Raw genomic sequence first — 57,046 nt, forward strand, 5'->3', positions numbered from 1 at the left:
GTCTTCCCATCGACCGGAGTTGAAGGACTACCTGCTCGGCCCGAATGCCGCCCGTGTTGTCCGTCACGCAAACCAGTCGGTCATGGTGGTCCGCAGCTGATCCTGTGGTCCGGGCACAGTCCCTTTTTGCACATGCGTCAAACAGGCCTCTCGCAATGGTGAGGGGCCTGTGTCTTTTTCAGGCGGGAAAAGTGTCTTATCTAGCAGCTAGCAGACACAGGCAGTGCCGCCTCGGCAGGAAACGGGATTGGAATGCTTCAGGAAGTAACATTATTGGGTGCGGTTCTGGCAGGGCTTCTGTCATTCGTTTCCCCATGCGTCTTGCCACTTGTCCCACCTTATCTGGGGTATCTTGCGGGGGTCTCCCTTGAAGAACTGGCTGAAGAACGCGCGGACCAAGCTGCTGCCCGGAAAGTCTTTTTCACAGCGCTTTCATTCGTTGCCGGCTTCTCGACGGTTTTCGTGATCCTCGGTGCAAGTGCGAGCCTTCTTGGTCAGTTCGTCAGCCAGTATATCCAGTATCTGAGTTATGTGGCCGGAGCGGTCATCATCGTCATGGGGCTGCACTTCCTTGGTGTCTTCAAGATCGCTCTTCTGTATCGGGAAGCCAGGGTTCAGGTCGATCGCAAACCGGCCGGTAGTCTCGGGGCCTACCTGATGGGTCTCGCTTTTGCCTTTGGTTGGACCCCGTGCGTCGGTCCGATTCTGGCAACAATCCTGTTTGTTGCAGGTTCCGAGGATACAGCGGCGCAGGGAGCAGTCCTGCTCAGCGCCTATGCGCTCGGCCTTGGCATACCGTTCTTGTTCGCTGCCCTTTTTGCAGGTCCATTCCTGAAATTCATGGTCCGGTTTCGCAAGCACATGGGGCTGGTGGAAAAAGGTATGGGCGTGGTGCTGGTGATCACCGGCATCCTGTTCCTGACCGGACAAATGGCGACACTATCTTTCTGGCTGCTTGAAACATTCCCTGCGTTTCAGAGCATCGGATAGCTTGGACGGAATTTTGGATTGAGCTTGAGCGCGATCAGTTGCGTGCGGTGGTCGCGGTCAGTGCATCGCCGCTGAAGAGCGCCGGATGGCACTTGTCGCTGACTTCCAGCAGGCGCAGGCAGGCAACCGCAGCATCAGCTGCATTGCCAAAAGGCCCTACAAGGAGCGTGAGGGGAGCATCCGCCGCACCTTCCGATGCCAGCAGCGGTTGAAGATCGCGCATGCGATCATCATTTTGTTCCTTGAACTTGCCCCATGCGACAATCGCGTCTTCGCGGGTTTCGTAAGTGCCGATGGCAGCGCCAAAGGTCGAACTGTTGAGGCTTGATCCGCCCGTTGTGTTCAAGCGACCGACTGGTTTTGAAGGAAGAACGACACGCGGCTTTTCCTCGGGCGTCGCAACATGGTGCGCAGGATCAATCGAGCCGGTAATCGTCGGCGGCGTTGGATCCGTCGGCAATGTGACCAGTTTCACAGGAGATTGCGCCACAACAAAGCTCTCTTCCTGAGGTGCTTGCTGCATTGGCATCGGACGTGGCGCCTGAACGACCTGCTGTTCCAGCTCATTGGGCGTATCGCGAAACTGGACTGCGGTTTTCACCGTGACGCTTTTTTCAGGAGGCTTGCTTGTGTCACTTGCCATCTGGGTATTGGTTCGCAGATCATCTTCCAGCGCAGCGATGCGTGTGGAATAGATCCGGTTCTGTTCACTCAAGCTTTCAAGGCGGCGCCGCATTTCAACGACTTGGAGCTGAAGCGTTTCCAGATGGCTTGCCACTTCATCCGGTTTGGCATTCGAAGGTGAGCCTGGTGGAAGCACACCGACGCTGACAGCGTAGGGATTGTTCACCGATGCTGTCGTGGACACCGGCCCGGGGGCAGGCAGTGGAAGCCCGCTCACTGCGAAGCGGCTGCCAAAATTATCCGGTGCATTGGCAAACTGTACGGACGCAACACCGACTGAGCCAAACAGAATCGCCGCAACCGCCCAGCTGGCGACCGAAAGCCGCTGCGGCGTCAGGGTTTCTTGAACCTTGTCGCGGGTCGATTTCTTTGGCTTGGGATCCAGCAATGAACGGCTTCCAGCTTAAAAAACGAATCTCTAGATGATCAGGCTGTATTTCAGCCCATTTAAGGTTAATGAACAACGAATGTTAGAAAGATGCCCCCTGAGAACTTTCACATTTTGCCAAAGAAAGGCATACCTGCGGGGCAATTCATCCAATCGGGAAAAACTGCATGTCTGACCGTACCTGTCTCTCCGTTGTTCTGGCTGCCGGACTGGGCACCAGAATGCGTTCCTCTTTGCCCAAAGTCATGCACGAGATCGGCGGTTTGCCTTTGGTCGGTCATGTTCTGAAGGCACTTGCGGAGGCAGGGTCAAGCGAAGTCGCCGTTGTCGTGGGCCCGGACATGCCAGAGCTGGAACAGACCGTTTCAGCACTCAGCCCTTCCGCCAGATGCTATGTTCAAAGCGATCGGCTCGGCACGGCTCACGCGGCCCTCGCTGCCCGTGAGGCGCTTTCCGGGTCGAACGATGACGTTCTGGTTCTGTTCGGGGATACGCCGCTTGTGACGGCTGAGACCGTCGCAAACGTGCGAAAGAGGCTGGCTGCCGGGGCTGATGTGGTTGTGGTCGGCTTTGAGGCCGCAGATCCGTTTGGCTATGGCCGACTTCTCATGGAGGGCGAACAGCTTCTCGCAATTCGTGAAGAGAAGGACGCATCCGTCGAAGAACGCAAGGTTACCTTCTGCAACTCCGGCATCATGGGTTTTTCCGGCAGCAAGATCCTCGGGTTGTTGGACGCAATCGGGAATGCAAATTCAAAGGGCGAGTACTATCTGACGGATGCAGTTGAGATTGCGAACCGTGACGGGCTGAAAGTCGTGGCGGTTGCGGCGCCCGAAGATGAGGTGCAGGGGATTAACACCCGGGCACAACTCGCTATCTGCGAAGGTGTTTTTCAGGAGCGTCGACGGGCATTCGCCATGGAAAACGGAGCAACCCTGCGCGCGCCACAGACCGTGTTCTTCTCCCATGATACGATCATCGGTGAAGATGTAATCATCGAGCAAAACGTCGTATTCGGTCCGGGAGTTCGGGTTCAAAATGGCACAGAAATTCGCGCGTTCAGCCATCTTGAGGGCGCCGTCGTTGGTACAGAGTCTCGCGTGGGGCCTTTCGCCCGTCTTCGTCCGGGAGCAAACCTTGAGGGCAAGAACCACGTCGGAAACTTTGTTGAAGTCAAGAATGCATCGGTCGGCCTGGGGGCCAAAATCAACCATCTTTCCTATGTCGGTGACGCCAAGGTGGGCGCAAAATCCAACATCGGCGCGGGGACGATTACCTGCAACTACGACGGCTTCAACAAGCATCTCACCGAGATCGGCGAGGGGAGTTTTGTCGGGTCCAACAGCACTCTGGTCGCCCCCTTGTCGCTTGGGTCAGGCGCCTATATCGCAGCTGGCAGTGTTGTTACAGAAAACGTTCCGGACGAAGCCCTTGCGATCGGTCGCGGCAGGCAGGTCGTGAAGAATGGCCTGGGCAAGAAACTGCGAGCCCGGTTTCAGGCGATCAAGGATGCGAAGCGCTAGGTGCAATCAATCAATCCGTACAGTCCCTGTTATTTTCTGCAACAGGGTTTGATTTCAACATTGGACAGCCTCTCGTCTAAAGGAGGCTGTCTTGTCATTTATGGGAAATTTGCTGATGTGCGGAATTGTCGGGATTCTTGGTCGTGAAAACGTTGCGCCCTTGATGTTGGACGCTTTGAAACGACTGGAATACCGCGGATACGATTCCGCAGGTGTTGCGACTTTGGCTGGCGGATCAATCGAGAGAAAACGGGCGGAGGGAAAGCTTCGTAATCTCGAAGAGGTCCTGCGCGGAGCGCCGCTTGAGGGGCAAGTTGGGATCGGCCACACGCGTTGGGCCACCCATGGTGTCCCGAGCGTGCGCAACGCCCATCCGCATATGGCGGGAAAGGTTGCCGTTGTTCATAACGGGATCATCGAAAACTACCGTGAACTGCGTGAAGAAATTGTCGCTGCGGGCGAAGTCCTGACCTCGGACACGGATACCGAAGTCGTTGCACATCTGGTCAATCTTGAACTCGCAAAAGGTCTGTCGCCACAGTCTGCAGTCGCTGTAGTCCTGCCGCGACTGACCGGTGCATTTGCCCTTGCGCTGCTGTTTGCCGGTGAGGACAACCTGTTGATTGGAGCGCGGCGCGGTTCACCGCTTGCAATCGGCCATGGCGACGGCGAAATGTTCCTGGGTTCGGACGCCATCGCTCTTTCTCCCTTCACCGACCGCATCACCTATCTTGAAGAAGGTGACTGGGCGGTTGTTACCCGTAGCAGCCTTGATATTTTCGACGCACAAAATGCGCCGGTCGTTCGTCAGGAAGCCAAGTCTTCTGTCAGTTCTTCGATGATCGACAAGGGCAACTACCGCCACTTCATGGCAAAGGAAATCCACGAGCAACCGGAAGTCCTCGGCCACACGTTGTCGCATTATCTTGATCTTGGGGCGGGCAAGGTACGCATTCCCGACGCGAACCGCATCGATTTTGCCAAATTGAACAGAGTGGTCATTTCTGCCTGCGGAACCGCCTACTATGCCGGTCTGGTGGCGAAATACTGGTTTGAAAAATACGCACGGCTGCCGGTGGAAATAGATGTCGCATCTGAATTCCGATATCGGGAAACTCCGATTGTCGATACGGATTGCGCCATCTTCATTTCACAGTCTGGCGAGACGGCGGATACGCTCGCATCCCTGCGTTATTGCAAGGAAAATGGTGCAGCCATCGCTGCAGTCGTGAATGTTCCGGAAAGCACGATTGCGCGCGAATCCGACGTCATTTTCCCGACCCTTGCCGGACCGGAAATTGGTGTGGCTTCCACGAAGGCGTTTACCTGTCAGTTGGCCGTTTTGGCGTCCATTGCCGTGCATGCCGGACATCAAAGAGGTGTTCTGACTGACGAAAAGGTGGCAGAACTCGTTCGTGCGCTATCTGAAGTACCCAACCTCGCTCTGGCGGCCCTGAAACTGGAGCCGCAGATCGAAACTTTCGCCCATCCGCTTTCACGGGCCTCTGATGCGCTTTATCTGGGGCGCGGCACGAACTATCCGCTGGCACTGGAAGGCGCGCTCAAACTGAAAGAACTTTCCTACATTCATGCGGAAGGTTATGCGGCGGGCGAACTCAAGCATGGACCGATTGCGCTGATCGACGAAGACATGACCGTGTTCGTGATTGCCCCGCATGACGGTATCTATGAGAAAACCGTTTCAAACATGCAGGAAGTCGCGGCACGCGGTGGCAAGATTGTCCTGATTACGGACGAAAAGGGAGCCGGAGCTGAAACGGACGCGGCTCAGAGCAAGATTGTCATGCCGGATACGCATGAAATCGCAGCTCCCATCATTTACGCCCTGCCGATCCAGATGCTTGCCTACCACACGGCTGTATTCATGGGGACAGATGTGGACCAGCCGCGCAATCTCGCCAAATCGGTGACGGTGGAATAGTTAGCCGTTCTCTGGCGCTGTTTGAAGGCTGGAGGGCCGCGACATGACGTAGGCGGCGCACCCGATGAGGGACGCCGCCACCACCAGAGCCAGCCAAAGCTCGGGATGGACCCGCCACAAGAACAACCCAAATCCCAAGGTCATTCCGCCGACCGCGAAGGCCTTGGCCTTTTTTGAGATGATGCCGTGCTCGCGCCATGCGACCACAGACGGCCCGACGGTCGGGTGATTGAGGATCTTCTCCTCAAGCTTCGGCGACGACCTCGCGAAACATCCTGCTGCGAAAATGAAAAAGATGGTGGACGGCAACAGAGGCAGGATCGCGCCGACGATCCCGATAGCCACGTTCACAAATCCAAGCACGAGAAACGTTGTTCTGTGCAAACTCAATCTCCACCCATCGCTGCTAAGCTGTTCACGGCAAAAAAATACTCAGGAAAACCATACCGGATTCCATTATAGGATCCTATGTAAGAGCTGACAGGGCAGTTGACCACAGTCAGATAAAGAAATTGGGCATTGTGAATGACAGGGCATCAGGAAAAGAATGAAGCGGAAGTGGTCCATCATCGGGTGCGTTTCATCACTCGTCTGCGAAACTATTTTCTGACCGGGCTGGTTATCGCAGGTCCCATCGGCATCACGCTCTGGTTGACTTGGACATTCATCAATTGGGTGGACGGATGGGTAACACCGCTGGTCCCGCGCATCTATCACCCGGAAACCTATTTGCCATTCAGCATTCCCGGTTTTGGATTGATCGTCGCGATCTTCCTTTTGACAATCGTCGGCTTTCTGGCGGCGAACTTTGCCGGTCGCAGTCTTATCTCGTTCGGCGAGTCCCTGGTCGGACGAATGCCGCTTGTGCGCAATCTCTACAGCGGCCTGAAGCAGATCTTCGAGACAGTTCTGGATGAACGCGGCAGCTCCTTTTCAAAGGCTGCCTTGCTCGAATATCCACGCCGCGGTCTTTGGGCGATCGTGTTCATCTCCACCGAAACCAAGGGGGAGGTTGCACGTCGGTTGAACGAAAAGGCCAACATGGTCTCGGTTTTTCTGCCGACCACGCCCAATCCGACTTCAGGCTTTCTTCTCTTCGTGCCCAAGGATGACGTGATCGAATTGTCCATGTCGGTCGAAGATGCGGCGAAGCTCGTAATCTCCGCTGGTCTGGTAAACCCGAGCTATCCGGAATTGCTGGAAGAATTCATGGACGAAGACGGCAAGGCCAAATCATCCGGCAAGGATCAGATCAAGCGGGTAAATCCGGAAAACGAAAACGCCTGATCCGGGCTCAACCGGCGCGAAGTAGTCCAATCGCCTCATCCCGCCCGAAAAGATAAAGCAGGCATCTGAGGGCCGAGCCACGCTCGGTTCTCAGATCCGGGTCCTTTTCCAGTATCAGACGTGCATCATCTCTCGCCGCTTCCATGAGATCGGCATGAGCTTCGGCATTGGCAATCCTGAACCCCGGCATGCCGGATTGCCGTGTTCCCAAAATCTCGCCGCCACCGCGCAGTTTCAGGTCTTCTTCGGCAATCAGAAAGCCGTCATTGGTCTGCCGCATGATGTTGAGCCGGGCAGACGCTGTTTCGCCAAGCGGTCCCTTGAACAGAAGAACGCATGTGGACGGCTTGTCACCACGCCCGACCCGGCCACGAAGCTGATGCAGCTGGGCAAGGCCGAAGCGTTCGGCGTGCTCTATGACGATGATCGTGGCATCGGGAACATCAACCCCGACCTCAATAACGGTCGTCGCGACTAGAACTCGCGTCGCTCCGCTCTTGAAGGCTTGCATGCCGGCATCTTTCTCATCTGCGGTCATGCGTCCATGTACGAGTGATACCGGCTGGCCAAGGGCGTGTTCCAGTACCCGGTGGCGATCCTCAACGGCTGCCAGATCGATCTTTTCGCTTTCCTCGACAAGCGGACAGATCCAATAGACCTTTTGGCCACTGTGGATGGCGTTTCCAACACGGCCAATGATTTCCTCAAGACGGTCGAGTGAGGCGGAGACCGTTGTGATCGGTTTACGGCCTGCCGGCTTATCGGTGAGGCGGGAGACTTCCATGTCGCCAAAACTGGTGAGGACCAGCGTGCGAGGGATTGGTGTCGCCGTCATCACCAGCACATCAACACCGCGTCCCTTTGATGACAGGGCCAGCCGTTGATGAACGCCAAAACGATGCTGCTCGTCGACAACCACAAGGCCAAGATCGCGGAACTCGACCGATCCTTGAAACAGGGCATGAGTACCGACAACGAGGTCGATCTCTCCGGCGAGCAGTTTTTCCTGCGTTTCACGTCTCAGCTTGGCGCTATCCTTGCCGGTCATCAGGGCAAGGCGAATTCCCGCTTTCTCGCAGAGGGACGACATGGAGGCAAAATGCTGGCGCGCCAGAATTTCTGTCGGTGCCATCAATGCGCCTTGAGCGCCGGTCTCGATGACCTGTGCAAGACTTGCTAACGCGACAACCGTTTTTCCCGAGCCAACATCTCCCTGCAAAAGCCGCAGCATGCGAAGTGGCTTTGCAAGATCTTCATTGATCTCGCCAATGGAGCGGGATTGGCTTTCTGTCAGTTTAAAGGGCAGTGCTTCGATCACCGTGCGTTGTAGAAGACCTTCTGGCGCACGGGAAATGCCGCCGAGCTGGCGCATCTTGGCGCGGACGAGGGCGAGGGCTAACTGACTGGCAAGCAATTCGTCATAGGCGAGGCGCTGATAGGCAGGCGCCTCCGGATTGAGATCTTGCTTCTCCTGCGGTCGGTGAAGCGTTTGCAGGCTTTCTGCGAAGTCGGGCCAGTGGTTCTGGCGTTGATGGGCGGCATCAAGCCATTCGGGCAGAGTGGGCACTTTCGCCAGGGCTGCTGTCAGCGCCTTCTGCAGGGTCTTTGATGCAAGGCCTGCAGTTAGCGGATAGATAGGTTCGATCGTCGGCAGGCTGTCTGCCTCCTCAGGCGGAACAACATAGTCCGGGTGGACCATCTGCGGGCGTTCGTTGAACCATTCGACCTTGCCCGAGACAATACGTCTTGCCCCGACCGGAAACATTTTTTCCAGCCAGTCCCGCCTTGGATGAAAGAACACGAAAGTAATTTCGCCCGTATCGTCATACCCGGTGATCTTGTAGGGCGCCTTTGAATTGCGGGGCGCGGCCTGATGATTGCCGACCGTGATATCCAGCGTGACAATGTCACCGTTTTCCGAATAGGCGATGCCGGGCTTGTGCCGACGATCGATCAGCGAATGCGGAAGATGGAACAGGAGGTCGGCAACGGACGCTTCCCGCTCGGGATGCGAAGCAACGAGCCCGGAGAGGATTTTCGCGATTTTGGGTCCGACACCTGGAAGGGTCGAGACCGGCGCAAAAAGAGGATCAAGAACCGTTGGGCGCATTCACATCAAGGGTATTTGCTGGAAAATGGCGGGCAGGGCGACTGCCTATTGTTCTGGCACGGGATGCAATAGACGGCAATCCATAACCGGACCTGACATTCCCGTTGTCAGGCGCTATATAGCGGCCAACAACAATTTCCATACCTCCAGATCTGGGCTGCGCCATGACACAATCGGAAACGGGTTCCTCCACTATATCCCCGGAAGACCGCGACCCAAGGCGCAAGCGGATCCTTTATCGCTGCTGGCATCGGGGCATGAAGGAAATGGACCTGCTGCTTGGCGGTTTTGCCAAGGCCACGATTGATGATCTGAATGAGGAAGAGCTGGTCGAGCTGGAGTATATCCTGACCGCTCATGATCAGGATCTTTATGCGTGGATGACAGGGCGCAAGCCGCTTCCCGAGGAGTGGGACGGACCGCTCTATCGACGAATCATCGCCTTTCATGCGGATCTTTCCGCCTGAAAACGCCTACGAACAAGACCACAGGACGAACCGGTGTTTGAACGCCTGCTGAACGATCAGGCCAATGTCACGCTCGCCAGCGTGCCAGATGGCGCCGAAAGCTACGCGCTTTCCAGATTATTGGAAGAAAACACTCGCAAGGGTCTCGCTCTGGTCTTTGTCGCGCGCGATGCAACGCGCATGCAGATGATCACCGAATCTTTGGGGTTCTTTCATCCTGAAGTCGAGGTCCTGCAGCTGCCGTCATGGGACTGTCTTCCCTATGACCGTGTCTCGCCAAATCCGGCCATCAGCGCGCGCCGCCTTCTGGCACTTGGCGCCCTGGCGCACGGGATTGCATCGAAAACACCAACCATATTGCTGACGACGGTCAATGCCGCGCTTCAGAAAGTACCTGAACGCGGCTGGATGGCGGAGCAGACGCTCGCCATGGCACCGGGCAATCAGATCAATATGGCGACAATCTCCAGCTGGCTGGAGAGAAACGGATTTTCCAGAACGCCAACGGTTCGCGAAACAGGCGAATTTGCCGTGCGTGGCGGGATTGTCGACCTGTTTGCGCCTGGCGACAGTGATCCGGTCCGCCTCGACTTTTTTGGCGACACGCTTGAATCCATCCGGTCGTTTGACCCCAACACGCAGCGCACCCTGAAACAGCTCAAACGGCTCGATCTGGTTCCCATGAGCGAAGTCGTGTTGTCCGAAGAAGCCGTGTCACGTTTCCGGCGGTCCTATCTGGCAAGTTTCGGCGCAGCAAGCCGCGAAGATGTGCTCTATCAGTCGATCAGTGATGGACGGCGGTATCCTGGGATGGAGCACTGGCTGCCGCTCTTCCATGAAGGGCTGGAAACCGTATTCGACTATATCGGGGACGCACCTGTCGTGCTCGATACTCTTGTCGCTGATGTGGTGCGCGAGCGGTCAGATCAGATCAAAGAGCACTATACGGCGCGTGAGGATGCCCGTCACAAGGGGAGTGGCGCGGGCTCCGTGCCGTACATGCCGGTTGAGCCTCAGCTGATCTATATGTCCGAGACAGACTGGACGACACAGCTTGCGGACAAGGGCACAGCTGCGCTGGACGCCTTCACGCCACCGCCCGGCACCGGCAAAACCGTGATCGACATGGCGGGCCGACAGGGACGCAGCTTTGCGGCCGAACGTGCAGCGGGTGACGTCAACATCTTCGATGCGTTGGCGAAACACGTGAGAACTCTGCAGAAAGACGGCAAACGCGCCGTCATCGCCTGCTGGTCGGAAGGGTCGCGAGATCGTCTGGGCCAGATTCTGGCAGATCATGGCCTTGAAAATGCGGTTGAAGCGGAAACGCTGAAGGATGTGTTGGCGCTGCCTCCCAAGACGGCAGCTCTCAGCGTTCTGGGAATCGAGCACGGGTTTGAACTCGCAAATATCGCGTTCATCGGCGAGCAGGACATTCTCGGGGATCGTCTGGTTCGCAAAAGTCGCCGCAAGGCCAAGGGCGCGGACGTCATCACGGAGGCGTCAGGGCTTTCTGAGGGCGATCTGGTTGTTCATGTCGAGCATGGTATCGGTCGCTTCCTCGGTCTGAAGACCATCGAGGCCGTCGGCGCGCCACATGACTGCCTTGAGCTGCAATATGCCGATAACGCTAAACTCTATCTGCCTGTTGAGAATATCGAGCTTCTCTCCCGCTACGGCTCTGACGATAGTGATGCGCAGCTGGATCGTTTGGGCGGCGGAGCATGGCAGGCCCGCAAGGCGAAGCTCAAGAAGCGCATCCTTGAAATCGCCGACGGCCTTATCAAGACCGCCGCAGCGCGTGCGCTCAAGACTGCTCCGGTCGTTGAAGCGCCGGAAGGGGTTTATGACGAATTCGCCAGCCGCTTCCCCTATGAGGAAACGGAAGATCAGCTGACTGCGATCGATTCCGTTTTTGATGACCTGGCCTCCGGGCGTCCGATGGATCGTCTGGTCTGTGGTGACGTCGGTTTCGGCAAGACCGAAGTGGCCCTTCGTGCTGCCTTTGTAGCCGCCATGTCCGGTCGGCAGGTTGCCGTCGTCGTGCCGACCACGCTTCTGGCCCGCCAGCACTTCAAGACATTCTCTGAACGCTTCCACGGCCTTCCGATCAATGTTGCCCATGCCTCACGGCTGGTGCCGACCCGCGAACTGAGCGCCGCAAAGAAGGGCGTGGCAGACGGAACCGTTGACATTGTCGTTGGTACACATGCGCTTCTCGGCAAAACCATCAAGTTTCGCGATCTCGGGTTGCTGATTATCGACGAAGAGCAGCATTTCGGCGTGAAGCACAAGGAGAGGCTTAAGGAGCTGAAATCGGACGTTCACGTCCTGACCCTGTCGGCAACGCCAATTCCTCGTACGCTGCAATTGGCTTTGACCGGCGTTCGCGAGCTGTCCCTGATCGCCACACCGCCCGTGGACCGCCTCGCGGTCAGAACCTTCGTATCCCCGTTTGATCCGTTGGTCGTGCGCGAGGCGCTGCTGCGCGAGCACTATCGCGGTGGACAGAGCTTCTACGTTTGCCCCCGGTTGGCCGATATCGCGGAGCGCCTGGAGTTTCTGCAGGAACAGGTGCCTGAACTGAAGGTCGCAGTCGCCCACGGACAAATGCCGCCAAGCGAGCTGGAAGACGTGATGAACGCCTTCTACGAGGGGAAATACAACGTGCTTCTCTCCACGACCATCGTGGAATCCGGCCTCGATATCCCCACTGCCAATACGTTGATCGTCCATCGGGCGGACATGTTCGGTCTGGCACAGCTTTACCAGCTGCGTGGGCGCGTTGGACGCTCCAAAACACGCGCATATGCGCTGTTCACAGTTCCTGCGTCCAAGAAGCTCACACAGACCGCAGAGCGGCGTTTGAAGGTCTTGCAGTCCCTCGAAACGCTTGGCGCTGGTTTCCAGCTTGCCAGCCATGATCTGGATATACGAGGGGCTGGCAACCTCCTTGGCGAAGAACAATCTGGCCATGTGAAGGAAGTTGGGTTCGAGCTTTACCAGCAGATGCTGGAGGAGGCTGTCGCCCAGCTGAAGGATGGGGGCGCCGATTTCGGCGAGGAGCAGTGGTCGCCGCAAATCAATATCGGTACGCCGGTCCTCATGCCGGAAACCTATGTTCCCGATCTGCAGCTTCGTCTCAATCTGTACCGCCGCTTGGGTGACCTCACTGAAGCCGACGAGATCGATTCCTTCGGGGCAGAGCTCATCGACCGGTTTGGTCCGATGCCGGAAGAAGTCCATCACCTTCTCAAGATCGTGTTCATCAAGGGATTGTGCCGCAAGGCCAATATCGAGAAGGTGGACGCGGGCCCGAAGGGCATGGTCATCGCCTTCCGCAACAACGAGTTTGCGAATCCCGCAGCGCTGGTTGGTTATATCGCGGAGCAGGGTGTGCTCGCGAAGATCAGACCGGACCAGAAAGTCGTGCTAAGCCGCGAGTGGGAGAACACCGACACCAGATTGAAGGGCGTCGCCACAATTCTCTCGAAACTTGCAAAGCTCGCCGCCGCTGCGTAACCGGCTAGAAATGAACAGGAATTTACCAAACCAAGAAAGAGTCTGTTAAGCCTGAGCGGGCATTATTTACCTATCAAGTGACCACAGTAGTATCCGCGTTAAGGTCCAATAAGTGCCTGCACAAACTCGCCAGCGCAAACAGTCTTTCCTGCGCCACCTTGTCGTACCAACCCTTGCCTTGTCTGCATTAGCCTATTTTGGTTTCCATGCACTCAATGGCGAGCTTGGTCTGGTAGGGCGTGCGCGCATTGAGCATGATGTCCAGCGACTTGAGGCCGAGTTGGCCAAGCTGGTCGCCGAGCGGGAGCATCTGGTTTCCCGTGTCAGCCTGTTGCGTCCAGAGAGCCTTGATCCGGACATGCTGGACGAAAGTGCCCGACGTAATCTAAACTTGGTTCACACGAAAGATCTGATTATACTGCGTCCGTCTAGACAGGCTTCTGCAGTTAACTGATATTTAGTTCACGCTTACCTATTAACCGGAATTTTGTTAACTCCGGAAGCTTCCATAAAAACAACAATATATGGCCACATTTTCGCGTATCGCGCGGGATTGGTTTGTCAGGATTTGCGGGTTAATTTCTCCGCACCTGTCTTAAGGGAAACGCCAAGCCGAGAAGAGGGTTATGGTCACAGCGAAAAAGTCATCGTCCGGTAGCAAATCAGCCAGCCGGTCCCGCAGCGCCTCCGCCAAGGCCGCGTCTGCGATCGCCGAGTTCGACAAGGAACAGGAACTTCACGCTTATCGCGAGATGCTTCTGATCCGCCGTTTTGAGGAAAAGGCCGGCCAGCTGTATGGCATGGGCTTCATCGGCGGGTTCTGTCACCTTTATATCGGTCAGGAAGCTGTCGTTGTTGGCATGCAGATGGCCAAGATCGAAGGCGATCAGATGATCACCGGCTATCGTGACCATGGTCACATGCTTGCCATGGATCTGGATCCCAAGGGCGTCATGGCCGAGCTGACCGGTCGCCGCGGCGGTCTGTCAAAGGGCAAGGGCGGCTCCATGCACATGTTCTCCAAGGAGAAGCATTTCTACGGCGGTCACGGCATCGTCGGTGCGCAGGTCGCGCTTGGAACCGGTCTTGGCTTTGCCAACAAGTACCGCAACAACGGCAATGTTTGCATGGCGTTCTTCGGGGATGGTGCCTCCAACCAGGGTCAGGTCTACGAAAGCTTCAACATGGCCGAGCTTTGGAAGCTGCCAGTTGTCTATGTGATCGAGAACAACAAATACGGCATGGGCACCAGCATCGAACGTGCATCTGCAACGACCGATCTGTCCCAGCGCGGCGCCTCTTTCGGCATTCCGGGCGAGCAGGTCGACGGCATGGATGTTCGCGCTGTCAAGGCTGCCTCCGAAAAGGCGCTTGAGTGGTGCCGCTCTGGCAAGGGGCCGTACATTCTTGAAATGATTACCTACCGCTATCGCGGCCACTCCATGTCCGATCCGGCCAAGTACCGGTCCAAGGACGAAGTTCAGAAGATGCGCAACGAGCATGACCCGATTGAACAGGTCAAGGCACGCATTCTGGAAAACAACTGGGCAACCGAAGATGAGCTGAAGGCCATCGACAAGGACGTTCGCGCCATTTGCGCCGAGGCGGCCGAATTTGCCCAGACCGATCCGGAACCGGACGTATCTGAACTTTACACTGACATTCTGCTTTAAGGCGGGGGGACACCATGCCGATTGATATCCTGATGCCGGCCCTTTCGCCGACTATGGAAGAGGGAAAGCTCGCCAAGTGGCTGAAAGCTGAAGGCGATACGATTTCCGCTGGCGACGTAATAGCCGAAATTGAGACCGACAAGGCAACCATGGAAGTGGAAGCCGTTGACGAGGGCGTTCTGGGCAAGATTCTGGTTGCTGAAGGAACCGACGCGGTCAAGGTCAACGAAAAGATCGCAATTCTTCTTGCTGAAGGCGAAGACGCAAGCGCTATTGATGCCGCAGCAGCTGCTCCGGCTCCTGTAGCTGCGCCTGCTGCAGCCCCGGCACCTGTTTCGGCAAGCCCGGCTCCGGTCGCAGCCGCACCGGTTGTCTCCGAGCCTGCAGAAGACCCGGAAATTCCGGCCGGCACTGCCATGAAGTCCTCCACCGTTCGTGAAGCCCTGCGCGACGCGATGGCTGAGGAAATGCGCCGTGACGGTGATGTCTTCATCATGGGTGAAGAAGTTGCCGAATATCAGGGTGCCTACAAGATCACCCAGGGCCTGTTGGATGAATTCGGCGCTCGCCGCGTCATCGACACCCCGATCACCGAACACGGTTTTGCCGGTCTCGGTGTTGGTGCGGCCATGACCGGTCTGAAGCCGATCGTCGAGTTCATGACGTTCAACTTCGCCATGCAGGCGATCGACCACATCATCAACTCCGCTGCCAAGACGCTCTACATGTCCGGTGGCCAGATGGGTGCTCCGATCGTGTTCCGTGGCCCGAATGGTGCTGCAGCCCGCGTGGGTGCCCAGCACTCTCAGGACTATGCGTCCTGGTATGCGCATATCCCGGGCCTCAAGGTCATCCAGCCGTATTCGGCTGCAGATGCAAAGGGCCTTCTGAAGGCGGCCATTCGTGACCCGAACCCGGTCATCTTCCTAGAGAACGAAATCCTCTACGGTCAGTCTTTCGAGATCCCGGATATGGACGACTTTGTCCTTCCGATCGGCAAGGCCAAGATCGAGCGCACCGGTACCGACGCTACTGTCGTGTCCTGGGGCATCGGCATGACCTACGCGCTCAAGGCAGCTGATGAGCTGGCTGCGCAGGGTATTTCTGCTGAAGTGATCAACATTCGGACCATTCGCCCGCTGGACATCGACACGATCCTTGCATCCGTTCGCAAGACCGGTCGTATCGTCACGGTCGAAGAGGCCTTCCCGATGTGCTCCGTATCTTCGGAAATCGCCTATCAGGTTCAGGAAAAGGCATTCGATTATCTCGATGCCCCGGTCCTGCGCGTTACCGGCAAGGATGTTCCCATGCCATACGCGGCGAACCTCGAAAAGCTGGCGTTGCCGAATGTCGGTGAGGTCATCGAGGCGGTCAAGGCCGTCACCTACACGGCCTAGGGGGCTACATGTTTGGGTTTGGCAAAACCAAAATCCAAAAAGTTGAGCATCCGTTGTTGTTCCTGATGAGGGACCGGAAAGCTGATGACGACCTCACCGTGCATATCGATCAGGACCAGATCGATAACGCGGAGGAGGTCGGGATCATCCTGGCCATTGCAGCGGAACACTTTGCAAATGCGCTGCATATTTCCGGAAAGGCTGAGAGCGTTGAGGAGGCACTGGTTACGATCAGGCACCTCTTCAATGCCGAGCTGGATCGTGGATCAGAAGAAATACAAGGCGGATTGGCTTAGTCGCTAAGGGAGGCTTCAATGCCGATTAATATTACCATGCCCGCGCTTTCACCAACGATGGAAGAGGGCAAGCTGGCCAAATGGCTCGTCAAGGAAGGCGACAAGGTTTCCTCTGGCGATGTCATTGCCGAGATTGAAACCGACAAGGCGACCATGGAAGTGGAAGCCGTTGACGAGGGGACTGTTGGCAAGATCCTAGTTCCGGAAGGAACAGATGCGGTGAAGGTCAACGCGTTGATTGCCGTTCTTCTGGAAGATGGCGAAGACGCAAGCTCCATTTCAGCTGGAGGCGCAGCTTCTGCAGCAGCACCGGCTGCTGTAGCTCCTGCACCCGCGGTTGCCGAGGCAGCCCCCGCAGCGGCTCCTGCGCCAAGCGCTCCGGCAGGTCCGGCGCCGACCGCAGCGGACGGAAACAGGATCTTCTCGTCTCCTCTGGCTCGCCGACTTGCCAAGCTGAACGGTCTGGATCTTGGACAGATTGCCGGTACTGGTCCTCATGGCCGTATCGTCAAGAAGGACATTGAATCCGCGCTTGAAAAAGGCGTCGGCAAGGCAGCACCAGCTGCTGCAGCCGCGGCACCTGCACCGGCCGCCGCAGCTCCAAAGGCTGCCGCGCCAACCGGCATGTCGTCGGATCAGGTGCTCAAGCTGTTCGAGGACGGCTCCTACGACCTCGTGCCGCATGATGGCATGCGCAAGACCATTGCCAAACGTCTCACCGAGTCCAAGCAGACCATCCCGCACTTCTATGTGTCGGTTGACTGCGAACTCGATGCGCTTCTGGCCCTGCGTGCCCAGCTGAACAGCGCTGCGCCGACCGACAAGGACGGAAAGCCCGCCTACAAGCTGTCTGTCAACGACATGACCATCAAGGCGCTTTCTCTGGCCCTGCGCGATGTTCCGGATGCAAACGTCTCCTGGACGGACGACAACATGGTCAAGCACAAGCATGCCGATGTTGGTGTGGCCGTGTCCATCCCGGGCGGTTTGATCACCCCGATCATTCGCAAGGCCGAAATGAAGCCGCTGTCTGTCATTTCCAACGAAATGAAGGACCTCGGCAAGCGGGCCAAGGAACGCAAGCTGAAGCCGGAAGAGTACCAGGGCGGAACCACTGCGGTTTCCAACATGGGCATGATGGGCGTGAAGGACTTCTCGGCTGTCGTGAACCCGCCGCATGCAACCATTCTGGCGGTTGGCGCTGGCGAACAGCGCCCGGTCGTCAAGGACGGTGCTCTGGCGATAGCAACGGTCATGACCGTGACGCTCTCCACCGACCACCGCTGTGTGGACGGCGCGCTCGGCGCGGAACTTCTGGCGGCCTTCAAGGGCTACATCCAGAACCCGATGTCGATGCTCGTTTAAGAGCGGATCGTTCTCCGGCGCGGTGGAGATCGCCGCGCCGCCTTCCTTTTCTCGTTGAATTCGCAGGGATTGGACTATGACCGACACTGCATATGACGTCATCATCATCGGGTCTGGCCCCGGTGGTTATGTGACCGCCATTCGTTCCGCCCAATTGGGCCTGAAGACTGCCATCGTCGAACGCGAACATCTTGGCGGTATTTGCCTCAACTGGGGCTGTATCCCGACCAAGGCGCTGCTGCGCTCTGCTGAAATGATGGACCACGCTAACCACGCCAAGTATTACGGCTTGAAGCTGGAAGGCAAGATGACCGCTGACGTGAAGGACGTGGTTGCCCGCTCTCGCGGCGTTTCCGCACGCCTCAATGGCGGTGTCGGCTTCCTGATGAAGAAGAACAAGGTCGATGTGATCTGGGGTGAAGCAAAGCTCACCAAACCCGGTCAGATCGTGGTCGGCAAGTCCACCAAGCCTGCCGTCGAACCGCAGCATCCGGTTCCAAAAGGTGTGAAGGGCGAGGGCACTTACACCGCCAAGCACATCATTCTGGCGACAGGTGCCCGTCCGCGTGCGCTTCCGGGAATCGAGCCGGATGGCAAGCTGATCTGGACCTATTTCGAAGCCATGAAACCGGACTTCATGCCGAAGTCTCTGGTCGTCATGGGGTCTGGAGCGATCGGCATTGAATTCGCATCCTTCTATCGTTCCATGGGCGTTGATGTGACCGTTGTTGAAGTCATGGCAAACGTCATGCCGGTGGAAGATGCGGAGATTTCCGGCATTGCCCGCAAGGCGCTGGAAAAGCGCGGCATGAAGATCCTGACCGAAGCCAAGGTCACCAAGGTCGAGAAGGGTGCGAATTCCATTACCGCTCATGTCGAGACCAAGGATGGCAAGACGCAGGCCATCACCGCAGATCGTCTGATCTCCGCTGTTGGTGTCGTCGGCAACATCGAGAATCTCGGCCTTGAAGCACTCGGCGTGAAGACAGACCGCGGCTGTGTCGTCATTGACGGGTACGGCAAGACAAACGTGCCGGGCCTTTATGCCATCGGCGACGTTGCCGGACCTCCCATGCTTGCCCACAAGGCTGAGCATGAAGGTGTTATCTGCATCGAAAAGATTGCAGGCCTGCCGAACGTTCATCCGATGGACAAGGGCAAGATCCCGGGCTGCACCTACTGCAATCCGCAGGTTGCCTCTGTTGGTCTGACAGAAGCCAAGGCAAAGGAACAGGGCCGCGATATCCGCGTTGGCCGCTTCTCCTTTGGCGCCAACGGCAAGGCCATCGCGCTTGGCGAGGACAATGGCCTCATCAAGACAATCTTCGACAAGAAGACCGGTGAGCTTCTCGGCGCGCACATGGTTGGTACGGAAGTGACCGAGCTGATCCAGGGTTTCGTGGTTGCCATGAACCTTGAGACGACCGAGGAAGACCTCATGCACACAATCTTCCCGCATCCGACCCTGTCGGAGATGATGAAGGAAAGTGTGTTGGACGCCTACGGGCGAGCGCTCAACGCCTGATCTTGACAGGAAACCCGCCGGTCGGTTCGATCTGGCGGGTTTTTTTAATGGGAGGATCACATGCAGGCCAAATCAATCATTGTCTGGGTCTTGATCGGAATTTCAGCCGGGTGGCTTGCAAGTGTCATCGTGGGTGGCGGCGGCCTTTTCCGATACCTACTTACAGGGCTCATTGGCGCTTTTGTTGGCGGCTTCGTGTTTAACGCGGCAGGCATCAAGCTCAACCTCGGCCATCCGCTCGTCAACGAGATCGTGGTCGCAGCAGGCGGCGCAATTATTGTAGTCCTCGTGGCGCGCATTCTGGCTTGATCCGCTTGTGTGCCCGATGTCGGGTCAATCGGCCCATTGAAAGGGTGACATGAGTTTTATTCTTTGGATCATTATCGGTCTCGTCTCCGGGGCAGTCGCGCACCGCGTGCTCAACAGCAAGGGCGGCTTCATCGGCAGCCTTGTGATTGGACTGGTGGGCGCATTGGTCGGCGGCGAGTTGGCACACCTGTTCAATCTGAACGTAACCGGCAGCATTCTCGATCAGCTGGTGATCTCGACAGGTGGTGCGGTTCTGTTCCTGTTTCTCTGGCGCAAGCTTTTCGCTAAGGGCTGATACCTGATGGCAAGTGATCCGCTTACGATCAATGACTTCCCAATCCGCTCGCATGACAAGGTGCGCTACGGCGATACGGACCGTCAGGGGCATGTCAACAATGCTGTGTTCGCAACTTTTCTGGAAACAGGCCGGGTGGAAATTCTGGCTGACGGGGACCACCCGTTGGCAGCTTCAGGATGTGCCTTTGTGATTGCGCGCCTTGAGCTCGATTTCCGTGCTGAAATCACGTGGCCAGGAACCGTCGAAATTGGTACGCGCGTTGCTAGTATCGGTACGAGTTCCATGACATTGGAACAGGCCGTCTTTCAAAATGGAAAGATTGCGGCCAATGCAAAGACTGTCATTGTGCAAATGGATGAAACCACACGCAAGTCCAGTCCCTTGTCGCCAAGTGCAGTTGAGCGACTAAACCTTTTGTTGAGATCTGCACCGGATGCATAGCAGTAATCCTAGTTTCTGCTTGACCTTTACTCCTGATAGCGACACTTAAACGCCATGGTTACAATCGTCGACACACTCTCCCGTGGTGCTGACAAGCGGGACACCAAAGAGGAGGCGCGTCCGCGCCACCCTGAAAAGGCTCATCGTCCCGACAATCCGGTGATGCGCAAGCCTGCCTGGATCCGCGTCAAGGCGCCGACGTCTTCGGTCTATCGCGAGACCCACAACCTTGTGCGCGAGAACAATCTCGTCACAGTGTGCGAGGAAGCCGGCTGCCCGAATATCGGCGAGTGCTGGTCGAAGAAACACGCCAGCTTCATGATCCTCGGCGACACCTGTACTCGTGCCTGCGCCTTCTGTAACGTGCGCACCGGCATGCCGGGACCCGTCGACCAGAACGAACCGGCTGGTATCGCCAATGCCGTTGCCCGCATGGGACTGGAACATGTGGTGATCACGTCGGTGGATCGTGACGATCTGGATGATGGCGGTGCCACGCATTTCGCCAATGTCATCAAGGCCATTCGCGAGCATTCGCCGAAGACCACCATCGAGGTTCTGACACCGGACTTCCTGCGTAAGGATGGCGCACTGGAAATCGTCGTTGAGGCGAAGCCAGACGTGTTCAACCACAACATGGAAACCGTGCCGTCGAAGTACCTGAAAGTTCGTCCCGGCGCGCGCTATTTCCATTCCATTCGCCTGCTGCAGCGGGTGAAAGAACTGGATCCGAGCATGTTTACCAAGTCCGGCATCATGGTTGGCCTTGGCGAAGAGCGGAACGAAGTCCTGCAGCTGATGGATGACCTGCGCTCTGCGGACGTCGACTTCATGACGATCGGTCAGTACTTGCAGCCGTCGAAGAAGCACCATCCGGTACTGGCCTTCATCACGCCGGAAGAGTTCAAGGCCTATGAGCGCATCGCCTATGCCAAGGGCTTCCTGAAAGTGTCCGCCAGCCCGCTGACGCGTTCGTCTCACCATGCTGGCGAAGACTTCGCCGACTTGCGTGCGGCACGCCTTGCGAAACTCGGCCACTAGAGCGTTTCCAGGCGAAGCGGATACCGGTTCGCTGTCGGACAACGCGAAAAATCGAACATTTAGAGCACGTCGGGCTATTCGTTGAATGCGAGACGTGCTCTGGGACGTTAGAAACTGGACTTTCGATGCCGAGCTTTTCCTCGACACATCATGTCAGACACAAGGCTGCGGACATGTTCGCCCTTGTGGCTGATGTGGAGCAATACCCGCAGTTTGTTCCCCTTTGCCAAGGGCTGCAGGTACGTGGTCGCAAGGATATGGGTGAGGGCAGGGAGGTCCTGGTGGCAGACATGACCGTCGCCTACAAGGTTTTCAAGGAAACCTTCACCAGCCGGGTCGAGCTGAGGCCGGAAGAAAACACGATCCTGGTCCAGTATCTTGATGGGCCGTTCAAGCACCTTGAGAACAAATGGACCTTTGCAGACACCGATGACGGTGGTTGCGATGTCGGTTTCTTCATTTCATATGAATTCAAGAGCCGGACGCTCGGCTCCATGATGGGCGCGATGTTCGACCGCGCCTTTCGCAAGTTTTCGGTCGCTTTTGAAGAACGTGCCAATCTCGTCTACGGACGGTGACCGGCAAGACCGTTATTTGAAATCCTTGAACGCTTCGCTGATGACATTCAGTCGCGAGCGTGTCGGCCCGCCGATCTTGGCTTCGCGCAAGGACGGTGGCAACTTCTTGACATTGGTCGCCACATAATCGGTCGCATTGTTGCAAACGGTCCGACGTCCGTCTGAAGTTTCCTGAATGATGACAAGGCTGCGACCTTCCTTCATCTCCGTATCGCTCCACAGGACAGTCGTGTCCCGCATCCAGAAGTCACGATTGCAGAAGGTGGTCTTTATCAGCCCCTTGAGTGGCACCGGTGAAATCTCGTGTGCACCGTTGAGTTTGCCGGATCTCTGAATGGAACGAAGATAATAGTCGCCAACATCGGCGAATGCAGGAAACGCGGAGAACGCGGTCGCCAGAGTCAGAACCGTAGTCAGACTGATTACAGTGAAACCTTGCTTCGTCATCTCGATCTACTCCTGCCTGTCCGGTCAGGTCGCATCCGCAAATGCCACCACGCAAAAACACGGTATTGAGGATGAGATGTGCGGCTTAAGATTCCTTTAAAATCCGTAAAAGCGCTCCCTTATCGGGCGTGGTAACTGCCCTGCGGTCCGCTTTTGCCGAGAGCCCTGAAGGACTGACCAATAGCTGCAAACCTGTTGGCGCGTTTGAGTTCAGCCTCGCTTGTGAACAGCATTTCCGCAGCCGGCAGCGTCACGCCTATATCGGCAAGACGGACCTGATCGCTCGGCTTGCTACAGATGGGCCGCCAACCCTTGCCGCGATTGAATTCGACATTCACCGTGCGCTCGTTCTCTTCTTCAAGCTGCGTCCATGCGACGGTCTTGGCGCGAACCCAATAAGTTTCTCCGCAATAGGACACTTCGTGCAGCCCAGATGCGTTTTCCTTGAAGAGACGGTGGCTGCCGAGGAATTGGCCCCGATCTCCGCGCGAGATGACATAGTAGTCCCCCAGACGCAGCTCGCCTTCTCCGGCGTGGGACGGGAGAGTGGCAGCAAAAAGGGCGGCCATGATGAGGCACTGCTTGAGCATGCGAGGTCTCCTGTCGAGCAATACGGGGCGTAAAAATTCTGATGGGCAGCTTTATTACCCGCCAGAATTCAAGAAATCGCTCGCGATGCCATTAGGAGTCGACTTGAATTTGATCAAAATTTTAATGAACCGCGATTGCACATAGCCTGCGCATACTCAGTTCATAGATTGACCGGCAGCCTTCAGAAATAGGTCGAAGGCCTTCTGGACTGTCAAAAACCTGATTCCGCGGCGACCGACATCCGGAAAATGCATGGTCGACGTGATCACCAGTCCGTCTCCCACGGTCATTGCAAGGCCAAAGCAAACCGTCCCTACTGGTTTGGTCGCCGAGCCGCCTCCCGGACCGGCAATCCCGGTGACAGAGACCGCAACCGAAGCATCCGAGCTGGTCAACGCGCCTTTTGCCATTGCTTTTGCGACAGGTTCGCTAACCGCGCCAAAAGAGATGAGGTCTTCCTCGGGAACGCCGAGCATCTCCATCTTGGCTTCGTTTGAGTAGGTGATGAACCCGCGATCAACAACGGCGGATGAGCCAGCCACTTCTGTCAACATTGCGCCTATCATGCCACCGGTGCACGATTCCGCAGTCGCGATCTTGAACCCCTTGGCCGCAAATGTCTCAATAACTAGGGCGGCCTGATGTGCGAGATCGTCAAACCCGGGCACTGTTTCGAACTGGTCCATCACTGAGGATACTCCTCGGTATCATCAAAGGGGAGGCGCACGGTGACCACTGATGCGCAGGCAATTCCCTCCTTGCGGCCAGTGAAACCCAGCTTTTCCGAGGTGGTCGCCTTTACAGATACCCGGCCAATCGGAAGTTTGCAGATTTGTGCGATCGAACTGCGCAGCGCATCGCGATGCGGACCGATCTTGGGGGCTTCACAGATGATCGTGACGTCCACATGCGCCAGACGCCCGCCGAGCTCGTCAACCCGTCGCAGGGCATCGACAAGAAACTGGTCTGAAGCGGCGCCCTTCCATTTGGGATCACTGGGCGGGAAATGCGCTCCAATATCTCCATCTGCAATGGCACCCAGCATGGCATCCGTGATTGCGTGGAGGACCACGTCCGCGTCGGAGTGGCCCTTGAGCTTACGGGAATGCGGGATGGAGACGCCGCCCAGAATGACCGCATCACCATCTTCAAACGCATGAACGTCATATCCTTGACCGGTGCGAACGTCGTCAAGGGCTGCAAGGGGATGGGGCGAGGGAGAAACAGGGTGGGTCATGCGCGCGGCCAGGCTTTCTGCTTTTATGAGGTCCGGTTGGGTCGTTATCTTGAAGTTATCCGCCGAGCCTTCGGCAATATCGATATCAATTTCCTGCCATTCGGCCAGGCCAATATCATCGGTAAAATCCAGCCGCCCTTCCGATTGAGCCTGCTGGTGAAGCTTGAGAGCCGTTTCCAGCGCAAAGGCTTGCGGAGTCTGCGCTGCCCAGAGCTTGGAGCGGTCAATCGTTTTCAAACAACCATCAGAAATCGACTTGATTGTATCGACGACCGGGATGGCCGTTAAGACGGCAGCGGAACCGGAACGCAAACGGTCTAGTATGTCCGATATGGTTTTCTCGGCAATAAAGGGTCTGGCAGCATCATGAATGAGGACGTGCGTGACGCCGCTCTCTGAGAGGGCAGAAAGACCGTTGAAGACCGAGGCCTGTCTGGTCGCGCCGCCGGTCGCGGGTTCATGGCATTTTGCCTGTGTTTCCGCAGAGGTTTCAGCCAGACTCCTATCGTAAAGACGGCGGTCTCCTTCGGCGATGACGCAAACGATATCATCAATACCCGCGTGACGGCCAAAAGCATTCAGTGTATGTGACAGCACCGAACCGGAACCAAGTCTGCGATATTGCTTTGGCAGGTCGTCGGGTAAGTTCGACAGCCGAGACCCTTTTCCTGCCGCAACGATGAGTGCTGCTACACGCTGTTTCATGAGGATTCCACTCTTATGGGTCCTGCGGTTTTGTCAAATGGAGACCGGCACTTCAACCACGATGTTAAAATCACACAGCTTTCGGCTTGTCGGCGCGGCGTAAATGACTAATATATAAGCATCCAAAATATGTGCACAGACAATAAGCAAACCGAGATAATGTCGTCCCGCAATAACTCCCGTCTACCTGTCAGGATTGGTCCGCATGAACTTGAAGTTCCCGCGGTTCTTGCGCCCATGTCCGGCGTTACCGATCTACCGTTTCGGCGAATTGCTGCGCGTTTCGGGGCTGGCATGGTCGTCAGCGAAATGGTGGCAAGTGAATCCTTCGTAAAGGGTGACGCGGAAACGCAGATGCGCGCAGAGGCTCAGGACAAGGGCCTCCATGTCGTACAGCTGGCAGGTCGTGAGGCCCGCTGGATGGGAGAGGCGGCCAAAACCATTGCCGGTCTCGGGGCAGACATCATCGACATCAACATGGGGTGCCCGGCCAAGAAGGTCACCAGCGGCTATTCCGGGTCAGCCCTGATGCGGGATCTTGATCACGCTCTTTCCCTGATCGAGGCAACAGTTGAGGCGGTTGATATTCCTGTCACGTTGAAAATGCGATTGGGCTGGGACGAAAAGTCGATCAATGCCCCTGATCTGGCACGGCGGGCTGAAAACGCAGGCGTACAGTTGATTACGGTCCACGGGCGAACCCGTAACCAGTTCTACAAGGGAAAAGCGAACTGGGACGCCATCGCCGCCGTAAAGGACGCCATTTGCGTTCCCCTGATCGCCAACGGCGACTGTTGCAGCTTTGAAGACGCCGAAACCATGCTCGAAAAGTCCGGGGCCGACGGCGTAATGGTTGGCCGTGGTGCCTATGGAAAGCCGTGGCTTCCCGGTCATGTCGGGCATTATCTCAAGACCGGCGAGCGCAGGCCGGAACCTGCCGGGGCAGAGCTTAAGGCAATTGCTGTCGAACATTATGAAGCCTTGATCTCCCATTACGGAGATGCTGCGGGCAACCGGATCGCCCGAAAACACATCGGCTGGTATTTTGACACCGCCGGAGCTTCTTCCAACATTTCGGACGACATGAAACGCCACATAATGACGTCAAATGATACGCGACTGGTTCTTGAACTGCTCAAGGATTGGAACCCGTCGATGCCCGCCGAGAGGGTCGCAGCATGAGCCCGCAAGACGCTCAGGACCAGCGCGCCGCCATTTTGACCAGCGACGGCCCCTCCATTCTGGACGCACTGCCGCATCCCGTCCTTCTGGTCGCGCCCGATGGCGTGATCGAATCCGCAAACATGGCCGCCGAGATTTTCATGCGCTGCAGCGTCTCGGTCATGCGACGCCATCCGATCAGCGCATTCATTCCCTTTGGTAGTCCGCTTTTGACCCTGATCGAACAGGTGAGGGAACGCGGCGCTGCTGTGAACGAATACAAGGTCGATATCGGTTCACCCAAGATCGGCAGTCCAAAGGTCGTTGATATCAACGCTGCACCTGTCGCGGCTCGACCCGGCGCCGTTGTCCTGATGTTTCAGGAACGGACGATGGCGGAAAAGATCGACCGTCAGCTGACCTCCCGAGGGGCGGCACGCACGGTCACCGGGCTCGCCGCAATGCTGGCGCACGAAATCAAGAACCCGCTGTCTGGCATTCGCGGCGCAGCCCAGCTTCTGGAACAGTCCGTTGGCGAGGAGGACCGGCCTCTCACCCAGCTGATCACGGATGAAACAGACCGGATCGTGAAACTGGTCGATCGCATGGAAGTTTTCTCCGACGAACGCCCAATCGAGCGCACGCCGGTGAACATCCATGTGGTTCTGGATCACGTCAAACGTCTGGCCGAGAACGGGTTCGCGAGGAACCAGAGGATCATTGAAGACTACGATCCCTCTCTGCCCGACGTATTCGCGAACAAGGATCAGTTGACGCAGGTATTCCTTAATCTGGTGAAGAACGCCAGCGAAGCCATCGGCGACGCACATGACGGCGAAATCCGTATCAGAACAGCGTTTCGTCCCGGTGTGCGGCTTTCGGTTCCCGGTACGGAACACCGGGTCAGCCTGCCGCTGGAGTTCAGCGTGGAAGACAACGGACCGGGGGTGCCGGACGATCTGATGCCGCATCTCTTCGAGCCGTTCATAACGACGAAGATCAACGGGTCAGGCCTTGGTCTCGCCCTCGTGGCAAAGATCATCGGCGACCATGGCGGCGTGATCGAGTGCGATAGCCATCCCCGTCATACCCGCTTCAGAATCCTGATGCCGGCCTTTACCGACCAAACGGAAACCGAAACCGAAACCCTGGCCATGAACCTTGGGGGTATGTGAGATGCCATCTGGAACGATCCTCGTTGCCGATGATGACGCCGCCATCCGGACGGTCCTCAATCAGGCATTATCGCGAGCCGGGTATACGGTTCGGGTTACCTCGAACGCGTCGACATTGTGGAGATGGGTCAGTTCCGGCGAGGGTGATCTGGTGATCACCGACGTGGTCATGCCGGACGAAAACATCTTCGACGTGCTGCCCCGCATGAAGAAGGTCAGGCCCGAGCTGCCGATCCTTGTCATGAGTGCCCAGAACACTTTCATGACGGCCATCAAGGCCTCGGAAAAGGGGGCATATGACTATCTCCCCAAGCCGTTCGATTTGAAGGAGATGATCAGTATCGTCGGCCGCGCGCTGGAAGAGCCGAAAACCGCGCGGATAGCCGTGGTCGAGGATCTTGGCGAGCACATGCCGCTTGTAGGCCGGTCGCCGGCCATGCAGGAAATCTACCGCGTCCTTGCCCGTTTGATGCAAACCGACCTCACAGTCATGATCAACGGGGAATCTGGAACCGGCAAGGAATTGGTTGCCCGCGCGCTCCATGACTATGGTAAGCGCCGCAACGGACCATTTGTGGCAATCAACATGGCCGCCATTCCGAAGGACCTCATCGAGGCAGAACTGTTCGGCCACGAAAAGGGAGCCTTCACAGGCGCGCAACACCGTTCATCGGGCCGCTTTGAGCAGGCCGATGGTGGCACCCTGTTTCTCGATGAAATCGGCGACATGCCGATGGAAGCCCAAACCCGACTTCTTCGCGTCCTGCAACAGGGCGAATACACAACGGTCGGTGGGCGGACGCCCATCAAGACGGATGTGCGCATCGTCGCAGCGACCCACAAGGACTTGCGCCAGTCGATCAATCAGGGCCTCTTCCGCGAAGATCTCTATTTCCGACTGAATGTGGTTCCGATCCGCCTTCCTCCGCTGCGTGAGCGCGTGGAGGACATCCCGGATCTCGTGCGCCACTTTTTCTCCATGGCGGAAAAGGAGGGCCTGCCGCCCAAGCAGATTGATCAGGGAGCACTTCATTTGCTCCGTCGTTACCGATGGCCCGGAAACGTGCGTGAGCTGGAAAACCTGATCCGTCGTCTGGCTGCCCTTAATCCGCAGGATGTAATCGGTGAAGCCCTGATGGAGCAGGAGCTGAGCCAACCGATGGAAACGACGGTGGTGGTAGAGACTGGCGATGTGACCAATTTGAGCGCCGCTGTTGAGAAATATCTTGGCGGATACTTCGCCACCTACGGCGAAGCGCTGCCCCCACCGGGCCTCTATCATCGGATCCTGCGTGATGTGGAACACCCCTTGATCAGCGCTGCATTGACCGCAACACGGGGCAATCAGATCAAGGCTGCCGAGCTGCTCGGTGTAAACCGAAACACGCTGCGCAAGAAAATCCGCGATCTTGAAGTCGAAGTCATGAGGACAGGGAAATAGGGAGAGCACCCATCCCTGATGTCTCATCAACAAGCTTCGCCGGCGAAAAGTTGCCAATGTCGCAATTTCGCAACAATGTGTGGTAAGTCTGCCGCAGTTGCGGTTTAAGAGCCGCTTGGGCAGAGAGTGGAATGATTTTGGAATCGCCTCAGAGCGCAGTGTTCAAACAGGTATCCAGTGGCCGTGTCGCAAGGCGCTTTGGCCTTGCGATCATGATCCTGGCACTCGCCGCAATTGGCGTCACCTTTGCAATTCTCATGGGGTTGACCCCCATTGCCCCGACGCAGGATGTGATCTGGATGGCCATGGGCGTGAACGGCTTTTTGGCCCTTCTGCTCGTACTGTCCATCGGCTGGGAAATTGGCAAGCTTCTCACAGCCCGCCGGAAAGGTCGTGCGGCCGCGCGCCTCCATGTCCGTATCGTTGCATTGTTCAGTGTGGTCGCAGCCGTGCCAGCGATTCTCATGGCAATTCTGGCTGCAATAACACTGGATCGTGGGCTGGACCGGTGGTTCGAGGATAGAACCCGAAACATCATCGACAATGCCCTAGTGGTGGCGAAAGCCTACCTGAATGAACATGGCAGCGTGCTGCGGGCGGACCTCATCGCCATGGCCAATGATGTGGACAGATCACGCGCTGTCTATGACTTTGAACCCACTCGTTTTGACAGTTTCTTTCAGGCTCAGGCGCAGGTGAGGGGCATGCTTGGTGCCTTTATCATCAATTCCAAAGGTGAGGTCATTACGCGTGTCGTCGCTGACCCGCGAGCCCAGGTGATCGTGCCGCCGCGCTGGACAATCGCGCAGGCCAAGACCGGCGAACCAATCATGATCGCCCCCGGCAAGTCGAACCTGGTCGGCGGCGTCATGAAATTGGCCGCGTTTGATGATTTCTACCTCTATGGCGTGCGCATCATCGACCCGCGTGTGATCGAATACATGAACCTCGCCGAGGCTGGCGCATCTGAATACGCAGAATTGGAAACCAGCCGTTTTGGTGTTCAGGTCGCGTTTGCGCTTGTCTATCTCGGCGTTGCGCTGGTTCTGCTTCTTTCAGCGATCTGGATCGGTTTCGGGTTCGCAAACCGGCTGGTCGCGCCCATTCGAACACTGATTTCGGCCGCTGACGAGGTCTCCAAGGGCAATCTCGCGGTCAAGGTTGAAACGGCCAAGTCGAGCGGCGATCTCGCCAATCTGGGTGCCACCTTCAACAAGATGACCGGACAGCTGCTTGGTCAACGCGATGCGCTTCTGGCAGCCAATGAACAAATCGACCGCCGCCGGAGGTTCAACGAGGCCGTTCTGTCCGGTGTCTCTACCGGCGTGATCGGTATTGACGATGAAGGCTCGATCCGGCTCGTAAACCGGTCTGCCGAGCAGTTGTTAGATACCCGCGAAGTCACGATCCTGAACAAGTCCCTGCTTGAAGTGATGCCAGAACTTGCCGAGGTCATGGAGACTGTACTTGCAAGTGGCGAGACCCGGCCAAGAGAGACCCAGCTGGAAATCAAGCGGGGCGGGCGGCAGCGGACGGTGAATGTCCGTGTGACCAGCGAAAAATCGACCCGGCACGAGCATGGCCACGTTATCACCATCGATGACATTACGGATCTTGTCTCGGCACAGCGAAATTCGGCCTGGGCGGACGTGGCTCGCCGCATCGCGCACGAAATCAAGAACCCGTTGACGCCCATCCAGCTATCCGCAGAGCGCATCCGTCGCCGATATGGCAAGAAGATTGAGGACGAGGATCGCGGCGTTTTCGATCAATGCGTTGACACCATCATCCGACAGGTCGGTGACATTGGGCAAATGGTTGACGAGTTTTCGTCCTTTGCCCGTATGCGCAAGCCGAACAAGACAAGGGCCGATCTTCGCAATTCCGTTCGTGAAGCAGCTTTCATGCAGACCGTGGCGAACCCGGACATCACGATCACAACGCACTTGCCGGAGGATGGACTGGAGGCGGTCTTTGACAATCGTCTTCTCGGGCAAGCGCTGACCAATGTGATCAAAAACGCGACCGAAGCCGTGTCTGCCCGGGAAGGCGAGGAAAAGTCAGACGGCCAGATATCGGTCACGCTTTGGCGCCGCGATGACGGCATGGTCGTGATCGACGTCATAGACAACGGTATCGGCCTTCCGGACGAACACCGGCACCGGCTGCTTGAGCCCTACATGACCACACGCGAGAAAGGCACGGGTCTGGGGCTGGCCATTGTGCGAAAGATCATGGAAGATCACGGCGGCGGAATTGAGCTGCTGGACGCTCCCAGGAACGAACCAACAGATACCGGAACCCTTGTACGGCTGACGCTTGTCGCGGAGCCAGGCGAGGAACCGGAACCCAAAAAAGAATCTGAAAGTTGAGTAGCTGACAAGCCATGGCACATGACATTCTGGTCGTTGACGACGAGGCTGATATCCGCGAAATGATTGCTGGAATTCTGGACGACGAAGGGTTCGGAACCAGAACAGCCAGTGATTCAGACACCGCTATTGAGGCAATCAAGAGCCGACGCCCGTCACTCGTTGTTCTGGATATCTGGCTTCAGGGCAGCCGTCTGGACGGTTTGGCGCTTCTGGATGTTATCAAGGAAACAGACGCTGATCTGCCGGTGGTAATCATCTCGGGCCATGGCAACGTTGAAACAGCCGTCTCGGCGATCAAGCGCGGTGCCTATGACTACATCGAAAAGCCATTCAAGTCTGACCGCCTGATCCACATCACCGAACGTGCTCTGGAAGCCTCAAGCCTCAGACGGGAAATCCGGGATCTGAAGCAACGCAGTGTCGATACGTTCGACATAATCGGCAATTCCAGCGCAGCCCATCAGCTGCGCCAGACGATCCAGAAGATCGCCTCGACCAACAGTCGCATCCTGATCACCGGCCCATCGGGTGCGGGCAAGGAACTGAGCGCTCGGATGATCCACCAGCTCTCGCCCCGCGCCTCCAGCCCGTTTGTGGTTCTGAATGCGGCGACGATCACGCCAGACCGCATGGAAGAAGAGCTGTTCGGGGTCGAAGATGGGCAAGGTGCGCTGAAAAAGGTTGGTGCGCTGGAGGAAGCCCATGGCGGCACACTCTATCTCGATGAAATCGCCGACATGCCAGCCGAGACCCAGGGCAAGATCCTTCGGGTGCTCGTAGACCAGAGCTTCAGCCGCGTTGGCGGGTCGACAAAGGTGCAGGTGGATATCCGCATCTTGTCGTCCACATCCAGAAACCTAGAAAGCAACATAGCAGCGGGCACCTTCCGACAGGACCTCTACCATCGCTTGAGCGTGGTTCCGCTACGTGTTCCGGGACTTGCGGAAAGACGTGAAGATATTCCGGTTCTGGTCGATCATTTCATGGAGCAGATTTCAACCGCTTCAGGCATCCCTTTGCGGCCGATCGCCGATGATGCAATGGCAGTCCTTCAAACTCATGACTGGCCGGGCAATGTACGTCAGCTCCGCAACAACGTGGAACGTCTGTTGATCCTGTCCCGCGGCGAGCCCGACAGCATCATTACGGCAGATCTTCTACCAGCCGAAGTTGGGTCCACCATCCCGAACCTTCCAACCAATGGCGGCGGCGAACACCTGATGTCAGTGCCTCTTCGCGAGGCGCGGGAAATGTTCGAACGCGACTACCTGCAGGCCCAGATCAAACGGTTTGATGGAAACATTTCCCGCACGGCGGAGTTTGTGGGCATGGAACGGTCGGCCCTTCACCGCAAGCTGAAAACCCTTGGGCTGTCTTGACGTTGCCGGATGAAAGGGCCATCCATTGACAAAACTATCGCATCGGGCGAGCGCAAGGACATAACCTTATGAAAGTCGTGATTTGCGGGGCGGGCCAGGTTGGATACGGCATCGCAGAACGTCTGGCTGCAGAGGAAAATGACGTCTCCGTCATTGATTCTTCGCCGCGTCTCATTCAGGCCATTGGCGATCAGTTGGATGTCCGGGGCTTTGTTGGCCACGGCGCCCATCCGGACGTGCTGGCACAGGCCGGCGCGCAGGAAGCGGACATGATCGTTGCCGTGACCTTGTATGACGAGGTCAACATGGTCGCCTGTCAGGTCGCGCATTCGCTCTTCAACGTTCCGACCAAGGTCGCGCGTATTCGCGCCCAGAGCTACCTCCAAGGCCGCTGGCAGAACCTGTTTTCGCGCGAAAACCTTCCCATCGATGTGATCATTTCTCCCGAGATCGAAGTGGGCGAGATGGTTCTCCGCCGTCTGGCGCTCCCCGGTGCCGTCGAAACGGTCCGCTTTGCAGACGACCAGATCGTCGTTGTGGGCATCATGTGCGAGGAAGAGTGTCCCGTTGTCGATACGCCGCTGCGCCAGTTGACCGAGCTCTTTCCGGATCTTGGCGCGGTCGTTGTCGGCATCCATCGCAACAACAAGCTGTTTGTACCCAAGAGCACGGATTCGATCCTGGTCGGGGATCTGGCCTATGTGGTCGCCCGCCGCGATCAGGTCCGCCGTACCCTAGGCATCTTCGGTCATGAGGAGCCGGAGGCAAACCGCGTGGTGATTGCCGGTGGTGGCAATATCGGCCTCTACGTCGCGCGTGCCCTCGAAAAGCGTCAGAAGAACACAAAGATCAAGCTGATCGAGGCCTCCCGTGAAAGGGCCGTGTCTGTTGCGGACAAGCTAAAGCGTTCCGTCATCCTGCATGGTAGTGCTCTTGATCAAAAAATTCTCGAAGAAGCGGATGTCGGCGATGCTGACACGCTCGTTGCCCTGACCAACGAAGACGAAGTCAACATCCTGACTGCCGTGATGGCCAAGAAACTCGGCTGCCGCCGAAACCTATCTCTGCTGAACAACCCGAGCTATCCGGCCTTTGCCAATGCGCTAGGCATAGATGCCTTCATCAATCCGCGCGCGGTTACGATTTCGCGTATCCTGCAGCATGTGCGCCGCGGCCGTATCCGGGGTGTGCATTCGTTACAAAACGGCGCGGCTGAAGTGGTCGAAGCAGAAGCGCTGGATACTTCCCCGCTGGTCGGTCGTCCGCTGCGCGAGATTGATCTGCCGTCCGGCATCAGGGTCGGCGCGGTGTTCCGCGACGGCGAGGTACTGACGCCCAATGGCGGGCTCCAGATCCAGCCGCAGGACCGGATTGTCATCTTTGCGACGGCAAATCGGGTCCGCCAGGTGGAACAGATGTTCCGCGTCAGCCTGGATTTCTTCTGATATTCGAACCCAACGAACAACAATCCACGACGTGTGTCGTCATGACGGGAGTGAGTGAATGAGCAGAGTGGCCTATGTGAATGGTCAGTACGTTCCGCACAAGGACGCAGCCGTTCACATTGAAGATCGCGGATACCAGTTTGCAGACGGAGTCTATGAGGTTTGCGAGGTTCTCAATCGCCAGATCGTGGACATGCCGCGTCACCTTGAGCGCCTCGGCAGATCGCTGTCCGAATTGCGGATCGAATGGCCCTTGGCCCGCAAGGCTGTCGAGTATGTGCTGAAGGAAACCATTCGCCGGAACAAGGTGACCAACGGTCTGGTCTATATTCAGGTGACACGAGGCGTTGCCCGTCGTGACCATTTCTTCCCCTCAGCTGATGTTGCCCCGTCGATCGTCGTCACTGCCCGTAACACGAGCCGTGCAGCGGCAGACCTTCAGGCAGAGAAGGGCATCGCCGTGGTCACTTATCCGGAGAACCGCTGGCCGCGCGTCGATATCAAGACTGTCGCGCTGCTGCCAAACGTTCTAGCAAAACAGAATGCCAAGGAGAACGGTGGCAAGGAAGCCTGGTATGTGGATACCGACGGCAATATTACCGAAGGCGGCTCCACGAATGCGTGGATTGTGACAAGGGACGGCGTCCTCGTAACACGCCCGGCAGAATCAGGTATCTTGCGGGGAATCACTCGCGCAGTCGTGCTCGATCTCGTCGAAAGGGAAGGGATCAAGTTCGAGGAAAGGGCTTTTTCACTTGAGGAAGCTCTGGAAGCGCGAGAGGCATTTGTTACGGCAGCATCTACACTTGTGATGCCCGTAGTAAAAATAGATACTGCAATAATTGGCAATGGACACCCCGGCAGCATTGCTACCTCATTGCGTCAGCTTTTCCATACTGCTACTGATTTGCAGGTGGTTTGATCAACTGATGAGATGGTCACCGGATTATTATCCGGTTGACCAGCTTATAAATGGTCAAAATTGTCCATAACGACTGCGTCATCTATGGACAATTACGCATGATCCACTGAAAGTGGATGAGCTAGTGGGGAACAGGAAAGCGGCTTCCTCGACGGCGGCGAAAAAGATTGAAACACCGGGTGCCCGGCCGCACTCGGGGGGCAAATAGGATAAAAAAACAGATGGCTGAGCGCGCGCAAAACCTGCAAGACACCTTTCTCAATCACGTTCGCAAGCAAAAAACACCCCTCACGATTTTCCTGATCAACGGCGTAAAGCTGCAGGGAGTCGTTACCTGGTTCGACAATTTCTGTGTCCTTCTGCGACGCGACGGACACTCGCAATTGGTTTACAAGCACGCCATATCCACGATAATGCCAAATGGTCCGGTTCAGCTGTTTGAGCCGGAGAATGATGGCGCGGAAAAGGCGGGAAGCTGATTGAAACCGAAGTCTCGTGAAGACGACATATCGCAAGTAAGGGACGCAGATACACACCAGGCCGAAAAAGGCGGTATTGATCGGCGTCCCCAACCCTACAGAGCTTTGATCCTTGAACCTGTTCTGCCCGGTCGCCACGGTGCCGAGGACGGGGACTTGCGCGCAAATCGTACACCCGAAGCGCGTCTGGAAGAAGCCATCGGCCTCAGCGCAGCCATCAATCTCGATATTGCCGTGTCCGGGGTCATCAAGATCACGAACCCCAAGCCAGCGACCCTTTTCGGCGAAGGCAAGGTTGAGGAATTGGCCGGGATTGTTGCCGCTGAAGACGCCGATCTCGTTGTTGTTGACCATCCGCTGACGCCCATCCAGCAACGCAATCTGGAAAAACGCCTAAAATCCAAGGTGATCGATCGGACCGGTCTGATCCTCGAGATTTTCGGCGACCGTGCACGCACGAAAGAAGGTCGCCTTCAGGTCGATCTGGCCCATCTGACATGGCAAAAGAGCCGTCTCGTGCGGTCATGGACCCACCTGGAGCGCCAGCGCGGCGGTGTCGGTTTCATGGGTGGTCCGGGCGAAACCCAGATAGAGTCAGACAGACGCCAAATTCAGGATCGCATCAACGCCCTTCAGCGGCAGATCGAACAGGTCCGACGGACCCGCGACCTCCACCGCAAGAAACGCAAGAAAATCCCGCAGCCCGTTGTGGCTCTGGTGGGTTATACGAACGCCGGAAAGTCGACCCTGTTCAACCGGTTGACGGAAAGCGACGTCTTTGCAAAAGACCTCCTGTTCGCAACCCTTGATCCGACCTTGCGCAAAATCCGTCTGCCACATGGCCGCGAAGTGATCATGTCCGACACGGTGGGTTTCATTTCGGACCTGCCGACGCATCTGGTTGCGGCGTTCCGCGCCACCCTTGAAGAAGTGCTCGAAGCGGACCTGATCCTGCATGTTCGTGACATCAGCCATTCTGACACGGACGCCCAGGCGGCCGACGTCAAGAAGACGCTGGTTGATCTCGGCGTGGACGGCACGCATGCGGCGCCAATCGTCGAGGTGTGGAACAAGATTGATGCGCTTGATCCCGCCTATCGGGAAAAGCTGCTGGCTGAGTCGGGTCCGGAAGGTCCAGTCTCTCTTTCAGCCTTGACCGGGGAGGGCATCGAAAGCCTCTACTCCCGCATTGATGCGTTCATGGCTCAGCATGACGACATCTTCACCGTCAAGCTGCCAATAGCGGAAGGCGCATTGCTGGCACAGCTCTATCAGCTGACCGAAGTGCTTGATCGCGAAGATGGGGAAGAGTGGATTACCGCCGATGTCCGCGTATCGGATAAACAACGCGGCCCGTTCCGGCAAACGTTCTCGACGTTTCTTTCCGAATAGAAGGCTGTTTGAGCTCTTCAGATAAAACTGGCTGCAGAAAATAAATGCGGCAGAAGAAATTCACGTTCTTCTGCCGCACCGAACCAGCAATCTTTGGATATCGGTTATCTCGTCAGATCCTGCGCCAGCATGAGGGCATTGCGGTCGGGGTCATAGAATGTTGCAAGGCTCACCATGCCTTCAACGGTAACTGTATCGCCATCGAACGCGACGCCGGCAGTTTCCAGCGCGGTTCGCGCAACAGATATGTCAGCCACTCCAAAGACAGGCACAGAATTTCCCGGATTTGGTTCGGATTGTTCCCCCAGACCAAGAGTGACACCGGGCGTCTTGGTCCGAAGTTCGGTCCATCCCGCTTCGTCGATGTGATGCAGCAATTCGAATCCGAGCTTTTCTTCATACCACGCCGCGCTTGCATGCCGATCACGCACTGAAATTGCCAAAGTAATCGTGTCGTCCAACTGAACCAGAGCCATCTCTCTTCCCTTCGATTAAAAAATAAAGTAACTATACTTTATGGACATAAAGACGCTTGTCAAGCTCACTTCCAGAGCCTGGTCGTTGAACATATTGTCGTTGATGCATGACGGAACGCCCGGTCGGCAGGCCAGTCTTCTTGCCGCCACGGCCGCAAGCAGGACTGCGTTCGCCGCCAGCTTGGAGAACCTCGTCAGTCTCGGTTTCATTGAAAGGAACCCGGACCACGGACACCCTCTGCGCCCGGAGTTTCGCCTGACGGATCAGGGCAAAATTGCTGCCCAAGTCGCTAAGAGGATTGTATCTTTGGTGCCGAGTGACGAGGAATTCACATTGCTGCGTCGCAGCTGGACGGTGCCGGTCCTTGCCTTGATAGAGGAACCGCAAAGGTTCTCCCATCTGAGAACGAGCCTGATTTCAATAACGGATCGAGCCTTGTCCGGAACCTTGCAACAGCTGGAAGAGCGCCAGTGGGTTGATCGACACTTGGTCACCTCGGTCCGGACACCTTATCCGATATATGGTGCCATCAATCGCGGTCAGGAAATCACGCGCGCCATCAACTTGGCGTCGGGGCCGAGCTAAACAATTAGGGCACCAGCGCCGCGCGCTTGCAGGCGGGTCAAACTAGGCGACCGCGCTTGCCGCTATTTCTTCTTTGCTGCCTGCCATGCCGCTTCCATCTCGTCGAGCGTCATCGCTTCGAGTGTGGTTCCGGTCTTGTTGGCATGGTCCTCAATGGCGGCAAAGCGCGTGCGGAATTTGCGATTGGTCTTGCGCAACGCTTCTTCGGGATCGATTTCCAGATGCCGCGCGAGGTTGGCGAGGGCAAACAGCGTATCGCCCAGTTCGTCTTCGATGCGAGCCTTGTCCGGCTCTGTTGCGGACAGCTCTTCTTCCAGCTCATCCGCTTCCTCACGGATTTTTGCCAGAACCAGACGCGCGTCGTTCCAGTCAAATCCGACCATTGAGGCCTTGCGCTGCAGCTTGTCGGCTTCCTGCAGGGCAGGGAAGGCGGAAGGAACTTCGTCGAGAAAGCCTTTGTTTGTTTCTGTTTGAAGCCCAATCGCTTCGCGGCGGGCACGACGTTCCGCCTTTTCCTCCGCCTTGATCTTCTCCCACATGCCCTTGGCCATGCCGGATGACCGCGCGTCCTCATCGCCAAAGACGTGCGGATGGCGGCGGATCATCTTTTTGGTAATGCCGTCAACTACATCGCCGAAATCGAACGACTTTTCCTCTTCTGCCATGCGGGAGTGATAGACAACCTGTAACAACAGATCACCCAGTTCCTCACGCAAGTCATCCATGTCGCCCTTGTGGATGGCATCGGCGACTTCGTAGGCCTCTTCCAGCGTGTAAGGAATGATGGAGGCAAAATCCTGTTCAAGATCCCAGGGGCAGCCGGTCACCGGCGTCCGCAGCGCTGCCATGATTTCAACTAGGCGGGTGACATCACGGCTTGGCTTCATCAATGAGGGATCCTTGGCGCAAGATATAAATCTGGCGACTTACTAGCGTATGTCCTGGCAATTGACCATGGCGAGCGTGAACCAGCCCGCCATGCAGAGGTGAATTACTGGATCGCAGGGCGGGTTTCGCCGGGAGCCTGTTCCAGAACAGTTGGAAGCTTGCCATCCCCGGTCATGAAGACATTCAGGATACGCGCCGGGGTCTCGCCGGTATTGTGGCCCTGATGGGTCATGTCGAGCGCTTCCATCAAACCATCTCCTTCACGGTAGAGCTTCTTGCCCAGACCGTCATAGGAAACAGTCACTTCGCCTTCCAGAACGTAGGAGAAAAGCGGTGCATGGTGCTTGTGCCAAGCCGTCTTCTCGCCGGGCGCCAATGTCACGATTATGGATTTGACCGCGATATTGTCTTTCGGGAACTGAAATTTTTCCCCTGCAACGGTCGTGTCGCCGGAAAAGACTTCTTCCATGCGCTCATAGGGCGTGATTGCGGCGCGAAGCGCTTCTTCCGCCGCCTTCGAACCCGGCTTGGCATGGGGCGACAAGGGCGCCGGCTTATGTTCGGGCGTCAGGGACTTGTCGGCAGCCAAGGCAGGTACGGCCACGAGACCCGCCACTGCAGCCGCAAGGACAGTATGGATTAGCTTTGCCATGGAAAGACCCCTGATTTTTGATCGTTCTGTCACGGACACTCTAACGGAGACTTGGCGAAACCATGGCATCAAATTGAATGTGATGGGGAAATTACCTGTGCGGTATCACCTGCGCATCGATGGATGCCAGAATGTGACAGCGCGCTCGATCATCGCAACAAGCCCGTAGAACAGCGACCCCGCCAGCGCAGCAACAGCAATTTCCGCCCAGACCATGTCCACATTCATGCGGCCAACTTCAGTGGAAATCCGGAAGCCCATGCCGACAATCGGTGTTCCGAAGAATTCGGCAACGATGGCACCAATCAGGGCAAGCGTAGAATTGATCTTCAGCGCGTTGAAAATGAATGGCATGGCCATCGGCAGGCGGAGCTTGAACAAGGTCTGCCAGTAGCTGGACGCATAGGTGCGCATCAGGTCGCGCTGCATGGCATCGGAGGCAGCCAACCCGGAAACCGTGTTCACCAGCATCGGGAAGAACGTCATGATGATGACGACAGCCGCCTTGGACGGCCAGTCGAAGCCGAACCACATGACCATGATCGGGGCAACGCCGATGATCGGCAGGGCGGAGACAAAGTTGCCGATGGGCAGCAGGCCGCGGCGAAGAAACGGCGAACGGTCAACCAGAATGGCCGTGATGAACGCGGAGCCACATCCGACCGCATAGCCAATCAGCACAGCCTTCACGAAGGTTTGCTGAAAGTCGGCCCAGAGTGTCGGAACCGAGCCCACAAGCCGCACCCAGATCTCGGATGGGGCAGGAAGCAGCACTTTCGGAACGCCCGCCCCGGTGACAATCAGTTCCCAAAGCAGCAGCAGCGTTGCCCCAAACAAGAGCGGGATGAGAAGATTGACGACCCTGGCTGCGGACGGATCACTCAACCGCCACGCAGCAAGCCGGTCAACAAAAAGCCAGAAGGAGAACCAGAGGGCACAGACAAGAGCCCAGAACCCGAAAGCGGCGTCACCGGCAAATTGATGAGCCGCGCGTATCAAGAACCACCCGGACACCGCACAAACGACACCAAGCGCAATATCACCAGCCCGGTTATGTGCAAAACCGAGGGAGTAGCGAACGCCAAGGATGGCCAGAAAGCCGAAGGGTATGCCAAGGTTGGGGGTGTTGAAGACATATCGATCGCCTGCGAACGCCATTGTTGCGAGCGACAGACCAACACAAACAATGACAAGACCGGCGAGGATCGCCGCAGTGTCGAAGCGGGAGCGGGATGCGGTCATGGAACTCATCTATCCATCCCCATATACTTAAGCGTCTGTTTTTCAATCACGCCAATCAACGCAACCAGCGCTCCGGCCAGAAGGGCAGCCATGAGCAGCGCCGACCAGATCTGGACCGTCTGACCATAATAGGACCCTGCCAGCAGGCGGGCTCCAAGACCGGCAACAGCGCCCGTTGGAAGTTCACCCACAATTGCTCCGACAAGGGATGCAGCCATGCCGATCTTCATCGAGGTGAAGAGATAGGGAACGGCGTAGGGCAGGCGCAGTTTCCAAAAGGCCTGCCAGCGCGTTGCAGAATAGGTGTGCATCAGGTCCATGTGGATCACCTCCGGCGACCGCAACCCCTTCACCATGCCTACCGTTACCGGGAAGAACGAAAGATAGGTGGAGATCATCGCCTTGGGCAGCAGGCCGGATATGCCGACTGCGTTCAAGACAACGATGATCATCGGCGCAATCGCAAGGATTGGAATGGTTTGCGAAGAAATCACCCAGGGCATCATCGACTTGTCGAGAACACGGCTATGCACGATCCCGACCGCCAAAAGGATACCAAGTGTGGTCCCGATCAGAAAACCCAGCAGAGTGGAGGAGAGGGTGATCCCGGTGTGATAGACTAGCGACCGTTTGGACGTGATCTTCTTGTTCACCGTCGTGTCCCACATCTCCGCGATCACCTGATGGGGAGCCGGGAGGACCGGGCGCTCCTGCGCCAGCGTATCCGTTACCAACTGGCTGAACGGCACATCAACCTGATTGGCCCGCTCATAGATTTCAATCTGGAACTTGGCATTGAGCGAGACCGCCGCGATGTACCAGATCGCAAGGATCGCAAGCACCACAACAATCACGGGGCCCGTGGTGCCGGCCATGAGACCCGCGAAGGGATTTGCTGTGCGAGACGCAGGGAGGGCGATATCAGTCATACAGCGACCTCCGGTTTAGCCCAGCAAAACAAGATGTCTGGCAGTCCCTCTTCATTTTCACCAGTGGTGCGCCGCACCTCGACAAAACCTTCCCGCCGATAAAAGGCCGGAGCCTTTGTATTCGCTTCAAACGCCCAAAGTGAGAGCTTTGCGGAGCCGTTCAGTTTGACGTGATCAAGAAGCATCTTGCCGAAACCGCGTCCTCGAGCATCGCGATGGAGGTAAAGTGCTGTTACAAAATCATCTGTTGCAGAGAGAAATCCAAAATTGGAGCCTTCTACATCTACCACCCAAACCTGTTGCTGTTTGAATACGATGTCCTCGTAGTAGCCTGTAACATCCGTGCGGCTGTGAACACGAGGCATCCAAGGCGTTTCGTCCACCCAGTCGTTGAATATATCTGCACACACTGCCATGTCGCCAAAACTGGCCTCACGAACCGCAGGCATGCCTTGCACGACCTCAATCCTCATAACTATGCCCCGCTTTCAACCCTTCGCGGACGCGGTGGGCGATTTTGAGGAACTCCGGAGTTTCGCGGACATCAAGAGACCGGTCGCGCGGCAGATTGCTTTCAATGACGTCGTAGATCCGCCCGGGGCGCGGGCAGAGCACCACGATCTTTGTGGAGAGGAACACCGCTTCCGGGATCGAATGCGTGACAAAGACAACGGTCTTGTTGGTCTTTGCCCAAAGCTGCAGAAGTTGTTCGTTGAGATGGTCGCGCACGATTTCATCGAGAGCGCCAAAGGGTTCGTCCATCAAAAGGAGGTCGGGTTCCACCGCGAGGGCGCGGGCAATGGAGGCTCGTTGCTGCATGCCTCCGGACAGTTGCCACGGATATTTCTTTTCAAAACCGCCAAGATTGACCAGTTCCAGATTGCGTGAAATCCGGGCCTCTTGCTCCTCACGCGAGAGACCCATGATTTCTAGCGGCAGGGCCACGTTCTTTGCAATGGTCCGCCACGGGTAAAGGGCAGCAGCCTGAAACACATAGCCATAGGACCGGTTGAGCCGCGCCTCGTGCGGCGACACATCGTTGACCGTGATTGAGCCGTCTGTGGGTTGTTCCAGATCGGCGATCACACGCAGCAGCGTGGTCTTCCCACAGCCGGACGGGCCGATGAAGGAAACGAAGTCTCCCTGATTGATCGTCAGGTCGATATTGGAAAGCGCATGGACCGGACCATCATTTGTCTGGAAGGTCAGCGAGAGCTTTTTGGCCTCAACCACGGTTCTTGTCATGTTCGTCCTGCCGTCCTCATCGCGTGGATGAAGTCTTTCCATTGTTTCAGCCATTTCTGCCTGCAAGGTTCAGTCTCCATCTTCCGGTCATAGCTTGAGCAACCGGGCTTTTGCCCGATCAAGTGCCTTGAGCAATTGCTCTCGATTTTCGTCTGTTATCGCGTGTGGATCGATGTAGATACGTGCGCCATCAACGCGCTCATCGATCGTTTCGAGCCCGGATTGCGAGATTTCCAGATCGGTTACACGATACGGGATGACATCGCGTCCAATGCCTTTCAGGCGAATTGGTTCCAGAGGCTCGGCCTTCACCAGATCTGCCACATGAACATAGGTTTCATAGCTCATGACGATGCCGCCGGGTTCCGCAATGGATTCCAGCCGCGCAGCCAGATTGGCTTCCGCACCGATGATTGTGTAATCCATGCGTTCGTTGCTGCCGAAGTTCCCAACGTTGCAATAGCCGGTATTGATGCCAATCCTGGCCTTGAAGGGTTCCTCGATGCCTTTCGCGCGCCAGATGACATAGAGTTCGGCGAGGCGCTTTTGCATCTCGATAGCCATCTGGACACAGGCCCGTGCGTCTTCCTTCGGCCCGCGCGTTTCCGGATCGCCGAAAAAGGCAAGGATCGCGTCGCCAATGAACTTGTCCAGCGTCGCCCCGTGCTTGGCGGCAATCGCGGACATTTCGGTGAAGTAGTCGTTGAGCAGTTCGGTCAACTCTTCCGGCTGCAACCGTTCGGATGTGATCGTAAAGTCCTTTATATCGGAAAAGAAGATGGTGAGCTTCTTGCGCTCGGTCGTCAGCGTCGTGTCGCGCTCGCCACTGAAGATCGACTTATAGACCTGTGGTGACAGGTACTTTGAGATCTTGAGAGACACAGTCGCCAAGAAGGAATTCGTTTCCTCCAGTTCCCGGTTCAACCGCGAATAGCTGGCAGCCTGATAGGTCTGCATGACGGCAAAAGAGACACCGAAAATCCCTGCGCCGACAAAATAGGCGAGCAGGTATTTGAAGGAGGCCAGATTGGTGACAATGGCCTGCTCAATCTCTATCGCCTGTATGCCGCGGACATCACCAACCTTCCAGTCCTTCTTGGGGCTCAAGGGGCTGGAATTGTGACACTCCACACAGGCAGCCCCCATGACGACCGGACCCGCCAGACGAATGCGGCGGTCGAAAAGGCTGCCGTCAATCCGGGTGACGATCTCGTGCCCCTGTTGGCTGGCCGCCTTTTCAGTCCGAAATGTCGCAAGCGCGTAACGCTCGAAATCGTCGAGCTTGTGCGGCTCGCGCCCTTCAAAGGGATAGTCGGAGACAAATCGATAGCGCACATTGCGCCCGTGCTCGCCGACGACTTCTCCCAGTTCAAGAGACAAGGTTGCAGGAATGGGAATGGCACCGGGTACGATGGCATAGTCAGCCGCCGCAACACTATCTCCCGCATGGGCCTGCACACGGGAAACGACATTGTTCGCGTAGTAGGCGCGAATGTCGGTGATCATTTCGTTGAGGGTCTCGGCCTGCCGCTCCAGCGCGACATCCGAAATATGTCGCAGGTCGAGCCAAACGGCGACGGGGAGCAACAACAGCGCAACCGCGACCGCCAATCCAAACAGGGCAGGACGCCTGTTGAACAGCTGATATGCGGCATCCATGCCCCTTTTGAGTGTGTTCCCCACGCCCTTTGTAACCTTTCCCTTGCGACGACCTTAATGGCCGTTCGCCGCCCCCCAAGGTTTCCCGTCGCCGGTCGATTGGCGACGGGTCTTTCATTCGGCCATTGCGATCAAACTCCGCTGACCGGAATACCGGAGCGCTCCACCTTGCGCGGCGCTGTCAGCTCTTTCCAGGTCGACAAGGCCTTGTTGACCGCCTGAAACGGCTCGCGCTTGACAAACTTGCCGTGACCTTGCTGCGGCACAACCTTGCCGTCGTCCACTGCCACTCGTCCGCGCGAAAGGGTGTATCTCGGAAGTCCCTTGACCTTCTTTCCTTCGAACACGTTGTAATCAATAGCTGATTCCTGCGAGGCTGCAGAAATCGTCTTCTCCTTGTTTGGATCCCAAACCACAAGATCCGCGTCCGCTCCAACCAGAACGGCACCTTTCTTCGGGTAGACATTCAGGATCTTGGCAATGTTGGTGGAGGTCACAGCCACAAATTCGCTCGGCGTAAGCCGTCCGGTATTGACGCCATAGGTCCAGAGCATCGGCATGCGATCTTCCAGCCCTCCGGTGCCATTCGGGATCTTCGTGAAGTCACCCACGCCGGTGCGCTTCTGGTCGGTGGTAAAAGCGCAGTGGTCGGTCGCGACAACCTGCAGGGAACCCGACGCGAGACCTGCCCACAAGCTATCCTGATGCTTCTTGTCCCGGAACGGCGGCGACATGACACGCCGTGCCGCGTGATCCCAGTCGGCGTGCTTGTATTCGCTGTCATCCAGAGTGAGATGCTGGATCAGCGGCTCGCCATAGGCACGAATGCCGTTCTGGCGCGCACGGCGGATCGCTTCATGCGCCTGTTCGGACGAGGTGTGAACGATATAGACCGGCACTCCAGCCATGTCGGCAATCATGATCGCGCGGTTGGTGGCTTCGCCTTCCACTTCCGGCGGACGGGAATAGGCATGGGCCTCCGGGCCGTTGTTGCCTTCGGCCAGAAGCTTGGCCTGAAGAGAGGCAACCACATCGCCGTTTTCTGCATGAACCAGGGGGAGGGCACCCAGTTCTGCGCAACGCTGGAAGGAGGCAAACATTTCATCGTCATTCACCATCAAGGCGCCCTTGTAGGCCATGAAGTGCTTGAAGGTGTTGATGCCGCGCTCGCGAACCACGGTCTCCATTTCGTTGAAGACCTTTTCGCCCCACCAGGTGATCGCCATGTGGAAGGAATAATCGCAGTGGGCCATGGAGGACTTGTTGTCCCACATTTGCAGTGCTTCCAGCAGCGACTGGTCTGGAGAGGGCAGGGCAAAGTCGACAACCATGGTGGTTCCACCGGCAAGCGCCGCCCGTGTTCCACTGTCGAAATTGTCGGAGGAATAGGTGCCCATGAAGGGCATTTCCAGATGCGTATGCGGATCGATGCCACCCGGCATGATGTAGCAACCCGACGCATCCAGCGTGGTGTCTCCGGAAAGGTTCGGACCGATCTCGGTGATCGTCCCGTTCTCGATCCTCACATCGGCTTCGTAGCTGAGATCGGCGGTAACAACCGTCCCGCCCTTGATCACTGTACTTGGCATTTCACTCCTCCCACTCAGATTTCCAGATCGCGGAGATGAACCGCAAAAACAACACCATTTCCGGGCTCTCCGATCCCGGGTCTCATTTCATTCGCCCGGGATGACGATGGAGAGTTTGTTGGCTTGTTTGACTCCTTTCAGAGTAACTCAAACTTTCAATAGTCATCCCGGACAAACGCAGTGCAGATCCGGGATCGGAGAGCCCGATCGCCCATCGTTCAACCATTCAGCTCCTAGTACAAATCTCTCCATTTTGGGTTCATTCTTTCGATCAGCTCAAACTTCCATTCTCTCCGCCACCGTTTAATCTGCTTTTCGCGTTTAATGGCTTCAATCATTTCGGCGCATTCTTCGTACCAAACCAATCGCTTCAGTCCGTAGATATTCGTGAAGCCTTCAAGCAAACCTTCTCGGTGTTCGTATATCCGCCGTTCCAGGTTGCTGGTAACTCCCGTGTAGAGTGTTTCATATGGTTTTGACGCCATGATGTAGACCCACGCGGGCAACGGTTCTTTGTCCTTCTCTAGCTCCGAGGCTCCCCGATCCCGGATCTCGTTTTACTCGTCCGGGATGACGATTGAGAGTTTGGCAGCATTCATAACCCTCAAGCGGCGTTCATCTATCTTTTGTCATCCGGACAAACGAAGTGCAGATCCGGGATCGGTGAGCCCGTTAGTTTCACTCTACGATCTGGGCTGTTTCGACGACAGCATGGAAGAGCACGTCGGTGCCAGCCTTTGCCCAATCCTTGGAGATCTCTTCCGCCTCGTTGTGGGAGAGGCCATCGACACAAGGGCACATGATCATCGAGGTGGGGGCAACGCGGTTGATCCAGCACGCGTCATGGCCAGCTCCGGAGATGATGTCGCGGTGTGAATAGCCCAAGCGCTCGGCAGCGTTGCGCACAGCCTTCACGCAGGTCTCATCGAAGGTGACAGGATCAAAATGGCCGGCGATATCAATGGAGATCGTCAGGCCAAGTTCCTCGGCAACAGCGGGTGCGCGTTGCTCGAATTCCGCCTTCATTCCATCCAGAACATCCTGATTGGGAGAGCGGAAGTCGATGGTGAAAACGACCTTGCCGGGAATGACGTTTCGCGAGTTCGGATAAAAGTCGCAATGGCCGATCGCACCGACCGCAGCCGGCTGATGTTTCATGGCAATCTCGTGGACCAGTTCCGCCATCCGCGCCATGCCGAGCCCCGCGTTGCGGCGCATGGGCATGGGTGTCGAGCCGGTGTGGCTGTCCTTGCCGGTGACAGTCACTTCAAGCCACCACAGGCCCTGACCATGGGTGACGACGCCGATATCCTTGCCCTCGGCCTCCAGGATCGGGCCTTGCTCGATATGAAGTTCGAACATGGCGTGGATCTTGTCCTTGCGGGCGCCAACCGGTTCATCGCCGACCCAGCCGATCCGTTTCAGCTCATCACCGAACTTGAGGCCCTTGGCGTCAACCCGGTCATATGCCCAGTCCTGTTCGTGCATGCCCGCAAACACGCCGGAAGCAAGCATGGCCGGGGCAAAGCGCGTGCCTTCCTCGTTGGTCCAGTTGGTCACAACTATGGGGTGTTTGGTCTTGATGCCGAGGTCGTTCATGGTCCGCACGACTTCCAGACCACCAAGAACGCCAAGGACGCCATCATACTTGCCGCCGGTCGGCTGGGTGTCGAGGTGGGATCCGACATAGACGGGAAGGGCATCGGGATCCTTTCCCGCTCGCGTCATGAACATGTTGCCCATGGTGTCGACCGCCATGGTCATGCCAGCATCCTCGCACCATTTCTGGAACAGTTTGCGACCTTCGCCGTCTTCATCCGTCACGGTCTGGCGGTTGTTGCCGCCCGCAACGCCCGGCCCGATCTTCGCCATCTCCATGAGGCTGTCCCACAAGCGATCAGCGTTGATGCGTAGATTTTCCCCCTGAGCGGCCATGAAGATCTCCCTATTTCAATTCTGTTTCGACGAAGGACATAACAGCCGCTCCGCCATTGATGACGTTGTGATGGACACCCTCATGACGCCGGTAGACGGTTCCCGCCGGAACAAACACCTCGCGTGTTTCGCCTCCGGGTTCCTCCAGAACCATCGTGCAGTCGGTCAGGGTCGTGATGACATAATCGAGGCCATGGGTATGCCACCCGGTCTCGTCGCCGGGTTCAAAGTCAAAGCGTGTGACCCGGACACGTTCGTCATCTATCAGAATTTCAGATGATGCCTGTTTCCGGGTCATTGCGCTGTTTCCTTGCCTCAGTCGATGCTGTTGAGAACAGTCCGAAGCTTGTCGAAGAGTTCGTCGATCTGCTCCTTGCTGATGATCAGCGGCGGAGACAGAGCGATGATGTCACCGGTGGTCCGGATCAGAAGGCCGTCGTCATAAGCCTTCAGGAACGCAGAAAAGGCGCGTTTGGTCGGCTCTCCGGCTATGCCCTCAAGCTCAATGGCACCGATAAGTCCGAGATTGCGAATGTCGATGACATGCGGGCAGTCTTTCAGGGCATGAAGACCGTCTTCCCAGTATTGGGCAAGATCAGCGGCGCGTGTCAGCAGACCTTCCTCGTCATAGGTGTCCAAGGTCGCCAGGGCAGCCGCACACGCAATCGGATGCGCGGAATAGGTATAGCCGTGGAACAGCTCGATCATGTGATCCGGGCCAGTCATGAAAGCATCATAGATCGCCTTGGTGCAGAACACGGCGCCCATCGGGATCACGCCACTGGTCAACCCCTTGGCTGTGGTTACGAGATCAGGTGTCACCCCGAAATAATCGGTGGCGAACGGTGACCCCAGACGGCCGAAGCCGGTGATCACTTCATCGAAAATCAGGAGGATGCCGTGCTGGTCGCAAATGGCACGAAGGCGCTCCAGATACTTCTTCGGCGGCAGAATGACACCCGTCGACCCGGCAACCGGTTCCACGATTACTGCTGCAATTGTGGAAGGATCATGCAGCTGGATGATGCGGATCAGATCTTCGGCATATTCAGCGCCATGTTCTGGCATTCCACGGGAGAAAGCGTTGCGCGACGGATCATGGGTGTGACGCATGTGGTCCACGCCAGTGAGCATCGTTCCGAAGGTTTTGCGGTTGTTGACGATCCCGCCAACGGAAATGCCGCCAAATCCGACGCCATGATAGCCGCGCTCACGACCAATTAAACGGGTGCGCGTGCCCTGACCAATCGCTCTCTGATAGGCGAGTGCAATCTTGAGCGCCGTGTCGACACTTTCAGAGCCAGAGTTCGTGAAGAACACGTGGTCCAGCGGTGAGGGAAGTAGGGCAGCAAGACGTGCCGCCAGTTCAAACGCCTTGGGATGCCCCATCTGGAAGGCCGGCGCGTAATCGAGTTCGGCGACCTGCTTTTGCACGGCTTCAACGATGCGCGGGCGGCTGTGGCCAGCGTTGCAGCACCACAGGCCAGCAGTTCCATCCAGAACCTGACGGCCATCAGCAGTCGTGTAATGCATGTCCTTGGCGCCCACGAACATGCGCGGAGCCTGTTTGAATTGCCGGTTTGCCGTAAAAGGCATCCAGAATGCGTCGAGATTGTTTGTGGTTGATGCCGAAATCGACATGCGTCCTCCCTTGCAGCCCAGCACATTCGAGGCTGCCATTTCCAACGATCATGTTCGGGGGCCATCCCAATATCGGGCTAGCGGCCTCGGTTTCCCGAACGGTTCCCACTGTTACATTGTCGGGGCATTTTTATGAGTCCCTTTCGACAATGAATTGCTCTCTGGATCGAGCTTTTCTGGTGAAAGCTCTTTGGCCATTTCGGCTTCTCGTCGGTCAGTCTCTGCGGCATGCGCTATTGGGGTATTTAAAAGCTCACGCAGCGAAATCTGACCAATTGGTCAAAAAGAGGTTAGGAAGACTCTTGAACTCGGTCAAGCCAGAAAATTTCAAAGAGGAATCGCGGTCCGCGATCGTCGGTTTCCGCAGTTCCAAAGGATTCAGCGCGACTCAACTACGTAGCCGGACTCGGTAGTTTCCAACAGTTTTAATAAGTCATTAACCATAACATCATGCAAAGAGACTGTTCATGCAGAACAGCATGGGGGAGCTTCGTCATGACATTAGGACTTATCACCGGGCTGCTTGGCCACCACAAGGGCAAGCTTGATATCGGGAAAGCGAACCTGTTCGGACAGCATCTCGTTCAGGCGCAGTCTGCCGGGCATGCAAATGTCGAGGCGAAATTCGACGCAAATGTGAATGCCAAAGTCGAAGCGAACGGCGGAAATGCACAGATAGCGAAGGGTGGATGTGTTCACTCCGCGCATGCAGCCCACAAGCCACAAGTCGTCCATGGCACACACAAACCGGAACAGAACCACAAGCCGGAAGCAAAGCCCGAGCCAGAGGCAAAGCCGGAACCGGAAAAGAAGGAGGAGGGCGGCAAGCACGACCTCTTTGGTGGACTGTTGCAGGGACTGCTCGGCAAGAAACTCGGACTCATCGGCGGTCTGCTTGGCCTGAAAAAGGGCCTTCTAGGGGCTCTCGGCGGCCTCTTTACAAAGAAACACTGATAGGGTCACTTACGCCCCGCACAGCATTACAAAATCGTTGGCCGTTGACCCGAAATTACCTGACGGGTCAGCGGCCTCTTTGTTTTTACAGTCTTTTCCGTCTCACGCTTTTTTATCCCCACACGGTCTGCATGGTTGTCGAGCCCCATAAAAAGAGGTTACCTATGGGGAATTGGGGCAAACGGAGAAGGGGGCTCTCGGGTGACAACCCAAACAGGCACGGCTAAGGCCGGAATGAGCCGAATCCAGGAAAAAAACCGCGCAAGAATTCTTGATGCGGCATTGGGCGAGTTCTCCCGTTTCGGATATGCCGGCGCTACGATAGAGCAGATCTCGAAAGCAGCGGGTATGTCGAAATCCAACCTGCTGTATTACTTTTCGTCCAAGGATGCTGTTTACGCAGCCGTCATGGACCAGATCCTCGATGGCTGGTTGAACCCTCTACGAACTCTGGACAGGGACGGGGATCCCGCTCTGGAACTGCGGTTCTATATCCGGCAAAAGCTTGAAATGTCAGCGAAAACGCCCGATGCATCCCGGCTTTTCGCCAATGAAGTCATGCAAGGTGCCCCGCAAATCAAACAAGCACTTGAACAGGATCTGAAAAAGATTGTCGCCGAAAAGGCCGATGTCATTGAGCATTGGATCAAGGAAGGCAAGATCGGCAAGGTGTCACCAGTGCATCTGCTTTTCATGATCTGGGCGACTACACAGCATTACGCCGATTTTGCTGCGCAGGTCTCGGCAGTTACCGGAACAGGCCTTGAAGACCCTGCATTCTTCGACGAAACCGAAACTGCCATATCAGGCATCATTCTTCATGGGCTTGGTCTCGAATTGCCCGCCAAGAAGGCTTGAACCATGTCTGGCGGAAAAGACGAATTTGAGGATGATGCACCGTCAGCACCAAGGGGCTTGATACCCGTTACGAGTCGATTGCACATCAGTTCCGACGATATCCGCGAGGACTTCATCCGCGCTTCAGGACCCGGCGGACAAAACGTCAACAAGGTTTCAACGGCTGTCCAGTTGCGTTTCAATCTGGCGACAAACGAGAGCCTGCCGGAGGATGTGAAAGCCAAGGCTGCCAAGCTTGCCGGCAGTCGTCTCACATTATCTGGCGAGATCATCATACAGGCCGATCGATTTAGAACACGTGAGCGAAATCGTGTGGATGCACTGGAGCGCTTGATCCAGTTGCTCGCAAAGGCGACCGAAAAGCCGAAACCACGGAAAGCCACTAGACCGACACTTGCATCCAAACGTCGGCGGCTCGACACGAAAAAGAAGCGCGGCGACATCAAGAAGCTGCGCGGCAAGTCCTGCGCCCATGACTAATCAATCTGCAGGATTGGCAAAGCAGTGATAATTCGGCCAAATGAGCATCCCGGGGGAGCCTTAAAACGTTCTCGGCCATATCTTCATTCCAATCAGCATTGCCACACACATAAACCGCATAATATATATTATGGAATATTTTTAGTTCGCCAATTTGAACCGTAGGCATGCCCCGGTCCGTTGAGTTCTCCGCCAAATGTGAAACCCCAATCAGCCGTCAGCTCTCGAATGTCACCACCAAGCGCACTAAGATCTAATACAGAACTTGGAGATGTCGCTTATCTCACTGGAGGATGAAACCGATGCGAATGGCGCTGACAATCTGCACTGCCTTGATGACGAGCATTCCGGCAATGGCTGAACCGCATCGATACGAACTGGATCCGGAACACACGACTGTCGCGTTCTTCGTCAGCCATATCGGTTTTGCCGACACGCTTGGAATATTCACGAAAGTGACTGGCTCATTTTCCTATGACATGGATACGCAAGCCTTGTCCGATGCGCTTGTGACAATTGAAACGCCCAGTGTTGAATCCTTCAACGCAGCCCGAGACAATCACGTCCGCAGCAAGGACTTCCTTGACGCGAAATCCCATCCGACCATGACGTTCCGCGCGAATGCCGGAGAACCTTCAGGCCCAACGCATGGCACGGTTACGGGTGAACTGACCCTGCGGGGCAAAACGATCCCGATAACACTTGATGTTACGCTGAACCGTGCCGAGAAATACCCATTTGGACACGGCCGGTTTGTCCTTGGTATCAGTGCGCGCGCGACACTAAAAAGAAGCGATTTCAGAATGACTTACGCCGTGGAAAACGGCCTTGTTGGCGATGAGGTCAAAATCATGATCGAGACAGAGGCAATGCGCATGGAGTAGCGGCTAATCTTCGCCCTGCCCGTCGATTTCTCCATCAATGACCTGTATCGCGAGAGAAACGCTGAAGCCGGCTCGACACATGGCTGCTATGTCACGTTCCCGGCGAACCAGGCGTTCGCCTTCAGTCGACCGGAACGGCCCCAACCGACGTCTTTGAGCGTATCTCAACGCAGCTTCACCATCGTCCACCTGAACTGTCTCGATAGCCTGCTGAGCTGTATCCTGATCAATTCCCTTTGCCGCCAAACTGGCCATGATCTTCCGTGTTGAACCACCTTTACGGCGCAGGCTGGAAACCTTGCTTTGTGCAAAAACTTTATCGTCGACAAACCCGTATGACTGGCACTTCCCCACCACGGCTTCAATAATGGTTTCAAGGTCTTCGTTAGCGATGGCATCGTCATCCAGAAATCGTCTGGCTTTGCGGCGCAACACCTTTTTCAGGTTGTGGACCGACGAACCATAACGATCAAGATACGCATAAGCGGATCTCGTAAGGCGCTGTTCTATCTTCTCTTTTTTCATCGAGTTGCCACATGCCCTACGTGCGAAGTATTATCTTCATGACTTTTATTTAATTGGGATCAAGTCAAATTCGCGCCGTTCAAATAGTCGTGTAGTTTGCCAGATTTGATTATTTAGTTAACGCATGTTAATGTTTTGACCGTGTTCCGAACGCTACCGGTACAATGAGTAGTCGTCGAAGTAGTTTGCGACCTTGAACCGGGACCTGTTTGCCACCGCTTACCACGCGAAGAACGCCTACTACGGGCAGAAGCTTTCAGGCTTCTGCCCGTTCTTCCTTGAACACCCCAATTACAGTCCAATTTCAATCTTCATCCCGTCATAAGCGGGACGTATGTGCGACGGCAGTTCAGCGCACAGGGTCTGATAGTCCATATCGACATGCATGTTGGTCAAAATGGCTCGACCAGGTTTCAGTACGTCTATCCAGCGCAAGGCATCCTCGAGGGAAAAATGGCTGGGATGCGGTGTACGCCTGAGTGCGTCGATTATCAGGATGTCCAGCCCCGAGAGTTCTGCAACATTTCTGTCTGAAAGATCTGAAACATCAGGCATATAGCCGATGTTATTAAACCGGAACACCAAGGCAGCGATATCGCCATGACGCACTAGTACGGAGTTGAACTCAAGCTCCCCACCTTGTCCGGATACTGAGCAAGGTATGCCGACGATCAGAGGGTGATGATCCAGGATCGCGGGATAAGACGACCCTTCCGGTGTTTTGAAACAATAACCGAAGGACTCAAGAGCACGCGCTGTTGTTGGCTCGTCCATATAAACCGGCATACGGCTTCGGTTCCGGATCGTGAAGACGCGAAGATCATCAATTCCGTGAAGATGATCGGCATGCGCATGCGTATAAAGAACCGCATCCAGATCCTGAACATTTTCGCGCAACATCTGCTCGCGAAGATCAGGGCCTGTGTCTATGAGGACGCGCGTCGCTCCGGCAACCGAAATCCTGTCCACGAGCAAGGAGCAGCGCGAACGTCGATTTCGGCTGTCGTTGGGATCGCAGAGCCCCCAATCGTTTCCTATGCGAGGAACGCCTCCGGAAGACCCGCAACCAAGTATGGTGACAACCAAACGATCCGTCATTCACCACCTACCGGCGACGGGCGCGGAACCTTTGAAAACAGGCGGAAGAAATTCTCCGTCGTCTGCCGGGCCATTTCTTCGGCACTCACTCCGTGCACTTCGGCAAGAACCGCTGCAGTCATCGCCGTATATGCCGGTTCATTGCGTTTGCCGCGACGCGGTTGCGGCGCGAGATAGGGCGCATCGGTTTCCACCAGCAGGCGATCGATTGGAACATCACGGGCAATTGCCCGCAGCTCTTCAGAGCGTTTGAAGGTGAGTATCCCGGAAAACGAGACATAGAGGCCGAGCTCGATCCCGGCCATTGCCAGTTCGCGTCCGGATGAAAAGCAATGGAGGACGGCCTTGAAGGGCCCCTTTCCCATTTCCTCCCGTAAGATGGCCGTCATGTCGTCATCTGCATCGCGTGAATGAATAACCAGCGGCAAACCCGTCTCGCGAGCAGCGGCAATATGGGTTCGCAGTCCCCTTGCCTGGGCATCCCGCGGAGCCTTGTCGTAGAAGTAATCAAGCCCGGCCTCACCAATGGCGACCACTTTCGGATGAGCGGCAAGGGCGATGATTTCCGAAGCGGGTATTCCGTCCTCCTCCCCGGCATTGTGGGGGTGAGTACCAACGGAGCAATAGACCGGCTCATGGGCTTCAGCGACAGCAAGGACCTGCGGAAACTTGCGCACACGCGTGCAGATGGTCACCATCAATTTCACACCGGCTTCGCTAGCCCGTTCGATCAGGGCTTCGTGTTCGCCGTCGAAGTCTGGGAAATCTAGATGGCAGTGGCTGTCTACAAGCATGAGAAAGTCTGGGTTCGGTTATTGTGGCTGAATTGGTGTCCATTAAAACGGCTTTCGCCAAACATCCACTTAATGAAGAACACAGGCCGACTGGCCTTCAGGAGTCCTGAGGCGCCGATCCGTTCAGGCACTTTTCACCCTTAATCTGGCGAGTTTCAACACCAAATCAAGGACCACCTGCTTGCGGTCTAGATTGAGGGCATCCGCATCGCGAACTGCCTGATTGAACTGTTCCCATAGGCCGGAAATCTCATGGGCAATGGATAAACCGGAGGGGCCGGATCGCGCCGACTGCGCCAACAGGCCATGCAGATAGTGTTCTGCGACATGCTGGAAGCTTTCCCAGTTGTCGCTTTGCCCACGCGCCGACACGAGGTCTCCGAGACCGTGGAGGGCCCCGATGCTTGGCGAACCACCCTCCTGGACAAGCTTCATGAAGCCACGTGCAATCGCCAACCCATCCCCGGCAAGCAATACAAAGGCCGATCGGAGGCTACCGTCGGCGTACGACGTGACATCTCGAATGTCCCGTTCGCTTGCAGCCAAATCCGGTGCGAATTTCGACAGGCCGGTCGCCAACTCACCTTCTGACAATGGAGCAAGGTCAAGTCGGCGGCAGCGAGAACGAATGGTCGGCAGCAGACGCCCCGGTGTATGCGAAAGAACAAGGAATACAGATCGCGCCGGCGGCTCCTCAAGGATCTTCAAAAGTGCGTTGGCCGAGCTTTGGTTCATGTCATCGGCCGCGTCCACAATGCAGACGCGCCATGCGTTCGCAGATGCAGTGGTTCCAAAAAAGGAAACGGTTTTTCGGACCTCATCAACCGGCAAGTCCGACTTGAACCGCTTGCCGCGTTCATCCCAGGGGCGGCGCAAATGAAGCACGTTCGGATGCGCACCGGCTGCAATCTGGTGATACACCGTGCTGTCAGAAGACACCGAAAGGGATGAAGCGCTGCCAACGACATCCCCGAACCGATCCGGATGTGCGAGCGCAAACCGGGCGAAGCGGAAGGCCAGAGTGGCCTTTCCTATCCCCTTAGGCCCTCCGAGTATCCACGCATGATGGAACCTGTCGGACCTGTAGGCGTCGAGCAAGGCACGTTCAATCTCGGCATGGCCGATCAGGTCAGACTGTTCGCGCGGCAAGGGAACGCCCGGCAGAGCGTCGACTTCCGGTGTCTCGACGATCTCGTTGCGCGGGGCCATGCCTCAGTCCTGTTCTTTCAATGTTGCGATGTCTTCCCCACCAGCTTCGACGAAAAGATCCTTGAAGTGGCGTTCCACGATCCACCAGATTTCCTTCGCCACATGGTCTGAGGAATGACGCCCGTCTACAACGCCAAAACGATCCGGCTCACGTTTGGCAAGGTCGAGAAACAGAGTACGCCGACGTTCGTGCGTGGCGATGTTGTCGGATTCAAAGCGATCCGGGCCACCAGAAGCATCTGTTTTTGAACGAGCCGAAACCCGCGACAAACCGATTTCAGCCGGAATATCGATCAGTATCGTCAGGTCCGGCCTCGTCCCGGCCACTGCTACCGTTTCCAGGAGGTCCAGCACCTGAGTATCAACCCCGGCTTCGCCTTGATACACGCGCGTTGAATCAGCGAAACGGTCACAGATTACCCAGTCACCACGCTCAAGCGCAGGTACGATCACACTGTCAACGTGGTCGGCCCGTGCAGCGGCAAAAAGCATCGCCTCGCCGCGAGGACCCAGCTTGCGCGCAGCACCTGACAAGAGCATCTCGCGAATCTTCTCAGCCCCGGGAGAACCACCCGGTTCACGCGTCAAGATCACCTGAATTCCGAGTTCCTCAAGCCGTTGTTTCAAAAGCGCAATCTGGGTCGTTTTGCCCGCGCCTTCGCCACCTTCAAATGTAATGAATTGACCTGTCACCCGACGGTACTCGCTCACCTTGCAGCTTGGCCTAGAGTGTTCTGCATACAGGCTCACAGCCAGCCGAACAACAGCTCTTGCAGCCCATCGGTCGCACGCGAGAACAAATCCCCTCTTTCGA

The 57,046-nt window shown here is 56.5% G+C and carries 58 protein-coding genes (2 of these 58 only partly in view); 32 read left to right on the top strand and 26 right to left on the bottom strand.

Annotated features, from left to right (window positions below):
• On the top strand, window positions 1-100 hold the 3' portion of the coding sequence (locus F0155_RS12825) for a universal stress protein (RefSeq protein ID WP_150524915.1). 329 nt of this gene lie to the left of the window's left edge; only the last 100 of its 429 coding nucleotides appear in the window; its start codon lies beyond the left edge, outside the window; the stop codon is at window positions 98-100.
• A 152-nt stretch (window positions 101-252) separates the two neighbouring features.
• Window positions 253-990 carry a cytochrome c biogenesis CcdA family protein gene (locus F0155_RS12830; protein WP_150524916.1) on the top strand — a complete coding sequence of 246 codons (738 nt, stop codon included), beginning with the start codon at window positions 253-255 and terminating at the stop codon, window positions 988-990.
• 34 nt (window positions 991-1,024) lie between these two features.
• Here F0155_RS12830 and F0155_RS12835 read toward each other — a convergent pair whose 3' ends face one another.
• Window positions 1,025-2,062: a hypothetical protein gene (locus F0155_RS12835; protein WP_150524917.1), complete on the bottom strand. Its 1,038-nt coding sequence runs from the start codon at window positions 2,060-2,062 to the stop codon at window positions 1,025-1,027.
• Window positions 2,063-2,229: 167 nt separating this feature from the next.
• On the opposite strand from F0155_RS12835, the gene glmU reads away from it, so the two are divergent.
• Entirely contained in the window at window positions 2,230-3,585 is a 1,356-nt protein-coding gene (gene glmU, locus F0155_RS12840; protein WP_150524918.1) for a bifunctional UDP-N-acetylglucosamine diphosphorylase/glucosamine-1-phosphate N-acetyltransferase GlmU, read from the top strand.
• 115 nt (window positions 3,586-3,700) lie between these two features.
• Window positions 3,701-5,527 carry a glutamine--fructose-6-phosphate transaminase (isomerizing) gene (gene glmS / locus F0155_RS12845; protein WP_150524919.1) on the top strand — a complete coding sequence of 609 codons (1,827 nt, stop codon included), beginning with the start codon at window positions 3,701-3,703 and terminating at the stop codon, window positions 5,525-5,527.
• Here the strand turns inward: glmS and F0155_RS12850 are convergent, their stop codons facing one another.
• Complete coding sequence (locus F0155_RS12850; protein WP_150524920.1) at window positions 5,528-5,911, bottom strand: YbaN family protein; 384 nt, start codon at window positions 5,909-5,911, stop codon at window positions 5,528-5,530. It abuts the gene before it with no gap.
• Between the two features lie 141 nt (window positions 5,912-6,052).
• Here F0155_RS12850 and F0155_RS12855 point away from each other — a divergent pair, with 141 nt between their 5' ends.
• A complete protein-coding gene (locus tag F0155_RS12855) occupies window positions 6,053-6,814 on the top strand; it encodes a DUF502 domain-containing protein (RefSeq protein ID WP_150524921.1) in 762 nt (253 codons plus the stop codon).
• Between the two features lie 7 nt (window positions 6,815-6,821).
• Here the strand turns inward: F0155_RS12855 and recG are convergent, their stop codons facing one another.
• On the bottom strand, window positions 6,822-8,924 hold the full coding sequence (gene recG, locus F0155_RS12860) for an ATP-dependent DNA helicase RecG (RefSeq protein WP_150524922.1): 2,103 nt from the start codon (window positions 8,922-8,924) through the stop codon (window positions 6,822-6,824).
• 164 nt (window positions 8,925-9,088) lie between these two features.
• On the opposite strand from recG, the gene F0155_RS12865 reads away from it, so the two are divergent.
• From F0155_RS12865 to F0155_RS12925, 13 genes are all read left to right on the top strand, one after another.
• On the top strand, window positions 9,089-9,391 hold the full coding sequence (locus F0155_RS12865; RefSeq protein ID WP_150524923.1) for an FAD assembly factor SdhE: 303 nt from the start codon (window positions 9,089-9,091) through the stop codon (window positions 9,389-9,391).
• A gap of 33 nt (window positions 9,392-9,424) precedes the next feature.
• Window positions 9,425-12,913: a transcription-repair coupling factor gene (gene mfd, locus F0155_RS12870; RefSeq protein WP_150524924.1), complete on the top strand. Its 3,489-nt coding sequence runs from the start codon at window positions 9,425-9,427 to the stop codon at window positions 12,911-12,913.
• 112 nt (window positions 12,914-13,025) lie between these two features.
• Window positions 13,026-13,367: an FtsB family cell division protein gene (locus F0155_RS12875; protein WP_150524925.1), complete on the top strand. Its 342-nt coding sequence runs from the start codon at window positions 13,026-13,028 to the stop codon at window positions 13,365-13,367.
• Window positions 13,368-13,539: 172 nt separating this feature from the next.
• Window positions 13,540-14,586, top strand: a complete 1,047-nt coding sequence (gene pdhA, locus F0155_RS12880; protein ID WP_150524926.1) for a pyruvate dehydrogenase (acetyl-transferring) E1 component subunit alpha — start codon at window positions 13,540-13,542, stop codon at window positions 14,584-14,586.
• A gap of 14 nt (window positions 14,587-14,600) precedes the next feature.
• A complete protein-coding gene (locus F0155_RS12885; RefSeq protein WP_150524927.1) occupies window positions 14,601-15,986 on the top strand; it encodes a pyruvate dehydrogenase complex E1 component subunit beta in 1,386 nt (461 codons plus the stop codon).
• 8 nt (window positions 15,987-15,994) lie between these two features.
• Window positions 15,995-16,282 (top strand): DUF5076 domain-containing protein, encoded by a 288-nt coding sequence (locus F0155_RS12890; protein ID WP_150524928.1) that lies wholly within the window; start codon window positions 15,995-15,997, stop codon window positions 16,280-16,282.
• An 18-nt stretch (window positions 16,283-16,300) separates the two neighbouring features.
• Window positions 16,301-17,647: a pyruvate dehydrogenase complex dihydrolipoamide acetyltransferase gene (locus F0155_RS12895; protein ID WP_150524929.1), complete on the top strand. Its 1,347-nt coding sequence runs from the start codon at window positions 16,301-16,303 to the stop codon at window positions 17,645-17,647.
• A gap of 76 nt (window positions 17,648-17,723) precedes the next feature.
• Window positions 17,724-19,172, top strand: a complete 1,449-nt coding sequence (gene lpdA, locus F0155_RS12900; protein ID WP_150524930.1) for a dihydrolipoyl dehydrogenase — start codon at window positions 17,724-17,726, stop codon at window positions 19,170-19,172.
• Window positions 19,173-19,232: 60 nt separating this feature from the next.
• Window positions 19,233-19,481, top strand: coding sequence for a GlsB/YeaQ/YmgE family stress response membrane protein (locus F0155_RS12905; protein WP_150524931.1), 249 nt, complete (start codon window positions 19,233-19,235; stop codon window positions 19,479-19,481).
• A 49-nt stretch (window positions 19,482-19,530) separates the two neighbouring features.
• Entirely contained in the window at window positions 19,531-19,776 is a 246-nt protein-coding gene (locus F0155_RS12910) for a GlsB/YeaQ/YmgE family stress response membrane protein (protein ID WP_150524932.1), read from the top strand.
• Window positions 19,777-19,782: 6 nt separating this feature from the next.
• A complete protein-coding gene (locus F0155_RS12915) occupies window positions 19,783-20,220 on the top strand; it encodes an acyl-CoA thioesterase (protein ID WP_150524933.1) in 438 nt (145 codons plus the stop codon).
• Window positions 20,221-20,274: 54 nt separating this feature from the next.
• Entirely contained in the window at window positions 20,275-21,261 is a 987-nt protein-coding gene (lipA, locus tag F0155_RS12920) for a lipoyl synthase (RefSeq protein WP_150524934.1), read from the top strand.
• A gap of 125 nt (window positions 21,262-21,386) precedes the next feature.
• Window positions 21,387-21,839: a type II toxin-antitoxin system RatA family toxin gene (locus F0155_RS12925; protein WP_150524935.1), complete on the top strand. Its 453-nt coding sequence runs from the start codon at window positions 21,387-21,389 to the stop codon at window positions 21,837-21,839.
• A gap of 12 nt (window positions 21,840-21,851) precedes the next feature.
• On the opposite strand, the gene F0155_RS12930 is transcribed toward F0155_RS12925, so the two are convergent.
• The 4 genes from F0155_RS12930 to F0155_RS12945 form a co-directional block, all read right to left on the bottom strand.
• Window positions 21,852-22,286: a hypothetical protein gene (locus tag F0155_RS12930; RefSeq protein ID WP_150524936.1), complete on the bottom strand. Its 435-nt coding sequence runs from the start codon at window positions 22,284-22,286 to the stop codon at window positions 21,852-21,854.
• A gap of 119 nt (window positions 22,287-22,405) precedes the next feature.
• Window positions 22,406-22,876: a hypothetical protein gene (locus tag F0155_RS12935; RefSeq protein ID WP_150524937.1), complete on the bottom strand. Its 471-nt coding sequence runs from the start codon at window positions 22,874-22,876 to the stop codon at window positions 22,406-22,408.
• A gap of 156 nt (window positions 22,877-23,032) precedes the next feature.
• A complete protein-coding gene (locus F0155_RS12940) occupies window positions 23,033-23,563 on the bottom strand; it encodes a CinA family protein (RefSeq protein ID WP_150524938.1) in 531 nt (176 codons plus the stop codon).
• Entirely contained in the window at window positions 23,563-24,819 is a 1,257-nt protein-coding gene (locus F0155_RS12945) for a bifunctional 2-C-methyl-D-erythritol 4-phosphate cytidylyltransferase/2-C-methyl-D-erythritol 2,4-cyclodiphosphate synthase (RefSeq protein WP_150524939.1), read from the bottom strand. The genes F0155_RS12940 and F0155_RS12945 overlap by 1 nt, the downstream gene beginning before the upstream one ends.
• Window positions 24,820-24,978: 159 nt before the next feature.
• Here F0155_RS12945 and dusB point away from each other — a divergent pair, with 159 nt between their 5' ends.
• The 9 genes from dusB (at window position 24,979) to hflX (ending at window position 36,588) form a co-directional block, all read left to right on the top strand.
• Window positions 24,979-26,001, top strand: coding sequence for a tRNA dihydrouridine synthase DusB (gene dusB, locus F0155_RS12950; RefSeq protein WP_150524940.1), 1,023 nt, complete (start codon window positions 24,979-24,981; stop codon window positions 25,999-26,001).
• Entirely contained in the window at window positions 25,998-27,155 is a 1,158-nt protein-coding gene (locus tag F0155_RS12955; protein WP_150524941.1) for a two-component system sensor histidine kinase NtrB, read from the top strand. The genes dusB and F0155_RS12955 overlap by 4 nt, the downstream gene beginning before the upstream one ends.
• A 1-nt stretch (window position 27,156) precedes the next feature.
• A complete protein-coding gene (gene ntrC / locus F0155_RS12960) occupies window positions 27,157-28,596 on the top strand; it encodes a nitrogen regulation protein NR(I) (protein WP_150524942.1) in 1,440 nt (479 codons plus the stop codon).
• Window positions 28,597-28,727: 131 nt separating this feature from the next.
• Window positions 28,728-30,968 carry a sensor histidine kinase NtrY-like gene (locus F0155_RS12965; protein WP_150524943.1) on the top strand — a complete coding sequence of 747 codons (2,241 nt, stop codon included), beginning with the start codon at window positions 28,728-28,730 and terminating at the stop codon, window positions 30,966-30,968.
• 14 nt (window positions 30,969-30,982) lie between these two features.
• Window positions 30,983-32,350, top strand: coding sequence for a nitrogen assimilation response regulator NtrX (gene ntrX / locus F0155_RS12970; RefSeq protein WP_150524944.1), 1,368 nt, complete (start codon window positions 30,983-30,985; stop codon window positions 32,348-32,350).
• A gap of 68 nt (window positions 32,351-32,418) precedes the next feature.
• A complete protein-coding gene (trkA, locus tag F0155_RS12975; protein ID WP_150524945.1) occupies window positions 32,419-33,795 on the top strand; it encodes a Trk system potassium transporter TrkA in 1,377 nt (458 codons plus the stop codon).
• Window positions 33,796-33,853: 58 nt separating this feature from the next.
• Window positions 33,854-34,717 (top strand): D-amino-acid transaminase, encoded by an 864-nt coding sequence (locus F0155_RS12980; RefSeq protein WP_150524946.1) that lies wholly within the window; start codon window positions 33,854-33,856, stop codon window positions 34,715-34,717.
• 221 nt (window positions 34,718-34,938) lie between these two features.
• A complete protein-coding gene (gene hfq / locus F0155_RS12985; protein ID WP_150524947.1) occupies window positions 34,939-35,196 on the top strand; it encodes an RNA chaperone Hfq in 258 nt (85 codons plus the stop codon).
• Window positions 35,197-36,588, top strand: a complete 1,392-nt coding sequence (gene hflX / locus F0155_RS12990; RefSeq protein WP_150524948.1) for a GTPase HflX — start codon at window positions 35,197-35,199, stop codon at window positions 36,586-36,588.
• Window positions 36,589-36,692: 104 nt separating this feature from the next.
• Here hflX and F0155_RS12995 read toward each other — a convergent pair whose 3' ends face one another.
• Window positions 36,693-37,064, bottom strand: a complete 372-nt coding sequence (locus F0155_RS12995) for a VOC family protein (protein WP_150524949.1) — start codon at window positions 37,062-37,064, stop codon at window positions 36,693-36,695.
• A gap of 85 nt (window positions 37,065-37,149) precedes the next feature.
• On the opposite strand from F0155_RS12995, the gene F0155_RS13000 reads away from it, so the two are divergent.
• Window positions 37,150-37,650 carry a winged helix-turn-helix transcriptional regulator gene (locus tag F0155_RS13000; RefSeq protein ID WP_208999259.1) on the top strand — a complete coding sequence of 167 codons (501 nt, stop codon included), beginning with the start codon at window positions 37,150-37,152 and terminating at the stop codon, window positions 37,648-37,650.
• 62 nt (window positions 37,651-37,712) lie between these two features.
• Here F0155_RS13000 and mazG read toward each other — a convergent pair whose 3' ends face one another.
• From mazG to aptA, 12 genes are all read right to left on the bottom strand, one after another.
• Window positions 37,713-38,537, bottom strand: coding sequence for a nucleoside triphosphate pyrophosphohydrolase (gene mazG / locus F0155_RS13005; protein ID WP_150524951.1), 825 nt, complete (start codon window positions 38,535-38,537; stop codon window positions 37,713-37,715).
• 104 nt (window positions 38,538-38,641) lie between these two features.
• On the bottom strand, window positions 38,642-39,190 hold the full coding sequence (locus F0155_RS13010) for a cupin domain-containing protein (protein WP_150524952.1): 549 nt from the start codon (window positions 39,188-39,190) through the stop codon (window positions 38,642-38,644).
• Between the two features lie 105 nt (window positions 39,191-39,295).
• Complete coding sequence (locus tag F0155_RS13015; RefSeq protein WP_150524953.1) at window positions 39,296-40,441, bottom strand: ABC transporter permease; 1,146 nt, start codon at window positions 40,439-40,441, stop codon at window positions 39,296-39,298.
• Window positions 40,438-41,307, bottom strand: a complete 870-nt coding sequence (locus tag F0155_RS13020; RefSeq protein WP_204934470.1) for an ABC transporter permease — start codon at window positions 41,305-41,307, stop codon at window positions 40,438-40,440. The genes F0155_RS13015 and F0155_RS13020 overlap by 4 nt, the downstream gene beginning before the upstream one ends.
• Window positions 41,308-41,357: 50 nt before the next feature.
• Window positions 41,358-41,834, bottom strand: coding sequence for a GNAT family N-acetyltransferase (locus F0155_RS13025; RefSeq protein ID WP_244303512.1), 477 nt, complete (start codon window positions 41,832-41,834; stop codon window positions 41,358-41,360).
• Complete coding sequence (locus F0155_RS13030) at window positions 41,824-42,606, bottom strand: ABC transporter ATP-binding protein (RefSeq protein WP_150524982.1); 783 nt, start codon at window positions 42,604-42,606, stop codon at window positions 41,824-41,826. Before F0155_RS13030 ends, F0155_RS13025 begins: the two co-directional genes overlap by 11 nt.
• Window positions 42,607-42,693: 87 nt before the next feature.
• Complete coding sequence (locus tag F0155_RS13035; protein WP_150524955.1) at window positions 42,694-44,265, bottom strand: adenylate/guanylate cyclase domain-containing protein; 1,572 nt, start codon at window positions 44,263-44,265, stop codon at window positions 42,694-42,696.
• 131 nt (window positions 44,266-44,396) lie between these two features.
• Window positions 44,397-45,854: a dihydropyrimidinase gene (hydA, locus tag F0155_RS13040; RefSeq protein WP_150524956.1), complete on the bottom strand. Its 1,458-nt coding sequence runs from the start codon at window positions 45,852-45,854 to the stop codon at window positions 44,397-44,399.
• A gap of 233 nt (window positions 45,855-46,087) precedes the next feature.
• Entirely contained in the window at window positions 46,088-46,360 is a 273-nt protein-coding gene (locus F0155_RS13045; RefSeq protein ID WP_150524957.1) for a GIY-YIG nuclease family protein, read from the bottom strand.
• Window positions 46,361-46,532: 172 nt separating this feature from the next.
• On the bottom strand, window positions 46,533-47,789 hold the full coding sequence (locus F0155_RS13050; protein WP_150524958.1) for a Zn-dependent hydrolase: 1,257 nt from the start codon (window positions 47,787-47,789) through the stop codon (window positions 46,533-46,535).
• A 10-nt stretch (window positions 47,790-47,799) separates the two neighbouring features.
• On the bottom strand, window positions 47,800-48,087 hold the full coding sequence (locus F0155_RS13055; protein ID WP_150524959.1) for a cupin domain-containing protein: 288 nt from the start codon (window positions 48,085-48,087) through the stop codon (window positions 47,800-47,802).
• 17 nt (window positions 48,088-48,104) lie between these two features.
• On the bottom strand, window positions 48,105-49,430 hold the full coding sequence (gene aptA, locus F0155_RS13060) for an omega-aminotransferase AptA (protein ID WP_150524960.1): 1,326 nt from the start codon (window positions 49,428-49,430) through the stop codon (window positions 48,105-48,107).
• A 495-nt stretch (window positions 49,431-49,925) separates the two neighbouring features.
• Here aptA and F0155_RS23655 point away from each other — a divergent pair, with 495 nt between their 5' ends.
• The 4 genes from F0155_RS23655 to F0155_RS13080 all read left to right on the top strand — a co-directional run bounded on the left by F0155_RS23655 (window position 49,926) and on the right by F0155_RS13080 (window position 52,606).
• Window positions 49,926-50,384, top strand: a complete 459-nt coding sequence (locus F0155_RS23655) for a hypothetical protein (RefSeq protein ID WP_204934463.1) — start codon at window positions 49,926-49,928, stop codon at window positions 50,382-50,384.
• A 234-nt stretch (window positions 50,385-50,618) separates the two neighbouring features.
• The gene (gene rutR, locus F0155_RS13070) at window positions 50,619-51,242 is read left to right on the top strand and encodes an HTH-type transcriptional regulator RutR (RefSeq protein ID WP_150524961.1); all 624 of its coding nucleotides are present in this window, start codon (window positions 50,619-50,621) and stop codon (window positions 51,240-51,242) included.
• Between the two features lie 3 nt (window positions 51,243-51,245).
• Window positions 51,246-51,722, top strand: a complete 477-nt coding sequence (gene arfB / locus F0155_RS13075; RefSeq protein ID WP_150524962.1) for an alternative ribosome rescue aminoacyl-tRNA hydrolase ArfB — start codon at window positions 51,246-51,248, stop codon at window positions 51,720-51,722.
• Between the two features lie 353 nt (window positions 51,723-52,075).
• Window positions 52,076-52,606, top strand: coding sequence for a YceI family protein (locus tag F0155_RS13080; protein WP_208999260.1), 531 nt, complete (start codon window positions 52,076-52,078; stop codon window positions 52,604-52,606).
• Window positions 52,607-52,609: 3 nt separating this feature from the next.
• On the opposite strand, the gene F0155_RS13085 is transcribed toward F0155_RS13080, so the two are convergent.
• The 6 genes from F0155_RS13085 to F0155_RS13110 form a co-directional block, all read right to left on the bottom strand.
• Window positions 52,610-53,131 carry a regulatory protein RecX gene (locus F0155_RS13085; protein WP_150524963.1) on the bottom strand — a complete coding sequence of 174 codons (522 nt, stop codon included), beginning with the start codon at window positions 53,129-53,131 and terminating at the stop codon, window positions 52,610-52,612.
• Window positions 53,132-53,422: 291 nt separating this feature from the next.
• Window positions 53,423-54,229 carry an MBL fold metallo-hydrolase gene (locus F0155_RS13090; RefSeq protein WP_150524964.1) on the bottom strand — a complete coding sequence of 269 codons (807 nt, stop codon included), beginning with the start codon at window positions 54,227-54,229 and terminating at the stop codon, window positions 53,423-53,425.
• Window positions 54,226-55,023: a TatD family hydrolase gene (locus F0155_RS13095; protein ID WP_150524965.1), complete on the bottom strand. Its 798-nt coding sequence runs from the start codon at window positions 55,021-55,023 to the stop codon at window positions 54,226-54,228. The genes F0155_RS13090 and F0155_RS13095 overlap by 4 nt, the downstream gene beginning before the upstream one ends.
• Before the next feature lie 123 nt (window positions 55,024-55,146).
• Complete coding sequence (locus F0155_RS13100; RefSeq protein ID WP_150524966.1) at window positions 55,147-56,232, bottom strand: DNA polymerase III subunit delta'; 1,086 nt, start codon at window positions 56,230-56,232, stop codon at window positions 55,147-55,149.
• A gap of 3 nt (window positions 56,233-56,235) precedes the next feature.
• Window positions 56,236-56,925, bottom strand: a complete 690-nt coding sequence (gene tmk / locus F0155_RS13105) for a dTMP kinase (RefSeq protein WP_150524967.1) — start codon at window positions 56,923-56,925, stop codon at window positions 56,236-56,238.
• Between the two features lie 53 nt (window positions 56,926-56,978).
• Window positions 56,979-57,046, bottom strand: partial view of a D-alanyl-D-alanine carboxypeptidase family protein gene (locus F0155_RS13110; RefSeq protein ID WP_150524968.1) — the 3' portion only. It continues 1,099 nt past the right edge of the window; the window shows 68 of its 1,167 coding nt (coding positions 1,100-1,167); the start codon falls outside the window, past its right edge — the gene reads right to left on this strand; its stop codon occupies window positions 56,979-56,981.

The sequence above is a fragment of the Roseibium sediminis genome (assembly GCF_008711325.1).
GTDB classification, from domain to species: domain Bacteria; phylum Pseudomonadota; class Alphaproteobacteria; order Rhizobiales; family Stappiaceae; genus Roseibium; species Roseibium sediminis.

Excerpts from the sequence above, each read along its gene's own strand:
- F0155_RS12830 (WP_150524916.1), top strand. The coding sequence starts at position 253 with ATGCTTCAGGAAGTAACATTATTGGGTGCGGTTCTGGCAGGGCTTCTG.
- glmU (WP_150524918.1), top strand. The coding sequence starts at position 2,230 with ATGTCTGACCGTACCTGTCTCTCCGTTGTTCTGGCTGCCGGACTGGGC.
- glmS (WP_150524919.1), top strand. The coding sequence starts at position 3,701 with ATGTGCGGAATTGTCGGGATTCTTGGTCGTGAAAACGTTGCGCCCTTG.
- F0155_RS12855 (WP_150524921.1), top strand. The coding sequence starts at position 6,053 with ATGACAGGGCATCAGGAAAAGAATGAAGCGGAAGTGGTCCATCATCGG.
- recG (WP_150524922.1), bottom strand. The coding sequence starts at position 8,924 with ATGCGCCCAACGGTTCTTGATCCTCTTTTTGCGCCGGTCTCGACCCTT.
- F0155_RS12865 (WP_150524923.1), top strand. The coding sequence starts at position 9,089 with ATGACACAATCGGAAACGGGTTCCTCCACTATATCCCCGGAAGACCGC.
- pdhA (WP_150524926.1), top strand. The coding sequence starts at position 13,540 with ATGGTCACAGCGAAAAAGTCATCGTCCGGTAGCAAATCAGCCAGCCGG.
- F0155_RS12885 (WP_150524927.1), top strand. The coding sequence starts at position 14,601 with ATGCCGATTGATATCCTGATGCCGGCCCTTTCGCCGACTATGGAAGAG.
- F0155_RS12890 (WP_150524928.1), top strand. The coding sequence starts at position 15,995 with ATGTTTGGGTTTGGCAAAACCAAAATCCAAAAAGTTGAGCATCCGTTG.
- F0155_RS12895 (WP_150524929.1), top strand. The coding sequence starts at position 16,301 with ATGCCGATTAATATTACCATGCCCGCGCTTTCACCAACGATGGAAGAG.
- lpdA (WP_150524930.1), top strand. The coding sequence starts at position 17,724 with ATGACCGACACTGCATATGACGTCATCATCATCGGGTCTGGCCCCGGT.
- F0155_RS12905 (WP_150524931.1), top strand. The coding sequence starts at position 19,233 with ATGCAGGCCAAATCAATCATTGTCTGGGTCTTGATCGGAATTTCAGCC.
- F0155_RS12910 (WP_150524932.1), top strand. The coding sequence starts at position 19,531 with ATGAGTTTTATTCTTTGGATCATTATCGGTCTCGTCTCCGGGGCAGTC.
- F0155_RS12915 (WP_150524933.1), top strand. The coding sequence starts at position 19,783 with ATGGCAAGTGATCCGCTTACGATCAATGACTTCCCAATCCGCTCGCAT.
- lipA (WP_150524934.1), top strand. The coding sequence starts at position 20,275 with ATGGTTACAATCGTCGACACACTCTCCCGTGGTGCTGACAAGCGGGAC.
- F0155_RS12925 (WP_150524935.1), top strand. The coding sequence starts at position 21,387 with ATGCCGAGCTTTTCCTCGACACATCATGTCAGACACAAGGCTGCGGAC.
- F0155_RS12930 (WP_150524936.1), bottom strand. The coding sequence starts at position 22,286 with ATGACGAAGCAAGGTTTCACTGTAATCAGTCTGACTACGGTTCTGACT.
- F0155_RS12935 (WP_150524937.1), bottom strand. The coding sequence starts at position 22,876 with ATGCTCAAGCAGTGCCTCATCATGGCCGCCCTTTTTGCTGCCACTCTC.
- F0155_RS12940 (WP_150524938.1), bottom strand. The coding sequence starts at position 23,563 with ATGGACCAGTTCGAAACAGTGCCCGGGTTTGACGATCTCGCACATCAG.
- F0155_RS12945 (WP_150524939.1), bottom strand. The coding sequence starts at position 24,819 with ATGAAACAGCGTGTAGCAGCACTCATCGTTGCGGCAGGAAAAGGGTCT.
- dusB (WP_150524940.1), top strand. The coding sequence starts at position 24,979 with ATGTCGTCCCGCAATAACTCCCGTCTACCTGTCAGGATTGGTCCGCAT.
- F0155_RS12955 (WP_150524941.1), top strand. The coding sequence starts at position 25,998 with ATGAGCCCGCAAGACGCTCAGGACCAGCGCGCCGCCATTTTGACCAGC.
- ntrC (WP_150524942.1), top strand. The coding sequence starts at position 27,157 with ATGCCATCTGGAACGATCCTCGTTGCCGATGATGACGCCGCCATCCGG.
- F0155_RS12965 (WP_150524943.1), top strand. The coding sequence starts at position 28,728 with ATGATTTTGGAATCGCCTCAGAGCGCAGTGTTCAAACAGGTATCCAGT.
- ntrX (WP_150524944.1), top strand. The coding sequence starts at position 30,983 with ATGGCACATGACATTCTGGTCGTTGACGACGAGGCTGATATCCGCGAA.
- trkA (WP_150524945.1), top strand. The coding sequence starts at position 32,419 with ATGAAAGTCGTGATTTGCGGGGCGGGCCAGGTTGGATACGGCATCGCA.
- F0155_RS12980 (WP_150524946.1), top strand. The coding sequence starts at position 33,854 with ATGAGCAGAGTGGCCTATGTGAATGGTCAGTACGTTCCGCACAAGGAC.
- hfq (WP_150524947.1), top strand. The coding sequence starts at position 34,939 with ATGGCTGAGCGCGCGCAAAACCTGCAAGACACCTTTCTCAATCACGTT.
- F0155_RS12995 (WP_150524949.1), bottom strand. The coding sequence starts at position 37,064 with ATGGCTCTGGTTCAGTTGGACGACACGATTACTTTGGCAATTTCAGTG.
- mazG (WP_150524951.1), bottom strand. The coding sequence starts at position 38,537 with ATGAAGCCAAGCCGTGATGTCACCCGCCTAGTTGAAATCATGGCAGCG.
- F0155_RS13010 (WP_150524952.1), bottom strand. The coding sequence starts at position 39,190 with ATGGCAAAGCTAATCCATACTGTCCTTGCGGCTGCAGTGGCGGGTCTC.
- F0155_RS13015 (WP_150524953.1), bottom strand. The coding sequence starts at position 40,441 with ATGAGTTCCATGACCGCATCCCGCTCCCGCTTCGACACTGCGGCGATC.
- F0155_RS13020 (WP_204934470.1), bottom strand. The coding sequence starts at position 41,307 with ATGGCCGGCACCACGGGCCCCGTGATTGTTGTGGTGCTTGCGATCCTT.
- F0155_RS13025 (WP_244303512.1), bottom strand. The coding sequence starts at position 41,834 with ATGAGGATTGAGGTCGTGCAAGGCATGCCTGCGGTTCGTGAGGCCAGT.
- F0155_RS13030 (WP_150524982.1), bottom strand. The coding sequence starts at position 42,606 with ATGACAAGAACCGTGGTTGAGGCCAAAAAGCTCTCGCTGACCTTCCAG.
- F0155_RS13035 (WP_150524955.1), bottom strand. The coding sequence starts at position 44,265 with ATGGATGCCGCATATCAGCTGTTCAACAGGCGTCCTGCCCTGTTTGGA.
- hydA (WP_150524956.1), bottom strand. The coding sequence starts at position 45,854 with ATGCCAAGTACAGTGATCAAGGGCGGGACGGTTGTTACCGCCGATCTC.
- F0155_RS13050 (WP_150524958.1), bottom strand. The coding sequence starts at position 47,789 with ATGGCCGCTCAGGGGGAAAATCTACGCATCAACGCTGATCGCTTGTGG.
- F0155_RS13055 (WP_150524959.1), bottom strand. The coding sequence starts at position 48,087 with ATGACCCGGAAACAGGCATCATCTGAAATTCTGATAGATGACGAACGT.
- aptA (WP_150524960.1), bottom strand. The coding sequence starts at position 49,430 with ATGTCGATTTCGGCATCAACCACAAACAATCTCGACGCATTCTGGATG.
- F0155_RS23655 (WP_204934463.1), top strand. The coding sequence starts at position 49,926 with ATGACATTAGGACTTATCACCGGGCTGCTTGGCCACCACAAGGGCAAG.
- rutR (WP_150524961.1), top strand. The coding sequence starts at position 50,619 with ATGAGCCGAATCCAGGAAAAAAACCGCGCAAGAATTCTTGATGCGGCA.
- arfB (WP_150524962.1), top strand. The coding sequence starts at position 51,246 with ATGTCTGGCGGAAAAGACGAATTTGAGGATGATGCACCGTCAGCACCA.
- F0155_RS13080 (WP_208999260.1), top strand. The coding sequence starts at position 52,076 with ATGGCTGAACCGCATCGATACGAACTGGATCCGGAACACACGACTGTC.
- F0155_RS13085 (WP_150524963.1), bottom strand. The coding sequence starts at position 53,131 with ATGAAAAAAGAGAAGATAGAACAGCGCCTTACGAGATCCGCTTATGCG.
- F0155_RS13090 (WP_150524964.1), bottom strand. The coding sequence starts at position 54,229 with ATGACGGATCGTTTGGTTGTCACCATACTTGGTTGCGGGTCTTCCGGA.
- F0155_RS13095 (WP_150524965.1), bottom strand. The coding sequence starts at position 55,023 with ATGCTTGTAGACAGCCACTGCCATCTAGATTTCCCAGACTTCGACGGC.
- F0155_RS13100 (WP_150524966.1), bottom strand. The coding sequence starts at position 56,232 with ATGGCCCCGCGCAACGAGATCGTCGAGACACCGGAAGTCGACGCTCTG.